Annotated in this window: 53 protein-coding genes; 10 read left to right on the forward strand and 43 right to left on the reverse strand. The window is 49.9% G+C overall.

Annotated elements, in window-relative coordinates:
* The first annotated feature begins 117 nt into the window (after positions 1-117).
* The 3 genes from flgA to AC07OI_RS23790 all read left to right on the forward strand — a co-directional run bounded on the left by flgA (position 118) and on the right by AC07OI_RS23790 (position 1,773).
* Entirely contained in the window at positions 118-846 is a 729-nt protein-coding gene (gene flgA, locus AC07OI_RS23780; RefSeq protein ID WP_492705847.1) for a flagellar basal body P-ring formation chaperone FlgA, read from the forward strand.
* A gap of 128 nt (positions 847-974) precedes the next feature.
* Positions 975-1,280, forward strand: coding sequence for a flagellar biosynthesis anti-sigma factor FlgM (gene flgM, locus AC07OI_RS23785; protein ID WP_495258924.1), 306 nt, complete (start codon positions 975-977; stop codon positions 1,278-1,280).
* A 1-nt stretch (position 1,281) separates the two neighbouring features.
* Positions 1,282-1,773 (forward strand): flagella synthesis protein FlgN, encoded by a 492-nt coding sequence (locus tag AC07OI_RS23790; RefSeq protein WP_492705845.1) that lies wholly within the window; start codon positions 1,282-1,284, stop codon positions 1,771-1,773.
* A 61-nt stretch (positions 1,774-1,834) separates the two neighbouring features.
* Here the strand turns inward: AC07OI_RS23790 and motD are convergent, their stop codons facing one another.
* The 9 genes from motD to AC07OI_RS23835 form a co-directional block, all read right to left on the reverse strand.
* On the reverse strand, positions 1,835-2,686 hold the full coding sequence (gene motD / locus AC07OI_RS23795) for a flagellar motor protein MotD (protein WP_492705844.1): 852 nt from the start codon (positions 2,684-2,686) through the stop codon (positions 1,835-1,837).
* A 53-nt stretch (positions 2,687-2,739) separates the two neighbouring features.
* A complete protein-coding gene (locus AC07OI_RS23800) occupies positions 2,740-3,480 on the reverse strand; it encodes a flagellar motor protein (protein WP_492705843.1) in 741 nt (246 codons plus the stop codon).
* Positions 3,462-4,193, reverse strand: coding sequence for an RNA polymerase sigma factor FliA (locus AC07OI_RS23805; protein WP_423008593.1), 732 nt, complete (start codon positions 4,191-4,193; stop codon positions 3,462-3,464). The genes AC07OI_RS23800 and AC07OI_RS23805 overlap by 19 nt, the downstream gene beginning before the upstream one ends.
* 7 nt (positions 4,194-4,200) lie before the next feature.
* Positions 4,201-5,031, reverse strand: coding sequence for a MinD/ParA family ATP-binding protein (locus tag AC07OI_RS23810; protein ID WP_492705840.1), 831 nt, complete (start codon positions 5,029-5,031; stop codon positions 4,201-4,203).
* Positions 5,024-6,346: a flagellar biosynthesis GTPase FlhF gene (flhF, locus tag AC07OI_RS23815; RefSeq protein ID WP_495258925.1), complete on the reverse strand. Its 1,323-nt coding sequence runs from the start codon at positions 6,344-6,346 to the stop codon at positions 5,024-5,026. Before flhF ends, AC07OI_RS23810 begins: the two co-directional genes overlap by 8 nt.
* Positions 6,343-8,430 carry a flagellar biosynthesis protein FlhA gene (gene flhA, locus AC07OI_RS23820; protein ID WP_492705837.1) on the reverse strand — a complete coding sequence of 696 codons (2,088 nt, stop codon included), beginning with the start codon at positions 8,428-8,430 and terminating at the stop codon, positions 6,343-6,345. The genes flhF and flhA overlap by 4 nt, the downstream gene beginning before the upstream one ends.
* The gene (gene flhB / locus AC07OI_RS23825; protein WP_495258926.1) at positions 8,427-9,602 is read right to left on the reverse strand and encodes a flagellar biosynthesis protein FlhB; all 1,176 of its coding nucleotides are present in this window, start codon (positions 9,600-9,602) and stop codon (positions 8,427-8,429) included. Before flhB ends, flhA begins: the two co-directional genes overlap by 4 nt.
* A 237-nt stretch (positions 9,603-9,839) precedes the next feature.
* Positions 9,840-11,090, reverse strand: a complete 1,251-nt coding sequence (locus AC07OI_RS23830) for an MFS transporter (RefSeq protein WP_495258927.1) — start codon at positions 11,088-11,090, stop codon at positions 9,840-9,842.
* 101 nt (positions 11,091-11,191) lie between these two features.
* The gene (locus AC07OI_RS23835; protein ID WP_495258928.1) at positions 11,192-12,394 is read right to left on the reverse strand and encodes an FAD-dependent oxidoreductase; all 1,203 of its coding nucleotides are present in this window, start codon (positions 12,392-12,394) and stop codon (positions 11,192-11,194) included.
* 347 nt (positions 12,395-12,741) lie between these two features.
* Between AC07OI_RS23835 and AC07OI_RS23840 the strand changes: the two genes are divergently transcribed.
* Positions 12,742-13,251 (forward strand): TetR/AcrR family transcriptional regulator, encoded by a 510-nt coding sequence (locus AC07OI_RS23840; RefSeq protein ID WP_495258929.1) that lies wholly within the window; start codon positions 12,742-12,744, stop codon positions 13,249-13,251.
* A gap of 43 nt (positions 13,252-13,294) precedes the next feature.
* Here AC07OI_RS23840 and AC07OI_RS23845 read toward each other — a convergent pair whose 3' ends face one another.
* Positions 13,295-13,903, reverse strand: coding sequence for a TetR/AcrR family transcriptional regulator (locus AC07OI_RS23845; RefSeq protein ID WP_495258930.1), 609 nt, complete (start codon positions 13,901-13,903; stop codon positions 13,295-13,297).
* Positions 13,904-14,219: 316 nt separating this feature from the next.
* Here AC07OI_RS23845 and AC07OI_RS23850 point away from each other — a divergent pair, with 316 nt between their 5' ends.
* On the forward strand, positions 14,220-15,026 hold the full coding sequence (locus AC07OI_RS23850) for a substrate-binding periplasmic protein (RefSeq protein ID WP_495258931.1): 807 nt from the start codon (positions 14,220-14,222) through the stop codon (positions 15,024-15,026).
* An 84-nt stretch (positions 15,027-15,110) separates the two neighbouring features.
* Here the strand turns inward: AC07OI_RS23850 and AC07OI_RS23855 are convergent, their stop codons facing one another.
* The 3 genes from AC07OI_RS23855 to AC07OI_RS23865 are packed head-to-tail and all read right to left on the reverse strand — an operon-like array spanning position 15,111 to position 18,353.
* Positions 15,111-15,971 carry a M48 family metallopeptidase gene (locus AC07OI_RS23855; protein WP_492705825.1) on the reverse strand — a complete coding sequence of 287 codons (861 nt, stop codon included), beginning with the start codon at positions 15,969-15,971 and terminating at the stop codon, positions 15,111-15,113.
* Between the two features lies 1 nt (position 15,972).
* Positions 15,973-16,473, reverse strand: a complete 501-nt coding sequence (locus AC07OI_RS23860; RefSeq protein WP_495258932.1) for an SH3 domain-containing protein — start codon at positions 16,471-16,473, stop codon at positions 15,973-15,975.
* Positions 16,470-18,353 (reverse strand): CHASE2 domain-containing protein, encoded by a 1,884-nt coding sequence (locus AC07OI_RS23865; RefSeq protein WP_495258933.1) that lies wholly within the window; start codon positions 18,351-18,353, stop codon positions 16,470-16,472. The genes AC07OI_RS23860 and AC07OI_RS23865 overlap by 4 nt, the downstream gene beginning before the upstream one ends.
* Positions 18,354-18,590: 237 nt before the next feature.
* Here AC07OI_RS23865 and AC07OI_RS23870 point away from each other — a divergent pair, with 237 nt between their 5' ends.
* Positions 18,591-21,842 carry an ATP-binding protein gene (locus AC07OI_RS23870; protein WP_495258934.1) on the forward strand — a complete coding sequence of 1,084 codons (3,252 nt, stop codon included), beginning with the start codon at positions 18,591-18,593 and terminating at the stop codon, positions 21,840-21,842.
* A gap of 63 nt (positions 21,843-21,905) precedes the next feature.
* Here the strand turns inward: AC07OI_RS23870 and AC07OI_RS23875 are convergent, their stop codons facing one another.
* Positions 21,906-23,096, reverse strand: a complete 1,191-nt coding sequence (locus AC07OI_RS23875) for a hypothetical protein (protein ID WP_495258935.1) — start codon at positions 23,094-23,096, stop codon at positions 21,906-21,908.
* Between the two features lie 254 nt (positions 23,097-23,350).
* On the opposite strand from AC07OI_RS23875, the gene AC07OI_RS23880 reads away from it, so the two are divergent.
* Positions 23,351-24,100: a hypothetical protein gene (locus tag AC07OI_RS23880; RefSeq protein ID WP_495258936.1), complete on the forward strand. Its 750-nt coding sequence runs from the start codon at positions 23,351-23,353 to the stop codon at positions 24,098-24,100.
* Between the two features lie 58 nt (positions 24,101-24,158).
* On the forward strand, positions 24,159-25,262 hold the full coding sequence (locus AC07OI_RS23885) for an acyltransferase family protein (protein ID WP_495258937.1): 1,104 nt from the start codon (positions 24,159-24,161) through the stop codon (positions 25,260-25,262).
* A 24-nt stretch (positions 25,263-25,286) separates the two neighbouring features.
* Here AC07OI_RS23885 and AC07OI_RS23890 read toward each other — a convergent pair whose 3' ends face one another.
* A complete protein-coding gene (locus AC07OI_RS23890; RefSeq protein WP_495258938.1) occupies positions 25,287-25,652 on the reverse strand; it encodes an agenet domain-containing protein in 366 nt (121 codons plus the stop codon).
* A gap of 257 nt (positions 25,653-25,909) precedes the next feature.
* Positions 25,910-26,143 (reverse strand): hypothetical protein, encoded by a 234-nt coding sequence (locus AC07OI_RS23895; RefSeq protein ID WP_492705813.1) that lies wholly within the window; start codon positions 26,141-26,143, stop codon positions 25,910-25,912.
* 477 nt (positions 26,144-26,620) lie between these two features.
* Between AC07OI_RS23895 and AC07OI_RS23900 the strand changes: the two genes are divergently transcribed.
* Positions 26,621-27,295 carry an SOS response-associated peptidase gene (locus AC07OI_RS23900; protein ID WP_495258939.1) on the forward strand — a complete coding sequence of 225 codons (675 nt, stop codon included), beginning with the start codon at positions 26,621-26,623 and terminating at the stop codon, positions 27,293-27,295.
* A gap of 6 nt (positions 27,296-27,301) precedes the next feature.
* On the opposite strand, the gene AC07OI_RS23905 is transcribed toward AC07OI_RS23900, so the two are convergent.
* Complete coding sequence (locus tag AC07OI_RS23905; RefSeq protein WP_495258940.1) at positions 27,302-27,637, reverse strand: hypothetical protein; 336 nt, start codon at positions 27,635-27,637, stop codon at positions 27,302-27,304.
* Between the two features lie 319 nt (positions 27,638-27,956).
* Here AC07OI_RS23905 and AC07OI_RS23910 point away from each other — a divergent pair, with 319 nt between their 5' ends.
* Entirely contained in the window at positions 27,957-28,229 is a 273-nt protein-coding gene (locus AC07OI_RS23910) for a hypothetical protein (RefSeq protein ID WP_495258941.1), read from the forward strand.
* Here the strand turns inward: AC07OI_RS23910 and AC07OI_RS23915 are convergent.
* The 26 genes from AC07OI_RS23915 to AC07OI_RS24040 all read right to left on the reverse strand — a co-directional run.
* Positions 28,198-28,731 (reverse strand): hypothetical protein, encoded by a 534-nt coding sequence (locus AC07OI_RS23915; RefSeq protein ID WP_495258942.1) that lies wholly within the window; start codon positions 28,729-28,731, stop codon positions 28,198-28,200. The genes AC07OI_RS23910 and AC07OI_RS23915 overlap by 32 nt on opposite strands.
* A complete protein-coding gene (locus AC07OI_RS23920) occupies positions 28,731-29,363 on the reverse strand; it encodes a hypothetical protein (protein WP_495258943.1) in 633 nt (210 codons plus the stop codon). Before AC07OI_RS23920 ends, AC07OI_RS23915 begins: the two co-directional genes overlap by 1 nt.
* Before the next feature lie 29 nt (positions 29,364-29,392).
* Positions 29,393-29,725 (reverse strand): hypothetical protein, encoded by a 333-nt coding sequence (locus AC07OI_RS23925; protein WP_495258944.1) that lies wholly within the window; start codon positions 29,723-29,725, stop codon positions 29,393-29,395.
* A gap of 2 nt (positions 29,726-29,727) precedes the next feature.
* Positions 29,728-30,021 carry a hypothetical protein gene (locus AC07OI_RS23930; protein ID WP_495258945.1) on the reverse strand — a complete coding sequence of 98 codons (294 nt, stop codon included), beginning with the start codon at positions 30,019-30,021 and terminating at the stop codon, positions 29,728-29,730.
* A 40-nt stretch (positions 30,022-30,061) separates the two neighbouring features.
* Positions 30,062-30,397 (reverse strand): hypothetical protein, encoded by a 336-nt coding sequence (locus AC07OI_RS23935; RefSeq protein ID WP_495258946.1) that lies wholly within the window; start codon positions 30,395-30,397, stop codon positions 30,062-30,064.
* Positions 30,398-30,404: 7 nt separating this feature from the next.
* Positions 30,405-30,908, reverse strand: coding sequence for a hypothetical protein (locus AC07OI_RS23940; protein ID WP_495258947.1), 504 nt, complete (start codon positions 30,906-30,908; stop codon positions 30,405-30,407).
* 63 nt (positions 30,909-30,971) lie between these two features.
* Complete coding sequence (locus tag AC07OI_RS23945) at positions 30,972-31,454, reverse strand: hypothetical protein (protein ID WP_495258948.1); 483 nt, start codon at positions 31,452-31,454, stop codon at positions 30,972-30,974.
* Positions 31,455-31,518: 64 nt separating this feature from the next.
* On the reverse strand, positions 31,519-33,837 hold the full coding sequence (locus AC07OI_RS23950) for a hypothetical protein (RefSeq protein ID WP_495258949.1): 2,319 nt from the start codon (positions 33,835-33,837) through the stop codon (positions 31,519-31,521).
* Positions 33,837-34,763, reverse strand: a complete 927-nt coding sequence (locus AC07OI_RS23955) for a hypothetical protein (RefSeq protein WP_495258950.1) — start codon at positions 34,761-34,763, stop codon at positions 33,837-33,839. Before AC07OI_RS23955 ends, AC07OI_RS23950 begins: the two co-directional genes overlap by 1 nt.
* Positions 34,760-40,375, reverse strand: a complete 5,616-nt coding sequence (locus AC07OI_RS23960; protein WP_495258951.1) for an autotransporter outer membrane beta-barrel domain-containing protein — start codon at positions 40,373-40,375, stop codon at positions 34,760-34,762. The genes AC07OI_RS23955 and AC07OI_RS23960 overlap by 4 nt, the downstream gene beginning before the upstream one ends.
* A gap of 44 nt (positions 40,376-40,419) precedes the next feature.
* Entirely contained in the window at positions 40,420-40,746 is a 327-nt protein-coding gene (locus AC07OI_RS23965; RefSeq protein ID WP_495258952.1) for a hypothetical protein, read from the reverse strand.
* A gap of 116 nt (positions 40,747-40,862) precedes the next feature.
* Positions 40,863-41,279 (reverse strand): hypothetical protein, encoded by a 417-nt coding sequence (locus tag AC07OI_RS23970; RefSeq protein WP_495258953.1) that lies wholly within the window; start codon positions 41,277-41,279, stop codon positions 40,863-40,865.
* 112 nt (positions 41,280-41,391) lie between these two features.
* Complete coding sequence (locus AC07OI_RS23975) at positions 41,392-41,856, reverse strand: phage tail tube protein (protein ID WP_495258954.1); 465 nt, start codon at positions 41,854-41,856, stop codon at positions 41,392-41,394.
* A 98-nt stretch (positions 41,857-41,954) separates the two neighbouring features.
* Complete coding sequence (locus tag AC07OI_RS23980; RefSeq protein ID WP_495258955.1) at positions 41,955-42,353, reverse strand: hypothetical protein; 399 nt, start codon at positions 42,351-42,353, stop codon at positions 41,955-41,957.
* Positions 42,354-42,842 carry a hypothetical protein gene (locus AC07OI_RS23985; protein WP_495258956.1) on the reverse strand — a complete coding sequence of 163 codons (489 nt, stop codon included), beginning with the start codon at positions 42,840-42,842 and terminating at the stop codon, positions 42,354-42,356.
* Between the two features lie 68 nt (positions 42,843-42,910).
* Positions 42,911-43,420, reverse strand: coding sequence for a hypothetical protein (locus AC07OI_RS23990; RefSeq protein WP_495258957.1), 510 nt, complete (start codon positions 43,418-43,420; stop codon positions 42,911-42,913).
* On the reverse strand, positions 43,420-43,812 hold the full coding sequence (locus tag AC07OI_RS23995; protein WP_495258958.1) for a head-tail adaptor protein: 393 nt from the start codon (positions 43,810-43,812) through the stop codon (positions 43,420-43,422). Before AC07OI_RS23995 ends, AC07OI_RS23990 begins: the two co-directional genes overlap by 1 nt.
* Positions 43,813-43,975: 163 nt before the next feature.
* Complete coding sequence (locus tag AC07OI_RS24000; RefSeq protein WP_495258959.1) at positions 43,976-44,629, reverse strand: class I SAM-dependent methyltransferase; 654 nt, start codon at positions 44,627-44,629, stop codon at positions 43,976-43,978.
* 5 nt (positions 44,630-44,634) lie between these two features.
* Positions 44,635-45,225, reverse strand: coding sequence for an O-methyltransferase (locus AC07OI_RS24005; RefSeq protein ID WP_495258960.1), 591 nt, complete (start codon positions 45,223-45,225; stop codon positions 44,635-44,637).
* A complete protein-coding gene (locus AC07OI_RS24010; protein WP_495258961.1) occupies positions 45,226-45,801 on the reverse strand; it encodes a class I SAM-dependent methyltransferase in 576 nt (191 codons plus the stop codon).
* Positions 45,786-46,460 (reverse strand): hypothetical protein, encoded by a 675-nt coding sequence (locus tag AC07OI_RS24015; protein ID WP_495258962.1) that lies wholly within the window; start codon positions 46,458-46,460, stop codon positions 45,786-45,788. Before AC07OI_RS24015 ends, AC07OI_RS24010 begins: the two co-directional genes overlap by 16 nt.
* Before the next feature lie 21 nt (positions 46,461-46,481).
* Positions 46,482-47,264, reverse strand: coding sequence for a hypothetical protein (locus AC07OI_RS24020; protein WP_495258963.1), 783 nt, complete (start codon positions 47,262-47,264; stop codon positions 46,482-46,484).
* Positions 47,261-47,776: a hypothetical protein gene (locus tag AC07OI_RS24025; protein WP_495258964.1), complete on the reverse strand. Its 516-nt coding sequence runs from the start codon at positions 47,774-47,776 to the stop codon at positions 47,261-47,263. The genes AC07OI_RS24020 and AC07OI_RS24025 overlap by 4 nt, the downstream gene beginning before the upstream one ends.
* Positions 47,777-47,826: 50 nt before the next feature.
* Positions 47,827-48,489 (reverse strand): hypothetical protein, encoded by a 663-nt coding sequence (locus AC07OI_RS24030; RefSeq protein ID WP_495258965.1) that lies wholly within the window; start codon positions 48,487-48,489, stop codon positions 47,827-47,829.
* Positions 48,490-48,527: 38 nt separating this feature from the next.
* Positions 48,528-49,157: a head-tail connector protein gene (locus AC07OI_RS24035; RefSeq protein WP_495258966.1), complete on the reverse strand. Its 630-nt coding sequence runs from the start codon at positions 49,155-49,157 to the stop codon at positions 48,528-48,530.
* A partial coding sequence (locus tag AC07OI_RS24040) for a collagen-like domain-containing protein (protein ID WP_495258967.1) occupies positions 49,154-50,434 on the reverse strand: 1,281 nt, incomplete at its 5' end. The genes AC07OI_RS24035 and AC07OI_RS24040, both read right to left, overlap by 4 nt.

Consider the following 50,434-nt stretch of genomic DNA (forward strand, 5'->3'; position numbering starts at 1 on the left):
TATTCGCCACAGGACAAGTTTGATCAGGCAAGCAGAAAGGGAAAAGCCCGTTTATTCAAGCATTCAAAAAAGCCTGTGAATCCTAAAATAGAGTTCAGAACAATCCAGGCAGGAAACATGATGAAAGCCGCAAAGAAATTAAGCAGAATCGTCAGCAAGCAAGTTTTGACACTATCGCTGCTCGGCTTCACATGCCTTGGTCAGGCGGCACCTGCAACCCAGGCCCAGGACACTGCACAGTTGCGCCAGATTGCACTGGACTTTTTGACACTACAGGCATCAGGCCTGAGCAATGAAGTAGTGGTGAGCGTGGGTGAGGTTGATAAACGACTCAACTTGCAGGCTTGCGATAATCCCAATCCCTATCTATTGCCAGGCAGCAAGCCATGGGGCAAAGTGACCCTGGCGATACGCTGTACTGCACCTGCCCCCTGGCTGGTTTATCTGCAGGCAAATGTACAAGTCACGGCGGATTATTATGTTGCAGCCAACGCCCTTACTCATGGGCAAGTCATTTCACTAAACGATTTAAGCAAGCAAAGAGGCGATATCTCAAAATTGCCAGCCGGTGTCATCACTGCTCCTGAGCAAGCGATCGGTAAAAGCATGCAGGTTTCCATGGCCTCTGGCAGCGTCATGCGTCTGGATGCCTTGAAGAGTCCTGCCGTAGTTCAACAGGGACAATCTGTGCGGGTAGTCAGCAATGGGCCTGGTTTCCAAGTAGCAACAGATGCCATTGCGCTCAATAACGCAGCAGATGGGCAGATTGCCAAGGCCAAAACCAGCTCTGGACAAACCGTCAGCGGTGTTGCCAAGAATGGTGGCATTATAGAAATAGTTTACTGATAGCAAGATATTTAGCCTATAGAATTAAATGTATGCAATATTTTTTCACAGTAAGGTTAAAGTTTAAAATTACACAGCCGATAAACTGGATGTAGATGTTTGTAAGTCCCACACTAGAGGGTATCGCTGTGAAAATTGATGACGCACTGAATAAGACCGCGGGGCTACCAGTAAGCCCGCAACAGGCTCGCACGGAAAAACCCGCGGAAACTGCGGTACCCGTGACGAATTCGTCGAAAGTACAAATTTCGACCCTGTCCACACAGTTGCAAGCCTTGCAAAGTACGCAGGCCAGCAATGCTGTGTTTGAGACGAAGAAGGTGGAAGCGATCAAGCTGGCCATTTCCGAAGGACGCTTTCAGGTGAATTCGGAAAAAGTCGCTGATGGGCTTCTGGAAACAGTTAAAGATTTGCTCAACGCCAGAAAACGCTAAAATGAACGCAACAAGTTCCGGACACGCTGCCATTCAACAATGCCTGCAGGAAGAAGTGAGCGTCATGTCGTCGCTCGCCGAGTTGCTTAAGCAAGAGCAATCTGCACTGGTTGAAAGCGATATTGTCCAGCTCAATGACTTTACCCAGAGCAAGGGACAACTTGTAGTCAAAATGACGGAACTGGAAAAAAAGCGTAACAGCTTTTTGAGTGAACTTGGATTTAACGCTGATATTGACGGCATGCAAGCTTATTTGCAGCAAGCCGACGATGCCCAGACTGTCGCCAAACACTGGGATGCGCTACTACAACTGACTGTGCAAGCCAAAGAAGATAATCGCACCAACGGTTCACTGATTAACCGTCGATTGTCGCTGAATCAGGCAACCTTAAATCTGCTGCAACAAAATACAAATCAGGCTGGGTCCATGTATGGCCCAAATGGTCAATCGACTGTCAAAAGCACGCCAGGTAAAGGCTATATCGCCACCTAAGACTGACGTGACACTTTGTCATGCGTCTGTCCTCGCCCTTTCCGGGCAAACCTCAACGAATTTAAGGCCTCACCGCAGTTTGAGGCAAGGAAGCTGCGGCTGGCCTTGCAGCTTGTGCGGGCAATGATGTTGCAGCAGGCGCAGATGCTGGCACTAAAGGCACTTCTACTACGGGCTCTGGCAAGACTGCCAGTATGGTGACAGATACACGCCGGTTCCTGGCTCTCCCTTCTGGTGTCTCATTGTCGCTCACTGGTAATTTCGCCCCCTGCCCTACTGCTGTCACCCGGTTTTCATCGACACCGTTCTCTGTGAGCAAACGGGCAACGGTACTGGCTCGTACGGCAGACAATTCCCAGTTAGAGGGGAAAATAGAGTTTTTGATAGGCAGATTATCGGTATGGCCTTCTACCTGTATCGCATGGGTATCGATCTTGAGAACACCGGCAATGGCTTTCAGCGCCTGTATGGAATCGATATTCAGACGCGCATCACCCGGTGCAAACAAAAGGCTGGCATTAATTTCTATGGTGATACCACGGCTGGTCTGGGTCACCCTCACCTTGCCTTCGCGCACCAAAGGCTCCAGCACGGTCAGGATGTCCTTGGCCATGGTGGTCATTTGCGCTCTCTCCTTGCGCAAGCCTTCGCTGATGCGGTTTTTGACCAGCGGCAAAGGATCAAGTTTGATTTTTTGCTCAACTGGCGCGTCAACAGGCTTGGGATTAACCGTCATAACCTTGCCAAATGCACCAGTCAGCGAATTTGACAAGACCCGGTACTTGCCCTCATTCAGCGAGGATATCGCATACATGACGACAAAAAAAGCAAACAGCAAGGTAATAAAATCCGCGTAAGAAACCAGCCACCTCTCATGGTTTTCTGGTTCTTCGTGGTATTTTTTTCTTGCCATAAGTATATTTTCTCAGTCTAGCCTTAGTCTGGCATTACCTGGTAGCCTTACCGTCAGTTGCGATGATTGGTCAGTCTTTCTTCCACCACACGCGGGCTGTCGCCCAAAGCGATGCTATAAAAAATATCAGACAACATTTCACGCCGCGTCACTTCTCGGCCTATGATTTCTTTCAGCTTATGGCTGACTGGCAAGAACAATAAGTTGGCCATGCCCACACCATAGATCGTGGCAACAAAGGCAACAGCAATACCACCACCAAGTTTGGATGGATCACTAAGGTTTTCCATCACATGTATCAACCCCAGCACGGCACCCAGGATACCTATGGTCGGGGAATAACCACCTGCTGCTTCCCAAATTTTAGCGGCCTGGCGCTGCTCCATTTCATAGAGCGATATATCGACATCAAGTATGTCTTTCAGGCGTATCGGGTCTATGCCATCAATCACCAGACGCAGGCCCTTGCCTATGAAGGGATCAGTGGAAGCATTCATATAACGCTCCAGGCTCAGGAAACCTTCGCGTCTGGCGACCACGCTCCAGATCAGCGCATCTGCGACATTTTTTTTGCTGCTGTCCGGCGGTTCAGACACCACCCAGCGCAGCATGCGCACACCGCGCATAAAGGTATTGAGCCTGCTTTGCAACAGCACTGCACCCAGGGTACCAATCACCACAATCACAAAAGCAGCAGGTTGCACCAGCGAAGACAGGCGCCCGCCTTCAATCAACTGTCCGCTGACGATGCCTAACACCACCAGTATCAAACCAACTATGCTAGCCCAGTCCACGCTTTCTCCCTTAAGTATGCCCTGAGCCTGGCCACAGCCTGACTATGTAATTGTGAGACCCGTGATTCTGACACCCCCATCACGGCACCGATTTCTTTAAGATTTAATTCCTGCTCATAGTACAGACCCATGAGCAGTTTCTCTCGCTCTGGCAGACTGTCTATCGCGCCGATGACAGCATCGCGGAAGTCGTCATTGAGCAAATCTTGTAGCGGATCGCCAGAAAAATCCGAGCAATAATGATCGAGAAAATGTTCCTTGGTATCTGAATCATGAAAGTCTTCGTAGTACACGAGTTGATGCCCGCCACTGTCAGTGAGCAGGTTCTGGTACTCTTCCAGGCTGAGCTTGAGCGACTTCGCCACTTCGGTTTCCAGTGGTGGTCGCCCCAGCTTTTGCTGCAACACATTCATGGCATTTTCTATCTTGCGCATGTTCTGGCGCACGCCACGCGGCAACCAGTCACTACTGCGCAATTCATCCAGCATGGCACCCCGTATGCGTTGCACCGCATAGGTTTCAAACTGTGCTCCATGGGTGTCTTCATAGCGGTTAACGGCATCCAGCAGGCCTATCATACCGGCCTGCACAAGATCGTCTACCTCCACACTGGGAGGCAGGCGCGCCTTCAACTGGTAAGCCAGACGCTTGACCAGGGGCGCATGCTCCCTTAAAAGGAAGTTTTTATCTGATTTTCCGCTAGCGGTGTACATTTTTTGATTACATTCCGAGACCGACACCCAGCTCAGGGACTCCCTCTAAACATAATGTGGAACGCGCGGTCTTCGCCAATTGTTCAGCCAGCCGGGAGAATGCCAGAGAAGCAAGGGCTTTAGGAAAAGCATCAATCACAGAGCGTCCCAAATGTGCAGCCTTTCTTACATGTTCATCTTCCGGCACATTGCCGACGTAGTGCAGTGGCACTGCCAGATAACGGCTGGCCGCCTGCGCCATATTTGTATAAATCAATCTCGCCTCTTTTTCCGATGCACCGGACACTAAAATACCATAACCACGCCTGCCAAGCCGATTGCTCACTCGCTTGATCAGGCCATAAGCAGCCTTGATCATGTCGGGATCAGCTGAAACCTGTATTACTAGTTCGCTGTCGTCCAGCGTCGCCAACGGAAAACTGTCATCCAAATTGATCTCGCTATCCACGATGACCAGATCAGCACGGTTCGCCGCCACATCAAACACTTTGGACAATTGCCGCGTATTTTCTGGCGGCAGCCATGCATGGCGCGCCAACATCGTCACCGACAAGCCGGAAGCAACCAATTTCACTGCTTCCTTCATTGTACGCTGTTGTTTCGCTACATCCAATAAGGTCTGATCAAGGTTGGCATTCAACCATGCGCCAACACTATTCTCTGATGAACGAGCGTCCACCATCAACACCTGGTTACCCTGACGTGCCAGCGACACCCCCAGATTGACCAGCATGCCGCTTTTTTCATCTTCCCTCAATGCTGACAAAAAGGTAAACACTCTTGGTTTTGGCCCAGCCAGCATGCGGCGCAGGCCTTCAGCCTGATCGAAACTAGCCAAGGGACACCTCCTGACCAGCACGTCCTGATGCCTGTGCAGCCGTGACTGCACCAGCCATCAGCAGAGGCAACTCTTCATCGAGATAACGGAAAGCGGCCGTTTCGCGCTTGAGTTTGAAAGCACGGTCTATCAGATACAGCTTGTTGGCAATATGCAGGTCTTCCGGCACACGCTGGCCACTGGCAACGTAATACACCATAAGCTTCTGGCGTATCGCAATATCGAGTGCGCCACCTATCGTCGCTGCCTCATCGAGCTTGGTCAAAATGCAACCTGCCAGACCATTCCCCTGATAAGCACGCACCACTTCACTCAAGGTTTCACCTGTCGATGTCGCATTCAGGCACAGCAAGCGCTTCACCGGAGTGTCTGTTCCTGACAACATCGCGACTTGCTCAGTCACCATTTTGTCGCGCTGACTGACACCGACTGTATCGATCAGCACCGTATGCTTGTTCTTGAGCTCGGACAAGGCGATGCGCAAATCAGCCTCATCCTTGACGGCATGCACCATCACACCCAGGATTTTGCCGTAAATACGCAATTGTTCAAAGCCGCCGATACGATAACCATCGGTAGTAATCAATGCCAGCTTGGAGGGGCCATGGCGCATGACGCAACGAGCAGCCAGCTTGGCCGTAGTCGTAGTCTTGCCTACACCTGTAGGGCCGACCAGGGCATACACGCCGCCCTTTTCCAGCATTTCATTTTCATTATCGATAGTGGACAGATTGCGTACCAGCACATTCTTGATCCAGTCCAGGCCATTCTCAACCTTGCCAGTTTCTGGCAGTTTTTCTACAAGATAGCGGGACAAGCTGGCGCTAAAGCCAGTAGCCAGCAATTCACGCAGGATTTCTGCTTTTTGCGGCTGGCGTTTTTGCGTCTGCGTCCATGATATCTCTGCCAGTTGCGATTCCAGCATACTGCGCATGGAGCGTATTTCTGACATCACATCATTGAGTTCATTGGCGCTCACCGGCGCTTCGATTTCACTGGTGAAAGCAGATGCGCTGGTCACAGACTTGAAAGTCGGCACACTTGCAGGCGCGTCCATGGAGCGTTCAAAAGCGCGCGGCCTCATGACAGCATCCTCTGGCTGGAAACGCGGCGCAAAGCGCGGCACTTCAGGTACCGGTGCCTCATCACTGGAAGCGGGGGCAATGGCGCTGATGGCTTCATCGGCCATCGCCAGAATCTCCACCTTGCCGCCCACATTACGGTTCGACAGGATAACGGCATCTGCCCCCAAAGCATCGCGCAACATGCGCAAAGCTTCGCGAGAAGTGTTCGCGGTAAATTTTCTGACGTTCATGATTGACCTCCGACCAGACTGGTGACTCTAATGGTTTTTGTTTCAGGTACTTCTGCGTGTGACAGGACTTTGAGTTGCGGCAAATTGCGGCGCAAGAAGCGCGACAGCAAGGCACGTAATGGTGCTGGCACCAGCAAGACTGGAGTCAGGCCCATTTGTTCCTGATGCTGGGCTGCAGCCTCGGTCTGGCTCGCCAGGGTATCGGCCAGACCAGGTTCTATGCCAGAACCATCAGCACCGCTGGTTTGCAGGGCTTGCATCAACAGGCGTTCAAGGCGGCTATCCAGGGTCATGACCGTCATCTCATTCCCGGTCGGGAAGATTTGCTGGACGATGGCACGACCCAGTGCAATCCTGACCTGCGCCGTCAGCTCATTGGCATCCTGGGTATGCATGGACTGCTCGGACAGCGTCTCAATGATGGTACGCATGTCACGGATATGCACACCTTCGATGAGCAGGTTCTGCAATACTTTTTGCAGGATGGACAAAGGCAGGGCTTTTGGCACCAGTTCTTCCACCATTTTTGGCATGTCTTTCGCCAGATGATCCATCAACAACTGTACTTCCTGACGACCCAGCAATTCAGCCGCGTGACTGGTGATCAGGTGATTCAAATGGGTAGCGATAACGGTGCCGGAATCAACCACGGTATAACCCATGGCTTGTGCCTGTTCGCGCATGGCAGCCTCTATCCAGACCGCAGGCAAGCCAAAGGCAGGATCATTGGTGACAGCACCAGGCAAATTGCCAGTCACCATACCCGGGTTGATGGCCAGATACTGACCACTGAGCGCTTCACCGGCACCAACTTCAACACCTTTCAGGGTAATCCTGTAAGCCGAAGGTTTCAGTTCCAGATTGTCGCGGATATGGACAGGTGGCGACAAAAAACCAACTTCCTGGGCGAATTTTTTGCGTATGCCTTTGATACGGCGCAAGAGTTCGCCACCCTGGTTCTTATCTACCAATGGGATCAGGCGATAACCAACTTCCAGGCCCAGAGTATCGACAGGCAAAATATCTTGCCAGGTCGCTTCTTCCATTTCCTGACCGGCATTGGCAGGAGCTTCGACTTTTTCTTCAATGACCGGAGGCATCTGGGCGCGCTTGTTCAACAAATAGCCGCCGCCACAAAGCACTGCTGCCAACAATATAAAGGCGATATGCGGCATGCCGGGTATCAAACCCATGCCGCCTATGATGCCGCCGGTGATGATCATGACCTGGGGCTTGGCAAACAATTGCCCTATCAACTGTCCGCTGATATCCTGGTCACTGGCTACACGAGAAACCACAACACCGGCTGCCGTTGAAATGATCAGCGAAGGTATCTGCGCCACCAGTCCATCACCGATCGCCAGCAATGTATAGTTTTTCAGCGCAGTAGCAAAATCCAGGTCATGCTGCACCATGCCCACTACCAGACCACCAACGATATTAATGACAGTGACCATGATGCCGGCCACCGCGTCACCACGTACATATTTACTGGCACCGTCCATGGCGCCATAGAATTCAGCCTCCTGCGCGACTTCAGTACGGCGGCGGCGTGCTTCCTGCTCAGCGATCAAACCGGCATTCAAGTCAGCATCAATCGCCATTTGTTTGCCTGGCATCGCGTCCAGGGCGAAACGCGCACCCACCTCAGCAATACGGCCAGCGCCCTTGGTGACGACGGTAAAGTTAATGATGGTCAGGATAACGAAGACCACGATACCAACGGTGTAATTACCACCAATCAAAAAGTGACCAAAGGCTTCGATCACTTTACCGGCGGCATCCGGGCCAGTATGACCTTCAGTCAGTACCACGCGGGTAGAAGCCACGTTCAGGGACAGGCGCAACATCGTACTGACCAGCAGTACAGTAGGAAACACCATGAAATCCAGCGGTTTGACTGTATACAAGCTGGTCAGCAAAACGATAATCGCAATCGCGATATTGAAGCTGAAAAACACGTCCAGAACAAATGCTGGCAGAGGCAAGATCATCATCGCCAACATCAGGATGATGAGGAAAGGCGCCGCCAGCGCTCTGGTATTTATGCCATTCATCCAGGCAGGTAAGGTGAAACTATTCATGCTCGGACTCCTGCTTGATTATCTGCTTGATTTTGTGTTTGGTTATTAGGATCAAGCTCTGGTGGTACATATAGATCATTTGGTTCTACAGGTTTGTTGCCGCCGACTTTGGTGTAACTGCGCAATTGATACACATAGGCCAGCACTTCTGCCACGGCGGCATACAGGGCTTCAGGTATCTCATCACCAAGGTCAGTATGTTTGTACAACGCACGTGCCAATGGCGGCGCTTCCAGCAAGGGCACATTGTGTTCCTTCGCCAGTTCACGGATTTTGGCAGCAACTGCATCAACCCCCTTGGCGATGACCTTAGGCGCACCATTGCCGCCTTCGGTATATTTCAGGGCAACAGCAAAGTGAGTCGGGTTAGTGACAACGACGTCAGCAGTCGGAATTTCAGACATCATGCGGCGGCGTGCCATCTCACGCTGTTGGGCGCGAATTTTCGCCTTGATTTGTGGATTACCGTTCGCTTCTTTGGATTCCTGCACCACTTCCTGATGCGTCATCTTCAGCTTTTCAGCGTATTGCCACATCTGGTAAGGTGCATCAATCGCGGCGATCACGGCCAGCGAGCCAACGATGGCCAGAAAGCATACACCCATCATGTGGCCGACGTGGGCTGGGCCAGATTTCAACGATTCCAGCGGCAAGGCAAAAATGGCATTCTTTTGCCCCATGATGACTATCCAGGCAACCGTACCGACCAAGATGGTTTTAATGATCGCCTTGATCAATTCCACACCTGCGCGGGTGGAAATCATATTACCCAGACCTGAAATCGGATTCATGCGCGAAAAATTCGGGGTCAAAGCCTTGGCACTGAACAGCCAGCCACCTATCAGCAAAGGCGAGCCAAGCGCCACCACCATCAATAATCCGGCAATTGGGGCAAAAGCCACCAGTACCTCCATCAGGCTGGTGGCAATTTTTGAAAACAGGAGTTCATGATCATAGATAATCGCCCGTTCCAATGACAAACCAGCGACCAATGCATGATTCAACTGGCGCACCAGCCCGTCACCCATGCCCCAGAGCGCGCCCCCTGCCGCCAGCAAGATGGTACAGGTAGATAGCTCGCGCGAACGCGGAACGTCGCCCTCTTCCCGCGCCTGTTCAAGGCGCTTGGGCGAGGCCGGTTCGGTTCTTTCGAGATCGCTATCTTCGGCCATTGCCGACTCCTGTTATTTCCTCAAAGCAAGCATTGCTTTGATTACGCATGTGTACAGGTGTAATTATTGGCTATGACAGAAGCACAAGATGCGGGGAATAAAGGAAGAAATACCCCTTAGCTCTGGGGAAAGGCTAGCCCTTTATGCTTAAAGGGCCATGAATGAGTGAGATCTGAACACTTGCCGTAGCAAAGTATTCAGATTTTTTATTGAAACTAGCTAATTGAAATGCCTTGATCAGGCAGGTACAGCAATAACAGGTGTCGCCACCATACGGTGTATGAAGTACATCATGACGGCAGTCAGCAACACAGTACAAACCAGAATGTCACCCAGCAAATCAAAATGCAATATCGCACCACCATCAGGCTGGCTGACGATCATCCCCGCAACCACAGAACCAACACCACCGGCAATTTGCTGCAACGATGAATTGATCGCCATGAATGCGCCCCGGCTGTCAGCCGCTGGCACAGCTGACATCATTGCCTGGGCAGGGATCATGCGAGAAAAAATACCAACAAAGAGCAAGACATTGACCAGGATAACCATAGGCAACGGCGTGATACCAAGACGTGTATAGATCAACGCCATGATGATGGTCATTACCGCACCGAATAAAAATACGCGGTATTTACCAAATTTGTCACTGAGCTTGCCCACCATAGGGCCAGTGATAATCGCACCAAATCCGGTGACCAGATAAACGATCGGCAATTCTTTCATCGAAATGCCCAGGTTATTAACTGAAAAAGCGCTACTGAATGGCATCAGCATATAGCCGCCGATACTCAGGAAGCCTGTTGCAGCAAATGCCAGCAAATACCTTGGTGTTGCTATTGTGTCTCGCAAATGATGGAAGGGGTTACGATCAGACTGCAATTTCAGATGTCCGTCTATCGGTTTCAGATTCGCAATGATGATAACGCCGACCAATGCAGCCATGCCCACGATCATCAGGAAAGGCGCATGCCAGCCCCAGTGAGCGGACAGATAAAGACCAATAGGCAAACCCAGAATCTGGCTACCTGCAAACGCCGATTGCAACACGCCCATGACCCGGCCGCGCATGCTGAAAGGGAACAGGTCCGTCGTAATCGCCATCACGATAGAGCCAATGACACCCCCGAACAGGCCAGTCACGATGCGTGCAAATAACAGGAAATAAAAATTAGGTGCGATACCGCAAAGGAAGGTACCAAGGATAAAACCAACATAAAAAAACAGTAAGAGTTTTTTACGGTCAAAGCGGTCAGCAAAACCCGCTGCCGCAAAACCAGCGATACCAGCACTGAAGGCATAGGCAGACACCACCACACCAAACTGTGAAGGCGTGATATTTAAAGCTGGCATCAGAATCGCACCCAGAGGTGACATGATCATGAAATCCAGAATGATAGTGAATTGTAAAAACGCCAGTATGGCGAGTACAAATTTTTGATAGCCCGTGAACTGCGCTGGCGGTTCAGCAGATATGGATTGATTCATATTTTCTTTCTTTTGAATTGAAACTCAGACTCTTTGTCATGGCCTGAGTTCATATTTTTTGTAGTCTTTATGCAGCTTTTTTATGTAGTTTTTAACATAGCTCAGGCAGCTTCTCTGAAGCCATCTTTTTGTAGAAGCACGTCCTGATTTCCAGCAAAGAATTCCCTGAAAAACGGCACTGCTTCATAGGAATGAAAGACCTTGGTAAATCTCAGTGTCTCTGCTGCGGTCTCTGCATTGCGTGCGCGCATCTCGGCTTCATATGCAGCGATGGCTGTACGCATATCAGCCATATCCGGGGTCAGCAATTGATTCGCCAGCACCAGGGCATCCTGCATTGCCATGTTTACACCCTCGCCTGCATACGGCGGCATGACATGGGCAGCATCACCCAGCATGGTCAGGTTAGACAAGGATGGCCAGCTTTGATCAACCGGCGCACAGAATTGTGGGCGGGGGATAAACGGCAGAGTGGCATGCCTGAATAATTCTGCCCAGATATCACTCCAGCCCTTGAATTCCTGCTTGAACCAGGCGAATACCTGATCACGATCAGAAAAATCGATCTCACATTTTGCATGCCAATGCTGATCGGCTTTATGTCCAGTATAAAAAGCCACGCTGCCATCGCCTTTCAATACGATGAATAAAGTCTTTTCATCGTCAAGCACACACACTTTGCCTCCATCCAGCAATTCATATAATTCAGGAATAGTGGTTTCTACATCAGCGACACTCCCCTCCAGCACAGTCACACCAGAATACTCCGGTGCAAGCGGCGTGATATAGGGACGTATTTTTGAGTTCGCACCATCGGCAGCGATGAGCAAATCAGCAGTGAATTTGTCGCCGTTTTCAAATGCAATTTCAACTGACTCTTCTGTCCTTTGCAAAGACGAGAAACGGGCATCCCACACTACGGTGTCCTCAGCCAGTGAAGCCAGCAGCAAATTTCTCAGCGGGCCGCGGTCTATCTCTGGCCTGTCATTGCTCTCTGAATCAAGCTCATCAATGATGACTGCAGCCTGCGCATCCACAAAAAGCATTTTTTCGGCACCTGGGCGATAAGCCTGCTCAAATGCATCCATCAAACCCGCAGCGCGCAAGGCTGACAAACCTGAACCTTCATTCAAATTCAGGGTTGCACCCTGCACTCTGGCAAACTGATTGATATCTCTCTCAAACACCTTCACTTTCGCACCATGCATCTGTAGCAGGCGCGCCAATGTCAACCCGCCAGGCCCTGCACCGATGATGGCGATCTGCTTGTCCAGTATTGAGCTTTGCTTATGGATTTGTGTCATGACGATTATTCCGGTTTTATCCATCTTATTGCATGCTTTTACAGCAATATAGTTTGCACACGTAGTTTGCACACTTAATGAATAGACGTTTTGAAATTGCAAATATTGCAGGGAGCCGGAGATTTTTGCTTATATCAAAAAACCTTGATTGAAATCAGCAACCTGAATACTGCCTTGAGTCACACTATAATTTAATCAAATTAAAAAGTAAAGTCACTTAATTTTTTAATTCAAATAACAAAAGCTGCTAAAATGATGGCAAGACACTTATGCAAAGATGCGACACGAGGCAAGTAATGGGACTCAGGGAATTAAAAAAGGCGAAAACCAGGAAAATGATTTCCGACTTGGCAACAAGACTATTTATTGAAAAAGGTTATGACGAAGTCACAACGGCAGAAATCGCCAGACTGGCAGAAGTGTCCGTCCCTACGCTGTTCAAATACTTCCCCACCAAAGAGATGCTGGTATTTGATGAAGAAGACGAGCGGGAAGAAAGACTGATCGCTGCCGTTACTGACAGAAAAAAAGGCGTATCCATACTGGATGCCTTACTTGAGCATTTTTCCAGCTTTATGGCTTTTGATCTGGCCAAGAAGAAAGAGGTAGACGCCTTCAGGAAGCTGATCTATTCCACGCCAGATTTATATGTCTACGCCAAACAAATCTGGATGCGCTATGAAAAGTCACTGGCTGTCGTGCTGCAGCAAGAAACGAAAAATGAACTTGAGAAAGCAGAAGCAGAGGCCATCGCCCACTTTATTCTGGATGCTTTCCATCGCTCGAAAGATGCTGAAAACCCCAGAGCTACTCTGCATACCCTGTTCAATATGATGAAAAATGGCTGGAAAGAATAACCCTATCGAGCATTAACATAATCATTAAAATATCAAAGATGTTTCAGACTGTTGCTTGTGCTGCCAGGCTGTTTTCTATAAATGCCCTGGCAGTTGTCGCCGCATAGCCTTGCGGCATAATGTCGCCCGCAGCACTGGCGAGTTGAAACGCACCTTCCATAAAAGCCAGCAAACCAGCCGCCAGCTCAGCGACACCATGAGTACGCTTCTTCTGGTCTTGCAGACATACAGTCAGCAGAGCCTGTATCAGCACCAGTTCGGCCGCAATGGCTTCCTGAAACACGGCGCGCACTTCAGGCTGCCTGACAGCTTCAGCTCCGATCACTACCCAGGCAGAGACCGCCTCAGGCATTGCCCCCTCCCCTTTGGCCAGACGCGCGTTGATATATGCCAGCAGCTTTTCTTGCGGCGTGCTGGCAGTTGCGGCCAGTGCGTCATAGCGTGCACGTGACATGGTAGCCAGCAATTTGACCAGATAAAGCAGGATCTCGCCCTTGCTCTTGAAGTGGTAATGAATCAAACCCGGTGCCAGCCCAGCCTGTTTGGCAATCGCCAATATGGTGGCTTTTTCATAGCCATGTTCTGCCATGACAGACAATAGTGCAAAAACGATCTCTTGACGGCGCTGCTCGGTATTGGATTTTCTCGACATGGTGAAAGCTTACTCGTTATTTTGGTTATCAAACCAAATTTTACTTGGTTTTAATAATACAAGCACAAGAATGCAAACAAAGTATTCCGCGTCCAAGAACAGACAAAATTCGGGCAATTGCAGACTACAATCAGGCCGGATTAATAGCCTGTTTAGTGCAGGATTTTTGAGACAGCATTCAGATACCCGTCTTCATGGCATGCGCTGATTCCATGATGTCTACACAAAAAAACAATCCGCTTATCAAAATGCAATGATCTCATTGCGCCATTTTTTAGAAATATCAATTGGCTTTAAACTGCCGTCGAGAATACCTATGCTGCACCGCTTTAAACAGTTAGTCTGTCTTCTGTCATTGTCAGTATTCGCACTGTCGCCAGCATCTGCCGGCACAAACAAACCCGACCAAGACAAACCCACGATTAAACTCTTCCTGCAAGAAAGCCTGGACATCCATGGCCGGCAATTACCACTGGACCGTGACCTCGAAGCCATACTGATTTATTTTGAACGTGAATCCGGCATACACTTTGACAAGCAGTTATTGCCATGGAACCGCGCACAACTCATGGCGCAAAATGGTGAAGGCATTATTTTTGGCATTTCCAAATCACCTGAACGACTGAAGCTGTATCATTTTTCCATCCCAGTCGTCAGCGAAAAAATCTGGGCGATTACCTATGGTGATCCCCGTCCCAATTTCCAGTCCATGGAAGACCTGCGCGGCAAAACCGTCAGCATAGGCCGTGGCTTCAGCCATGGCATGGATTTTGAGAAAGCCAAAAATGTCGTCTTCCAGGTGCAGGAGGACTCCGCCTCATCCGCTGCCCGTTTTAAAAAGCTCATGAACCGCCGCAGCGACATCATGCTCTGGCCAGTGCGCCAGTTGCAGCGTGCAAGCCAGGTAGAAGCCTATCTACGCGACCAACTCATCCCCAGTTTCAATGACCCTGAGCTGACGGGCAAGACTTTCTATGTATCCGCCAGACCCGTGTTTTATGACACCACCCATTTCGCCGCAGCGAATGATAAATATGAAGCGGAAATGGAAAAGTTGAACGTGGTGATACGCAAGGGAACAGCGAACGGGCGGTTGTCTAAATTGCTGGCGAGGTTTTATTAAAACTAATGTAGCCATTAAACATCTGGTTTCAAAAAAAACCTTAAGCATTTAGCTTGAGGTTTTTTTTACTGAAGCAGCAATTAACTAGCGGCTAAACTCTTTGAGCCGTTCCTCAATTGTTTTTCCAGCGCCCCAATTACCCGAGCCAAAACGTGATCTCATCGCCTTATCCAGACTATCTATACGGTCACTTGGAGAAGGGTGCGTTTCAAACAGAAGACTGAAGTTATTATCCTGGGCACTCTTCGACTGTAAAGTCTGAAGCACAGCGGGTAAACCGTAAGGGTCATATCCGGCACGTGCTGCAATAACAACGGCCACGCGATCAGCCTCATATTCGTCACCCTTGTCCAGTCCTTTAGAGTACATTTCCTTTGCTGCCTTCAAGGCCATTTCTTTGAATTCTGCGAAATTTCCCTTTGCGTAAGCACTTATCAGAGCATCCCCCCCAAAACTTAAAAAGGCTTTGCTTTGCATGGCTTTCACATAATGCTTACGCAACACGTGTGCAATTTCATGGGACAAAACACCAACCAATTCACTCTCATTATGCATACGAGCCAATAACCCCCTGGTCACAAAAATGTTACCACCTGGGGTTGCAAATGCATTAAAACCGTCATCTTCCAACACCCCAAATGTCCAAGGCAAATCTGGTCTCTCTGTTTGTAAAGTCAGCCAGCGCCCTAAAGTATTTACATACCGTTGAGCACCTGCGTCATTCCATAAAGGCTTCGCACCCAACAAGGTCGCGGCAAATTCTTGACCCAATGCAATTTCTTTTGGTTCATCAATTTCCTTCGTTTGTTCAACGAAATTTTTTGCAGTCTCAACGTGCTTTCCAAGTCCGCCACCAATTCCTTTTAAAAAATCAAATTGAGCAAAAACTGGCGCGCAACATGTAATCGCGATACTGGCGATTAACAATTTCTTATAGGCTCGCATCTTAATTTTCCTCCCGCTTGGAATTTCTGGGTTGATCCAAATACTCCACCTTATTGCCCGACATTTGCGAGCGTTGAGCAAATGATTGTGCTGCATTCCTGTCTACTGCAGCTCTTTGCATTTTTTGATATTCAGGATAATTTGGTGAAGCCCGTGCCAAATCCGTCTTATCCAAACCATTGACACCTGTACCGACAGAACCGGTGTTGGATGTTCGTCCAAGGATTTTTAAGGTGTTCACAGAATTGGCTGTACCGTTGCTATCGAAACGTAATGACATCATATCCACCCAGCCAAGTTGACCATTGGCAGTTTTGACTTGCTGCCATGCCCCTTGACGCTGGATAGCATCCAGCCTTGTCTGACTGGAAAGTGTAGCCAGGACAGCTGCATCTGCACTTGCTTTTTCCAGCAAGGGCGTCGATCGTGTTGTTGAGGCTGAATCAGCATAAGCAACGCTGGCATATGCCAGCATCATCAACGTTAAAATTGGGATTTTCATGCACTTGTCCTTTTGGGTTCGTATAACTCAACTTCAGCTGTCCGTCCCTTTACCTGGAACGCGCCTCGTAAAATAAAATCGACACCTGGGTTCTGGCAAGCCAGCATAGTGTCTTTTGTCACCAGAATACGTGAGACACCTTTGGTTAAGCCCTCCACACGGCTTGCCAAGTTGACCGCGTCTCCAATAGCTGTATAGTCAAGCTTGCGTTTGGCACCAATAAAGCCTACCACAGCTGCACCAGTGTGTACACCTATGCCAACATCAAAGTCCGGTAAGTCCGTACCATCTGCCTGCAACTCCGTCTTAAAGGCAAGTAGATTTTCTTCCATCTCAAGTGCTGCCGCAACTGCTCTCTTCGCGTGATCCGGATCATCCAGAGGAGCACCCCAAAAGGCCATAATACAGTCACCGATAAACTTGTCCAGCGTCCCGCCATGCCGCCAGACCACTTCGACCTGCCTTTCAAAATATCGATTAAGTAGCTTAACGACTTCATCCGGCGGCCTGCTTTCTGAGAGCGTGGTAAAACCGCGTATATCAGAAAACAAAAGGCTGATTTCACGCGTCTGGCCAGATAGACTTTCCACAGTTTCACCATGGTCGACAATTTTCCGCACAACTTCAGGATTAAGGAAACGCCCAAACAAAGATACTGTACGGTCACGTGTGCGGCGCTCACGCAAATATCCAGCAATTGCTGCCGACAGAAACCAAGTCCAGGCAAAAGCAAGAGGAGTCACCACGGGCAGCATCCAGTACCTGAGCATCATCTGGTCAGCCAATAACACAGCCAAAACAGTCACCAAGGTCAATCCGCTGCCAGTAAAAATCGGATTGATACGCCGCTGAAAAGCCAGTGCCAATAAAGTGATCAAGACCAGGCCAAGCAAAAATGGCCATATGGCCCCCGTCTGCTGCAGGTTATGTCCATTCTTCAAATTATCCAAGGCAACTGCCAGAATATCTACACCAGGATAATTAGGCCCCAAAGGGGTCAAATGATGGTCAAAAAGGCCTCCAGCAGAAGCACCTATGACGATGATCTTATTTCGGAAAAGTTGAACGAGTTGTGCTTCAACCTCAGGGGTCAGATTTGGTCTATCTTCTGTGAGTGTCTTGAACAAGTCTGCATAGGTAAACCGCTGATGCCCCTCACTTGGCCAAAACAATTGAATGTCCTTACCGGCCGGTATTTTCCAACTCAAATCCTTGGCAACTCTGGCAGGCAAAGAAGGTAGATGCCAGTCAGAAACGTCTGAATACAATCGATAACGACGCAAGACTCCATCGTCATCATCCAGGCTATTCACCAAACCCAAGCGCCAGGCTTTGCGCTCGATTGCCAACGGTAATTGCAGAGAGATTTTGGCATTTGATTTTCCTTGATGTTGCAATGCAAAACCATCTGCGATTTCAGCTATCAGTATAGCGTTATTAGAATTTGCATCCTGCAATTGCAAGACTTGCATATATGCGTGGGGAAAACCCTTGATCTGCTCTGACAACATAGCGTCACTTTTGGGAGCCGCGAGATCGGGTACATTGAAGTTAATATCAAATACTAGTGCACGCGGTGAAAATCCGACCAAAGCAGCGGTCAAGAAAGCATGGACTTCACGTTTCCACGCCCACAAACCGGCTATCTTTTGCATACCGAGCAAACTTGCATCATCAATATCCACCACCACTATATCCGGGTCAGCTTTGTAGCTAGCCGCATGGTGCCGCAGGTAGACATCTCCCAGACGTGACTCTGTGGTCGTCAGCAAGCGCAAGCCAAACAACTCCCCTGCCATCGCGGTCAATAGCAACAGCGTCAACGCGACATACCAGCGTATCGTTGCGCTTTGGATGAAAGGGAACAGGGTTTTCAGCATGCCTTATTGGCTTTAGGAATGATAGTAATCAGGCTTAGTTAGACATATCTTTTTTGTGCTTCAGGAGTTTACACTTGTTTATTGTGCAAAAACCAGATTTACCGGCAACAGCATTTAAGTTCCTTAAAATCTATTTATCTTCAAGAGTAAAAATCAAGCTTATCTGAAAAAATGATCACAAAGAGACACTACAGTAACGCTAGTTGGTTATCCTGTGCAGACCTCAACGGATAATCTATGCATACCAAAACGCCGACCATATTCCTGCAACTGTTAGGCACACCCGCGTGGCAAGGGCTGCATGCCGGGTCGTCGCGCCTGCCCAACACTTTGCCAACCTGCCTGCTGATCTACCTGGCTTGCCATGCACGCTGGCTGGACAGGGATGCCGTTGCCGAAGTGTTCTGGCCTGGGCGCGCCCGTGAAGAAGCCCGGCATAATCTGCGCATCAACCTGCACAGGGTAAAACAATTGCTGGCCATCGCCGATCTGGAAAACTGCCTGCTCAGTGAGCGTACACGTATATGCCTGCAATTACCGCTCGATACTGATGCACTGCAAGCAGCCATGAAAAGTGGTGATGGTGCGCAATTGCTGGCGCTGCATCCAGCGGCGTGGCTGGAAGGATTTTACCTTGCTGATTTTGAGGTTTTCTGGAACTGGGCACAACAGCACGGCGAGCACTTGCACAGGCAATGGCGCAACGCCGCAGAACTGGCCATACGTAATAGCAGCAAGGTAAACGGAGTGCCCCCGGCATGGCTGCCAGCCCTACGGCAATTGCTGGATGCAAAACCATCAGGGTCACTATCCATGCCAGTCAGCGACACAGATGACGACGATGACAGCGTAACACCCGCCGGTGAATTATTCGGCAGGAAATCCATCCTGCAAAACCTGCGGCAACTACAAAGCCGCGCCATGGTACTGACAGGCGAAGCAGGCATAGGCAAAAGCAGCCTGCTGAATATGGCTTTCAAGCAGGCCCCCATACTGCATGGACGTGAAGGTTTGCGGCAAATCCCTTATCGCCCGGTAGTCGAATATCTGCAGCTACACATCGCCAGCTTGCGCAGGCAGTTGCAATCTTCAGATGGCCTGATGGTTTACCGCCTTGACCTGGCACGCCTGCTGCCAGAACTGGCACCCAATGACCCTTTACCGCCGCTGGATTTGCTGACAGCAAAAGTACGTCTGCTGGAAGCCCTGGCGCGCGTGCTTGAAGCCAGCAATCCATGGCTGCTGATAGATGATCTGCAATGGTGTGACGATGCCACGCTGGAGTTATTGAGCCTGCTCAGCCACCGTGGTGTCTTGCGCTGGCGTGCGGCAGCCCGCAGCAATGAATTGAGTGATTATCAGCGCAACTGGCTGGAAAGCCTGCGCCAGACCGGGCACCTGACTGTGCTGCCAGTCACAGGTCTGGACCTGGAAACAGTGCAGCAATATTGCCAGCACCAATACCCCCAACATGCCTGGAAGGACGCTGACTTCATCCGCCTGCATGCTGCCAGCACTGGCAACCCATTCATTTTGCGCGAGTTCATATTACATGAAGCTTCGCAGATGGTAGACGACAGCCAATTCACTGGCGATGCTCCCACAGGATACCAACAGCGCACCCGTCAGTTGCCGGGCATTTTCCGGCGTCGCCGTGAAGAACATCAATTACCACAGCGGGTTCTACAGCTGTTGCAACAGCGTCTGCAAACCCTGAGCCCATCTGCCAGGGCTCTGGTGGAAGCCGCTGCAGTACTGGTGCAACCACTGCCTGTCAACGTATTGATGCAGATTGCTGACCTGGATGCCAGCCAGCAAATGGCTGCAGCCAAGGCAACCAGAGCGGCAATTGAAGCAGACTTTCTGCGTGAAGAAACGCGGGGCCTGCTATGTCGCCATGACCTTGTCAGATATGCCGTAGAAAACGGACTCAGCATGCCACACCTGCAAGCCCTACACCGCCGTGCGGCCCTGGCATTAGGTGCCAGGGCAGAAGGCGACAGCGACCCGCTGGCCGTGGCTGCCCACTGGTCTGCCGCACAAGAACCACAAACTGCGCTGGCCTGGATGCTGCGTGCAGCAGCGCAATGCCATCTGCGTGGTCACTTTGACGAAGCGCGCAGCCTGTGGCAACAAGTGGCGGTAGAATCGCTGGATGCCACCCAGGCATTGCATGCACGTCTGGCGCTGGCAAACTGCGAACTCCTTAGCGACTTGAAACGTGGCCGCATTGCATTGCAAGAAGTGCTGGATCAACTCGCCGCCGTGGCCGACCCTGTGCAGCGCGCCCAGATTGAAGGGCAAGCCCTGTCGGGCCTGGTGGACAACGCAGTATTCTCCGGCGACCTGCTCACTGCACGCCATGCTGCACAAAAACTGCGCCCCCTCTTGCCACAATTGCGTAGCGAAGACCGCAATCACGCTTGCGAGGCCCTCATCGAACTGGCCATGCGCGAACCCGATATCGCCAGCGCCTGGGCATTGCTGGATCAACTGCGCCGCCAGGCACCACGCCGCCCATCCATATCCAGTTTTGAAGCGCAGATACACTGGTTTTCTGGCGATGTCAGGGCTGCCCGCGATGCCTTTGAAAGCATGCTGCTCGCCTACCCTGACTATTGCCGTGGGCTGACCATAGAAAACGACCTGGCGGTCTTGCTGCATGCCCTGGGCGACCTGGCAAGGGCAGAAGACATGGCACGCCGCAGCCTGCTCAGTTGGGCAGGCGTCGCCCATACTGAAACCTTGTCGCAACTGGCGTTGGCATCCATACTCACCAGTGGCGGGCGCTATGATGCAGCGCTGGCTGCGGTAAATACTGCACTGGACCTCGGCCGCCAGCAAACCTCAGCCATGTTTGAAGCCGAAGCCCTGGTGCGGCGTAGCCGCATTTATCTGCAATGTGGACGCTATGCACATGCGATGTCAGATCTGGAAGCTGCCACAGATTACTTCAAGGACAACCATAGCCCATTACCTGTATCGCAGTATGCAATGTTGCATCTATTGTGCCAGATCAGCCTGGGTGCCAATCCGGCTATTGACTTGCTGCCACGCCTGCATGAACTGGCAAAGAACAGCACTCACCCACTATTACAGGCCCGTATCGCCCGCATCGATCATGCCCTGGCTTGCTATCGCAAAGATGTAGCAGCTGCATATACTGCGGCCCGGCTGCAGGCAGATATTGCCCGCACAGCCGGTCTGCAAGAAGTATTGTGTGAAGCCCTCCTGCTACAAGCATATGCAAGCAAAACAGATGTTGAACAATCCAGAGCACTGCTGGAAGAAGCTGCCAATCTGGCGCAGGCACAAGGTTATGTAGAGCTGGCATGGCGCGCCCACCGTGCGCTGGCAGCATCCAATGTCATGCATCAAACTACCGCTCAACTGGCTTGCAAACAATTGACAGGCGATACGACCACACCCCTGTTCCTGGAAATGGAAGCTAGTCGCGGCGGACCCTTCCTCAATAATGATCCAACTTGATTTCACGCTCGCAGCGGATCAGACTGCACATCAATCTGATCCGCTGCTACCCAAGAATTTTGCCTACTGCACCAGCTGCCAGTAATACGTCATCAGGTAACGTGAGCTGCCAACTGAAAAATCCTGGGTCATGTCAGGTGAGAACAAACGGCCACCACTAAACTGAAAATCTGGTGCAGACAAAGCAAAGCCCAGAGGATTGTCTGGTGATTCAAAGATATCGTCCTTGGCAGTATCAAGCAGCCAGCCGACTACATAGCCAATCACCGCCCCCACCATCGCACCTACTATCGTGCCCACCACCGGCATTTCCGACAAAGCCACGGCACCGACAAGAGCGCCTATCCCCGACATGGCGAGTGCCGTTGCCAGTTTCACGACTTCAGCAGCAAGAGTGTCCCACAGCTTTTGCAAAAATTCGATAAAGCCACCATCCACATCTTTTTCTGCCAAAAACACATTCGCCATATAAACCCGTGGCCAGGCAGCAGCGCCGCCAAGATTGAACTTCACAAAGGTGCGGTCAGGCTTGATATCAAAAATCTCGCCATTACGCTTGAAGGTGTGAATAGAAAACTGCGGTGCCTTCACATGCAGTTGCTGCGCGCAATCAACACCATCACCACCGCAATAGATATTGTCGTCGCCCCAGTCTGTCACCTCCCAGCCAAAACGGCGTATCGCCGTCAGGCTCTTCAGTTTCAAATGCAATTCCCTGGCTTTGGGTTTCGCAGTTGCGGGGCTGGCAGGTGCAGCACTCGCCGCCGTATCGGTAAATACACGCCTGAATGCAAGTGCATTCATGATCTCGTTGACCTGCAGTTTTTTATCTGCAGTCAGCAGCACATTCTTGTTCGCCGCATCCCAGCGCATGCCAGCCAGCGTGGCTGATGACAGCTTCAAACCATCAAAATATTTAACCGCCTTTGCCTGCTCAAAAAGATTATCCGGCGCAGCATGATTCAGTTTGAGCGAAGTCCCCGTCAAACTGGCATCACTGATATCCAGACGCCGCCCGGTGGTACGCGAAATACCACTGAGCCGTGCCACGGCAGAGCGATTCACGGTCTGGTAAGTCTTTAAAAAATCAAACGCATCGCGCTCTACTCCCTTCGCCGGCAAATTAGTCGCAGGCACATTATTCAAGACACAGGTTGCCCTTTGTATGGACAGTCGCAATACAGAAAACACACGGTCAGCCATCGCCAGAATTTCAGGATTGGTGCTGGCACCTTCAAAACAAGTCGCAGTCATGTTATTTCTCCCTAAAACAAAAAGCCATCGAAGCACAAGAGCCTGTGCGTGATGGCATCCACAAAGGCTGCCTGCATGCTATACAGGCAGCGTCTCTGTTTCGTCTCTGAGAACATGGCAAGTGCGTCTGGCTTGTGTGCGAGGGAGTGAAATGCTTGCTACTCGTCAATTCTGATATGATGCCGCCGCCTGACGCGGTTTTCACGTTCATCACATTTCAGTGATACTGGCTCTTATATCTATAGAGATTTGACATGACATGCATGACATTATTGCGCCGCCATTCACAGCTTTGCCTGGCTCTTGCACTGAGCAGTGCATCCCTGTTGTTACAGACGGAAGCGCAGGCACAACAAATCATCCCTGGCGAATATGTCAGTGAAGGCGCTTTTAGCAAACTGAATATCACAGCAGACAAGGCTGGCAAACTCAGTTTCAGCATTCATTCTCAAGGTGAAGGTACTTGCGATATCAAAGGTGACATAGTCTCAGGCAAGACAACATTACGAAAAAGCGGCATGAAGCAAAATTGCGTTTTGCGCTTCACCCAAAAGAAAAATGAGATTGCCGTAGACGGCAACATTGATATTTGCGAACAATATTATTGCTCGCTGGCGAGCATCACAGAACAGTACTTCCAACTACCTACCTGCAGCACTGCTGAGCGTGGTCAGGCACGCAAAGAATTCAGGGCCCTGTACGACAAAAAAGACTATGCCGCGGCCCTGGCAAAACTGGAACCTGTACTCGCCAATTGCGGCAAAGTCCTGGATAGACTGGAACTGGGCTGGCTACGCAATGATGTCGCACTCGCCCAATACAAAATGCAAATGCCTGACCGCTGCACGGCAACGCTGCAACCACTGGCAGAAGATGCCGCACTGAGTGACACTATCCTGGCGACCTATTGCGATTCATGCACAGATGAAACCAATACCAAATATCATTCCATGATCAAGGCCACACGTACCAATTTAAAACTCTGCAAGCCAAACAAAAAATAATCACCAGGGCCTGACCTTGATCCAGGGCCGTAATCGACATAAAGAACAGACGCACCTCATGTACACGAAAAGAGTCAACGGCCTCGACACCCTGCGCGCCCTCGCCATATTGCTGGTATTAATGTCGCACTACTGCGGCTTTGTCAGCAAACACCAAACCTTTGGCTTTGCTGGTGACATTGGCTGGGCAGGTGTGGATTTATTTTTTGTATTGAGTGGCTACCTGATAGGCAACCAGATCATGTCTTCCGCTGCCAATGGTCAGGCCCTGTCCCTTAAGAATTTTTTCGCCAGACGCCTGCTACGAACGCTGCCCAATTACTATGTCGTGCTGGCTGTGTATTTTATTTTTCCGGTAGCAATGGCTGGGCGCAGTACCTCACCGCTGTGGCAGTTTCTCACATTCACTCAAAACATAGGGCTGGAATACGGACAAACCTTCACCCATTCCTGGTCGCTGTGCATAGAAGAACAGTTTTACCTGATACTGCCCATAGTCAGCCTCGTCCTGGTCAGACTCAAAAGCCCGCTGTGGCTAGCCTGGGGCCTGCTCATTGCAGCGATTGCTGGCGGCATGCTGTTTCGCGGCATGGCATTTCTGGATGGTCATCCTGCATTTGATGCAGAGATCTACTACTCCAGCTTTGGCCGCTTTGACGAACTACTCCCCGGCGTCGCCATCGCCATGCTCAAGAATTTTCACACAGGTTTATACGACAGACTCATGCGCCACGGCCAGGCTCTGCTCATCACCGGCCTGCTCGCCACTGGCGGCGTCCTGTATTGCATCAACAGCGACGACTACAACAAACTACTGATCGTCAACTCATTGGGCTTTTCACTCATTGCCATCAGCTTCGCCATCCTCACCCTGGCAGCCCTCAGCCCCAACAGCTACCTTCACCGCCTGCGATTGCCAGGTGCAGCACAACTGGCGCTGTGGTCGTATGCTGTCTATCTGGTGCATAAACCTGTGTTCATGTTGATTGGTGAGCAGTTAGCCAGGCGACACATAGATGCAAATGCACCACTGACTATTGTTCTGGTGACTGCTGCGGGTATATTTGGTGGCTGGTTGTTGTATAGATTGGTGGAGACACCATTCATGCAAATACGGGCAAAGTGGTTTCCGGGCCCCAGTCAGCAGGCCCAGGTAAATTGAATCATGTTTTCGGTGATGCTAAAACTAGCGTACCTGTATGCGTGACAGGGGAACAATCTCATTGTCATCACTGGAATAGCCGTCATAACCTATGAGATAGTTGGCACCTTCTTTCTTTATCACACGGCCAGGATACCAGTCGCCCTTCCACAATATCTTGATTTTGAGCCTCTCTGGCCCCACCCACTCATCGTCATCGGCGGTATAACCGACATAAGTAATCTTGCACTTATCGGGCGAAGCCTCGGTAATCGTTGCCTTATACCAATCACCTTTCCATAGCACCTGCGTCGCTCGCCCCACCGTACAAAGTTCTGCAAAAGCCGAAGATGAAAAACACAGGGCCAGTATAGCCAGCGAAGACAGTAATGCGGATTTCTTGAAATTCATCACACGCTCCTGAAAGTGGGTAGGTCGGCACGACGACAGACTTATTAAGTCGATATCGCGCAAATCATTTTAGGACCCGGGAAACGGATATGCAAACCAAGAATCACACAAATCAGAGCAGCAAAGTACATGTCAGATAGACAAATCGACAATCGCCGAGTTTCGCTATCTGAAAACAGACCGGCTGGTAAGGGCTATGAAACGCGCTCTCGCAGCCCATGGGGCCGGATAGCCATACATCCTCACCTCGATAACTGCTAAACAGAGGTTGCTAAAATCGATTCAATACTGCTGATGTCGAGGTAAGCATCTTGAAATGATTTCCCACTCGGATTAACTAATCGAATCTTTACAATTTTCGAAGCATCAGTTATTTCCCTGACATAGCCAAAGTGGGATATTCCACTTTTCATGTGAATTGTTACCGCATTTTTTTTGTCGTCGGTCGAGGATTTAAAATTTAATGCCAGAACTTCATACATAGATTCCATGTCAGTCTCCTTTTTCACTGTGACTCAGATTCACTCGTCACATAGTGTAATGTTAATTCCATAAAAAACAATGAAATCGAAAAAGTCAATTTTGGGAACTTTTTTTCCCGAGAACGACGATGTTTCAAAAATTATTTAATTGCAAAGAAAATGATTTCGGAAGATGCAAAACAGACTTGAGAGAATCTGGATGAAACTGAGCGAGTCCAGACGAAACAAGATCACGCTAAGTCGTTGAACTTATTGACTTAACATGCTTTTGTAAGTATTTTGAAAAGTAAGTATGTGGTGCCCGAGGCCGGAATCGAACCGGCACGCCCGCTATTAACGAAGCGGCGGATTTTAAGTCCATTGCTAAATTCAATTAAATCAATAGGTTAATACGGTTTTTAATTCCGCAAAAGTTGTAATATACCGTCCATAAAGCCCTTTATTATCAAAGGACGCTGTTTTTTTGCGGAACGAAAAGGCATCGAAATGTGCACCCATTATGCTCCAACACGCCCCGAAAAAATTGAACATTTCAACACAACGGGTCGGCACCTCGAAGACTGGCATAAGGAAACATGGCCAGACTACAAAGCACCCATTATCAGGCATGGCGCCAACGGAATTCGAGAGGCTGTGCTGGGCAATTATGGTCTGCTGCCCAAATCAAAGCAACCACCAGGCAAACGGTATTCTACAATGAATGCCAGGTCAGAAACGATCGGTGAATTGCGCACATACTCAAGACCTTGGAAAGACGGCCAACTATGTCTGGTGCCCATGGAACATTTTTGCGAGCCATGTTACGAGACAGGCAAAGCAGTCAATTGGAATATCGGCCTCATCGATGAGCCAGATTTTGCCGTCGCCGGCTTGTACAAGGAATGGCAGGAAGAGGATGGTTCGGTCAGTTACTCATTCACTCAGATCACCATCAATGCTGATGAGCATCCAGTAATGCGCAGGTTTCACAAGCCCGGTGATGAAAAACGATCTTTGGTTATCTTGCGGCCAGAAGACTGGGACGAGTGGCTCTCATGCAAAAACCCAGAATTTGCCCGCACCTTCCTATTGCCCTACCCTCCAGAATTGATGCGAACTGAAGCCGCACCAATACCACCTCGCACAAAAAAAACTACAGCATCGCCGGAGCCTGCCTGTTAGGATAATTTAACGCCCCTCAGGCATCGGTGGCGGGTCATCGAGCATACAAAGCCAGGATTGAGCATATCGCGCATCTCCATCCACGGTTTTAACCATCTCAAATCCAGTTAACATAAACCGCTGCTCATTCATCCATAAGACATGGCAATCAAGCAAAACTTGATTGCTGACCATTTTTCCCTCAGGGATGAAATAGGCGCGGATTGAATTTCTATGGGTGCCATTATCCGTGGAATCACCAATCTGTAACGTCCCGAACGGTGGACGATTGAATCGATCATAGAGCATGCTTTTTTTGAGCTCGATGCCATTCCGCATCATTCTGACAAGGTGAACTTTCATTATCAAATACAACTGATTAAATAATCAGTATAAAGTATACGTTTGTAACTTCAAACTTTACTTATTTAAATGTTATGGATATCGTAAATACAGAGTGGGAAGCTGCCGGGGTGAAGGTTGAAGCACTGGTGAAGGGAGTCCTGATAAACGGCTTACTTATCACATGGAATGAATTGGAAGCTGCGAAGGAGTTTACGGGTCCCGGATACCATGAAATAAAGATCATAGGAACAGCAAAGTAATTCTTGCCTACGCTCTTCCCATGGAGATAATGAGGATATATGCAGTTAATCAACTGTTGCCAAAGAGGATGTTTGATATGTTGCTGCAACCTGAACCTGAGTTACAAGAAGATATTGGCGTAAGGCAAATTCATTTTGCTGTTCAAGAGAGCCGTGGGCTGGCATGGATAACCGACCCTAAGGACCGTGCGCCTGGTACTAAGCACATATTTTGTTTTGAAACAAAAAATATCCTGTTCGGTGATTGGACTCAGGTCATTTATCAAAAAATGAATGGTGATACCGTGTGCCGGAAGATTCACACTATAGACAAGCTGATCACTTACTTTGAAGAATGGTCGGCTGATTAGTCGCTATTTTCAATTTCTCATAAAAATCTTGTAAGCCTATGGCTTTTTCACGCCAGGCCCTACAAATTGTTGCGTTTACTGTTGTTGTTTCAGCGACCTGAGCAAGTGAAACTCTGCCGGCTGAACGGTCAGACTCGGCGGCAGGTCCGGGAGCGTCACCTGTCCAGGCGGCGTCGTGGACGCGCATGAAACCAGTGTTGATAGTGCAAGCAGCATTATCAGCGGCCGTAATATATACAGGAACTTGTTTTTCAATTGTTTCACCTTGAATGTAGATTTTCTTGATGCGGTCAACGTATTTTGTTTCAGTTTCCATGACCACCTTGGTTTGTCTTGTGCCAATAGCGATTGTCCTGCTGGCCTGTTTGAGAATGAATTCGTCGTGCTTAGTGCCTTCATGGTCAGCTCCCTGGACCCAGCCAAATGCTGCGGATCCAGCCATAGCCACAGCAATTGCAGCCCATTTAACCCATGGCGGGATTATTGCGCTAGTGATACCCATTAGAATCTCCCCACGTATTTAGGCATTCGGGCAAACACCCTGCCCGGATACTTGCTGTTGATCGTACAAAAGTCTTCTCCGTAGCCTTGTACTTTGACTTTCGATTGTGGACATTGTTGGTCGAGATGACCGAACCATTTTTTAGTGTCGCAACCCTTGGTAATGCTGCAGAGTTTGATGCGCTTGCTTACGCTGCCAGCACCACCGTTGTTGGCGGCCGCGTCGCAGGCCTTGGTGTCTTCGCCTGGATGCATCAAGGTTCGACATCGCTGGTCGTTTTGCTTGAGCTTGAGCACGACGGCCCGGAGCTGGAACTGAACGACGTAGCAGTCTTTCCAGCTCCAACCAGCTAACGATGGATCAAGCAACCTAGTCTCTGCCAGTGCATCGAAGCGAATGGATCCATCTGCATTCATGGCCTTTGTGAATTGGCCCAGCCCGCATCCTATTTCCCTTGATGTTTTGAGCATAGCTTTGATTTTCCAGAGACTTTCCTGCTCTATCACAGCCGGCACAAACTCGCGTGGTTGCAGGTCTGGCCAGTACTGATCGATCTCGGTTTTGAGTTGAGGCAGTAGGAGCTCAGCTTCCCCAGGTAACTTTTGGGCCAGTGCTGGCCGGGTCATTATCATCAAGCATGCCACTATGAGAAGCAGGAGCCTCATAGAACCCCCTGGTAAAGCCAGATGAAAACTAAAATACGAATAGACCACTTGTAAGCATGCACAGCATATATGAGTGCCATGGGACCAGGCTGGCCAAGTTCTTGAACCTTGGTCGCGGCCAGCTGTTCATCCAGTTTGGGGGCCATAGCGATACGCACCCACATGATCGTGATCTCTGCCCACGCGAGCACTGCAGCTGCCGTCATACATTTAAGGACATCTGCATGCCCTGTTTCCATTGTCAGTGGCCTCATGAATGCAAAGGCAATGACTGTCAATACGAAGAAGGCCAGAGTACGAACGGCCAGGCGTTTTATCATTTGTTTCATAGCTATTCCTTTTTGTAAGATTGGCGGGAGTTCCGCTCCAGGGCATCAATGCGCAGACTTTGTTGATCATCCACACGTTTGATTTCATATAAATCTGCAACCATTCGATCGAGCCTGGCATCGCGTTCATCGAGGCGTCTCTCTATCTTGGCCTGTTGCTGGATCAGCTGTTCCAGCTTGTTTGTCTGCGCTGATACGTTCCACAGCACCGATATCAGAGCGACCAGCAATGTACCCGCAGTGGTCAGGAGCCAGGTGAGCGGCAATTTGGTGTCAATGATTCGCTGTTCTGCCATGTTCGTACCCGTATAGATTGATTAAAAAATGAGTTGTTACTTATTTGCAATGACATCCCGTTGGATCAAACTGATCCAAGAGATTGGTACAAAACCACTTGGCCATCGATGCGCGCCAGCCGGTGCCATGCTGCAGACGCGAGAGCCTGGCGGTTACCAATAGCTCTTTGGGGAATTCGACCAGGATGATGGTGAAAATGATGATATTGACCAAGGCATCAAGCAGGTAACCGATAATCAGAATGGGCATACCAAGCACATATGCCGTTCGGGTAAGTTTTCCGGCATCTTTAGCGCGCTTCAGATTCATCACGGCCAGGTAAAATAGCCACAGAACATAGATAGTCAGAAATGCAAGGGCAGTGATGATGATCATAGGTCACCTATCCAAGTAAAAAGAGCTGCGTGCGCAGCTCGGTTATTTCGTTATCGCGGGCTTTTAATCTGACATAGAAAGCATTTGCAGAAAGCAGCTGCTCTGGCGTAACCGGGTGTTCTTCTGTAGTGAGTTCAGTTGCTTTTGAAACGGCTTCTTTGTGCAACAGATACAAAGACATCTCTCTGACACCACGATTGCAAATGTCTTCTCGCTCCATAGCCGAGATCCTGTCGATGATGTTTTGCTTGTCGATCTTTATTTGCATTGCTAATTTTTCTGCAATGTGTCCTTGCAATTCTTCTTCCATCCCTTCAACCACGATCCACTCACCGTCATATTTGTAGCAGCCTCCCAACCAGGTACCAGGACAATCAGGCACCTCTTCCAAAACAACGTCACACAAATCAGGGTGACATCCCCAATCTGCGGTTACAGTTGTGTCGTTGAGTTGCAAATCCTCCCCAACATATAGGACCATGAAGTCCGATATGCGCTTGATGATTTTCATTTGATTGTCCCTTCCCAGAGTTGGGATGGTTAGATCTGACTATGCGACCACTCTGTCAGTGGATTAGTCAAAATTTTGGCAAACGTAGACGCTGTATCCGTCGCTTGGAATTATTTCGTCATTGATCAGGCGGATAGATACAGTGTAAAACGTTCCACCGACTGGAGTGGTGACTGTGCATATAACATCTGTGACATTGGCATAGGATACCCAACGATGGATGTTGGTGCCATATGTGGACGTGTAATAGAAGTCACATCCCAGAGCACGGCGACAGGTTGTGAATTTATCCACTACGGTATAAAGATCGGCAACGGTCGCAAAATTCCAGGTGATCAGCGTGCCGTTTGTACGTTTGAAAACAATTGTCTTTGCCGTGGCATCAACATCGAAATACAGAATTGCCTTGGGATTAATTGACTTCGCGCCGTTGAGGGTTGTCGCATTGTCCGGTATCTGGTTATTGACAAATGACCCGTTTGCAGCGAAGACTGACGTGGCAAAAGCCATCAGGCAGGCGGTAAATACAAATTTCAAAGATTTCATTTTTTACTTCCTTTTAAAAAAATGTGCACGGTTGTATATCCAGTTTTGCACACGACTGAATTGATTATCCGAGCAGCTCAGTAACAACTGAGTTGCCGAAAGTAGACGATCCGTTGCGATAAACGGAGAGCAGCTTCCCGTTGCTTGATACAGCTGAAGCTGAGAAACCAGAACTGGTTGCGTTGAGCGGATTGGCACCGGTAGAAGTGATAGCCGTGTCACCCTGGATAGCCGTGACCAGCATGGTTTCAATATAGCCAGTGGTGGGTGCTGTGTAAGAGATCGCTATTTTTCGGCCATTGACTACATAAGCTGATATATCTGTTGCTGCACCGGCCCTGATGGTTGTGGCGGTGCCGGCCGTGAATGTCGTCCCAGATACTGATAATAGGAATGCCTGTACGTTGGCACCTGCATTGACGAAGGCCACCACCATCTTTGCACCGTCACCAAGCCCAGCACCGTAGATATAGGTACTGGCGACCGCATTCAATGCTACGTCGCCACCTGGTGTGATTGTGGTCCCGGATATATCGAGTACTATTGCACGTAAGAATGTGGTACCTGTCAGTTGATACAGCCCGACAGCTTTTGTCGCAGACAAAGCGATCACCGTCTGGTAGGCCGTCGCAGTCGTCGTTTGAATTGCAGCTGCAGTGCCACCTGTGATAGTACTGCCAGATACTGACAACACTTTCGCGCTTAGATTATTTGACGTGTCGTTATAGACAACTATGGCTGTCGTGGCCGACAAGGCCTGCACGCTGCTGGAATTCGTATTCCCGGAGTTATAGTTGAATGCCGAACCAATGGAACTGATCGTACTGCCCGATATATTGATTACTTTTGAAGCCCCAACCGTGTTACTACCATCTTGATAGCAGACTATCGCTTGCGTAGCAGAAATAGCACAGACACTGATGAATGTTGCGCCACCAGAGAAGAATGTCGAAGGTGTACCTATTGTTGGTGTGCTACCGGAAACATCCACTACTGCACATCGACTCAGCGTTGCTCCTGCATCTACCCAACAAAGTATGAATTTATTTGTCGTGAGCGCTGCACAAGCGATGCGGCCAGGTGCATTGCCAATTGCTGATGCAGACACTGCCACCATTGAACCGCTATATTGAGGTGCCAAGGCTGAACCATCATAAGTCTTGTTTTGCGCTTTCCAAGTGCCGGCACTTGTTGAAACATCATTCAATGCAATTGAGCCAGATTGGGCAGCCCCGATGATTGCCAGGCTATTCCCAGCGGAGTCTTCAACTCTTCCCGGGAAAACCCCGTCATTAATGAATTCAAACGCCGGCGCTCCCTTGAAAGCAGAGAGGGTTGTGGCATTAGGCAAGATGATGCGCAGATTTGCAGCAGTAAAAGCAAATCGCTGAACTCGAGTACTTGCACTGGTCAGTGTGATGTTACTTCCAGTGGTGGTGGTGGTTGAATCCCCCGATGCATTCCCAGCTGAACCGGCATCACCTGCCCGGACAAATCCAAGCACTAACGTATCGCCGTTTGTGAATGGGTTAGCCGCGCTATATGCAATGACTGAGACCGTAAAATTCCTGTATCCGGATGGTGCTGCGCGTGAAGACAGGCTGTAAGTAATAAATTTCGTCGGGTCGCCCAGCTTTGCGAGTTTGAGATTGCCTTTGACGGTATTGGTTGAGGCATCCCAGGTATCAAGGAAGCCTGATACATCCACGCCGTTGATATCTGTCAGATCAGCGCGGATGACCGTCGCTGCGTTCTGTGTAGCATTGCTGAGTCGGAGCTTGCCAGCACCTGGATCACTGTCGGTCGTGGTGGTGTCAAACGTATATTGGATTGTGCCAGCAGCGTCTGTGCCAGGGTTACCTGTATCGCCTTTATCACCCGTGCGGGTGAATGTCATCAAAATATAGTCGCCATTGGTGAATGGGCTTGCGGCGCTATATCCGACATTTGCTACAGTAATGTTCCGGTACCCGGATGGAGATGCAATTGCCGTGACATTGAAAGCAAGCCATTTCGAACCATCAGTCAACTTGCTCAGGCGAATCTGGCCTTTGACGGTACTGGTCGAATCATCAAAGGTGTCAAGTACTGATGACCAATCAGTGGCGCCCACATCAGTCAAGTCTGCGCGTATTGTGGTCGCTGCGTTTTGCGTCGCATTGCTCAAACGAAGATTACCGGCACCAGGGTCAGCATCGGTCGTTGTTGTACTGAACACATAACCGATGGTGAAGCCACCACCATTGGCCGCCGCAGTCATCTGGGCGGCCATGGCGTTGCCTTCAGTGACAAATCGTGGCAGGTCGGTACCAAAGAACGTATCACAGTCGTCTCTGAACGTTGCTGCCGTGCGATCGAGGGGCGTGAGTGTAGTAAAGGTCATTAGATGAGCCCTTTTATTTCAAGGTTGCAAAGATGTGCTTCGCCGTATGGCACGACGATGGAGAAGCTTTCGTAAAAGCCGTATTGGATAAATGCCTGGTATGCACCGGTACCGTCATCGATGCCGATGTAGACGATTGGTGTGGCCCGTAACTCGGACAGACGCCTGGATAATCTGTTGAAATTCCTGGCCGCTGTCAGTACCTTGAAGCTGCCACGTTTGTTGTATGAGCGTTCAACGACATCAACGGCACCCTGATCATCAATTTCCTTGACGCTGTAGTCATCGATCGTAAAAGTAGGTTCGGACAGCGTTTGACCGATTTCCAGTACTTTGCCAACGACCAATACACCACAGCTCACGCTGCCAGACGTAGCGGTTATTGAAACCGTCAGTTCGCCATTCGGAAATTGCGCCGGCAAGTCAGTCAAAACGAAGTCGCTGAGTTGCTCGTAATCCTCAAAAAACCATTCATAGACACTGCCTATGATCGTGCCATCGAGGCTTACATCTCTCGAATAAACAGTTGTTCCTCCAGATGCATCCTTGTAAATGATGGATGCCTCACGCCCTACACACTCCAAGCATGACAAACCGCCAATCGTGCCGGGCTCTGCCACGATAGTGAGAGGGCTGGCAGCCAGAGTAGTGCTGGTGCCAATCTTCCTATCGAACATTGCCCACTGATTTGATGGACCAATGTCTGTCCAATGTGTCGCATCTAGTTCAGGAGATGTAGTGCCAGTGATGTTTGATATGCACTCGTATTTTCTTTTCTGTGCCACGACAATTACCTGATTGCCGACCACGTATGCATGCCCACTAATCCAAGCGACTTCACTGTTGCTGGGATCTGCCGCTGTGCTGCTTGTGAGGTTGCTACTGGTGATTGCAATGGGCTTGATCAACTTCATCGTTGCCGTCATGCTGTCACCTCCCTGGTTGCGATCGCATCGCCATCAGGTATCACCCTACGCAGTAACCGGGACATGGCTTCTGTATGAATCGCTGTGGCTTTGGCTTCCGCCCGCAAGCCGTCCACCTCTTTCATCAATTTTTCAATCAGGTCTGAGGTGCCGGATCCGGAGTTGGTTGGCCCATGTGCCGACGGGTTGAATGCTTTCGGTACCACGGCCTCGCCTTCGTGGATCATTGCCAGCATGTCTTTCGGCACATAGTTGGTACCGATATCGAAGGCTGGCACGCTATTCATCCACTCTGTGGCCAGGTAACCTTTAGAAGTCAGCGCCTTGATCATTTCCGCATTCAGATCGAACCTGCCACCGAACTGGGCGGTGTAATCTGACTCTGTGCCAGCAAACCCTTTCTTCTGAGCGGCCACCACCATCTCGCCGTATGCTTTCTCAGCATCGCGATAGCGTGCATAGACATCGGCGACAACGGACTGTTTGGGGCCTGCATCAATGATTGCCTGGCTCGCTGCAGTAGTCGTTGAGACCGGTGATGTAGTTTTATTGTTCGCCTGGAACTGGCCGTATACAGCACTGGATACGCCAGTTAATCCGGTTTGTATGTCCAGGTTGAGTTTGGCAAGTGCTTCGCTGACTGACTTGACGCTCTTATCGACCCCCATCATCACATCGACAGACTTCTTGAGCGCGGCGAGTTGGTTTTTTGCAATCGTCTCTTGTGTTTCTGCGATATCTGCGGACCCGTCGAGTATCGATATGACCTTAGCCACACCCACGGCATACTCTTCAGATGATGATGCGCTTGCTTTGAGCAGTTCGACATATTGCTGCAGCTTGTCAACAGCAGCAGAGTCCCCCCGATTGGCAGAAGCAATCACATCCGGCAATCCGGCTTGCGCCAGCGAGAATTTTTGTGCACGGGTCAGAGGTGAGTCGGCACCGAAGCGCAGTGATTCCTGCAGCTTGCGCGCGGCCTGGGCAAACCCGCCCATTCTAGAAATCAGATCTTGTAGCGTGGCAGCCTCGGCGTTATAGGCTTCTTGCAGGTCGCTCCTATCCTGGCTGATTTGCTGGTCGTATGCTTGCTTTGCATCCTGATAAGCTTGTTCGGCCTGTTGTTGAGCGGCCTGGCGGACTTGTTCTTGCTGGCGCGCATCTGCTTCTGCTGCTTCTTTGGCTTTGGCGATAGCCTCATTAGCGGCGTTGGCAGCCCATATCTGCTTTGTGACGTTCTGGCTGTATGGGTCCATCCCTTTAAGCGCATCAGCCCGCTCAGCAGCGAGGGCGGCCTCTTCTTGACCCAATGCACGCATCAGCTCAATGTCCAGTGCTCTATGCTGTTTGGCTATCTCCTGCGCCTGATTCTCAAGACCAAGTTGATAGATGCGCTCAGCACCTATTTTTAACCCATCTTCCATCGCGCTCATTTCCAACTTATGCTGGAGCGCGGCTGCCTCGGCAGTTTTACCTTCGAGTTTTAGTATTTCGACAGATTGATATGCCTGGCGGGTGGCAAGTTCACGTGCTGCTTTGTTTGCCAGTTCCAGGTCCAGCTTTTCATTCAGGGCGCTAACCTCGTCATCCATCAGGATCAGTTCTGTCTGACGTTTTAAATTGAGCGCTTGCTGACCGAGACCCTGCGCTTCCATGATCTGGAGCATTAGGTTCGATTTCTCTGCAGCTTTGTCATCAACTGGCTTTTTGATGTCTTGCAATCCTGCAAAGGCACCGGTCAACTGCATCAATGCGACATAGGTCTTGTCACCGGCCTCTGTGCCCAGGGCCTTGGCCGCTTCGATCCACTGGCGCAATTGTTTGAGAGATTCTGGCAATACGTAACCGACACTTTTGAATTCCTCTGTCAGGTTTTTGGTGACGATCGCGGCCTTTTCAGCGTCGCTGTAGTATTTTTCGTAATACGCAGCGGACACCGCTTTCATGCTGTCCAGGCTGCCGTACAAAGTAATGATGCTGTCGGATGCTTTAATACCAGCCTTGGTCAGCTCCAGTGACGACAAACCCAGGTCTTTGAATATGCCGTTGACAGTAGTGAAATTCAGGGATATGCGGGCTAAGGTATCTGTTGCAGTTTCCCCATCCTTTGCCAGACTGCTCAGCGCCAGGCCTGCGTTGTCTCCAAGGCTAAGAATTTCTTTACTGATGTCCCTGCTGATGTCTGAAAACAGTTTGACAATATTGGCTTTGTTTTCTTCGTCATCTTTACCCAGGTCAAAGCTTATGCTCTGCGTGCGGGTTTTGATGTAGTCAGCATTGATGCCCAGAGATTCTGCAAATATGGACGTGGCAGATGTGATTGCCTCGTATTGTTTGCTCAGGGCACTCGCAAACCCGGTGTCCAGGGCTCCAGATTGGGTACCTGTCTTGTCGCTACTAAAGACACCGCCTTTACTAAACCAGTCGAGATTGTTTTGACCCGCAAACCCTTGATTGGAGAATGTACCGGTGACATATTTGCGCGTGATCTCTGGATCCTTGTTGCCAAAAAGGCTGGCGATGACGGATGATCCAGATAGCAATGAGGCAAGCTGGCTGCTCATGCCAAGCTTTTGCATAATGGAATCGGACAGCTTGACTGCTCCGACACTTGAGAACAGGCTCAAGAATCCGTTTGTAGGCAGCCCACCATTAACTAACGTACCGACGCCATTTGCCTCGGTACCGTTACGGATATTCCACCCTTGTTTGTACAAACTATTGTTGTAGCTCATTGCAGCCAGGACGGCCGCCGCAATACCTCCAACCATGCCGATACTGCTTGCACTACTTGATGCCCCAGCTGGCACGCTGGTTTGACCGACACCGATGATGTTTGCGCCGGTAGGGGCACCTTTTGCCAACATCGAGGCCTGCTCGAAACTAAAGCCCTTCATCATATTGATGCCGGTCTGTACAGCTTCACCAAAGCCAGTGGTCATTTGCGTGAATCCCGAAGTGATGCCACTCCAAAGATTTTTCGCTGATCCAAGCATGCTCAATGCAGACATGCCCGAACTCCCGCCACCAGATAGTGCTGCGGCATTGCTAAGCAACCCGCCAGCACCTCCCTCGCTCATCGAGGCGCCGATGCTGAATATCCATTTCTTCAGGGTCATCTGATACAGCAGATCAAGTAGCCCATTTTTCAAAGTGTCGCGTAGGCGGTCGAAGGCACTCTTCCCGCTGTCAGCTATACTTAGAAAAGTGTCATGCGCAGTTTGTTCAATGGAATCCCATATTTTTCGCTGCGACTCAATTTGTGGTTTTGCTGCCTGATCGGCGTACCAGACATTGAATTCACCTTGGAGTTTTTTTTGCGCTTCAGTACCTTCACCAGCTGCAAGGATGCGCTTGCGCCAAACCTCAGCATCAATTTCCAGAACTGCAGCGGCACGTTGTTTTTCATCAAATATTGATTCGGCGATGAACCGCTTATTGTCAATAGCAAGTTGCTCGGCATAACCTAGAGCTTTACTTTCACGCAAGCGCATCTGGTCCTGGGTGACCTTCATATCCATCTCGCGCTTCATCTGTCCCAGCATTTCTTCTGTAACTGGAATCATCGCCTTGCGGCGTTTCTCCAATTCATCTTGCAGTTCCACCTCAGCTTTCATAGCAACAAGTGCTATTTCTTTTTCATCATTACTCTTGCCATACATTGCATACTCGAATGCCAGCGCATCTTTTGAGGCCAGCCTAGCCTTAGTGCTGGCAATGATCCAATCGAGTGTGGCCTTTTCAGCGTTTCTGGTTTTGAGCATCGCCTCGGTCGCGGCCTGCTCCTGGATTGCTGCCTTGGCTGCAGCTATATGTGCAGCGGTGAGTACAAGCTTGCCGGATGCAAGTTGCTGCTCAAGTTTGATCAGTTCTTTTTGGCTTTCAGATGCATTCTCGCCAATGATTAGTTCAAGGCGGTTCTCTTCGGTCTTGCCTTTGATGACTGCTATGAGTGCGCCGTAGGCTTCTACTTCTTTCTTTGCGGCTGCGGCCCCAGCTAGCGCCGCAGCTGCTTTGCGATCTTCTTGATCCTTGATTTGTTGCGCTGCTTTTACAAGTTCTTCATTAGAAATCTTTTGAACATCTGATGATTCCTTCGCAGTTTTTGCAGCTTTCTTATTCGACATCTCCCAGTCAATTGTTCTGGTGATATCATCATCAATCGCTGCAATGGTTTTTCTGTGAGCCTCAGTGATACCAGCTGTTTGTTCAGTGAAAGACTTTTGAGACGATGCAGCTTTTTGCAGGCTTTCAGCATATGCTGATACTTCAGCGGCTACCGCAGTTGCACCTACAGCTTTCAAACCATTCGCGACTGACGATAAATATTCAGCAAAAGATCCTTTCATCAAATTGATGGTGGTATCCCACGCGAACTTGATTCCCTCCCAGGCCATCTCTGCACCATACCTGAGGTTTTCCCAACCTTTTAGCGTGGCAGAGACAAACATCAGACCCGCAACACGTGCCTCAACAAAGTTTTCGCTAAGCCACGTACCAATCTGCCAGCCAGCAAATGCGGCAAACAAGATGCTGCCCGCTACCATCATTTTGGATAACGATCCGGCCGCAACCTCCGCAGCCACTGAAGTTCCAAACAGAGTTTTATTGAAACTAAAGGTTGATGCCTGCCCTGCCAGCATACCGACGGCGACTTTGCCGACTGCCCCATATAAGGTTAGAAATGCTGCCGTTGCAGCAGAAAAAACAGCGGGGGCCGCGACAAACAAAGCCATATAAGACGCGACAATTGTGATTGCCGGTTTTATGCCTGACATGAGCATATCGATACCAGTCTTGGCTGCTTCGGCCCACTCTCTGATCTTTCCCTCTTTGGCTAACTCGCGCACATATTCAGTCAGCGTTTTGGCTATGCCGCCGCCCTTGAGCATGGCGCCGAAAAACTCATTGAGCACAGGGAGAATTTGATCAGCTATGATGGAATAGATGCCCTTCCATTTTCCACCCATCTGAACCATGATTTTTTCGAACTTGTCGGCTTCCTGGGCTTGTTCCGAGGTGGTTTTAGTGATCAGTTCATTTTGTTCAGCAAGGTCTTTCATGAAAGGCAATATCGAGGCCACCGACTTACCCATCAGCGCCATCTGGATATCCGTCTTGCCTGCGCCATCCCTGAATCGGTCCAGATTTTTTGCCAAGACAAGTAACATCTTGGCTGGATCGTCCATGCTCTCGGAAATATCCTTACTGGTGACCCCTATTGCTTTGAAAGCAATAGCAGCTGCATTGGCAGGATCTTTTGCCGCCACCATGTTTTTTGAGAGCTTGTTTATTACATCCGCGACACTATCCATCGACGTCTCTGATAGCCGGGCTATGCTCTTGAGGGCTGATAGTGATTCAACAGTTGAGCCTGTTTGCTCAGAAAGCCCTTGTAAGCCAGCCTTGGCCTCAATGGCGCTACGAATGAAACCGACAAACACATTCACCGATAGCCCGGCGACCATGCCAGCAATCGCTGTTTTAGCCACGTTGATCGCTGCTTCGATTCCGGACATAGCTCCGCTCACCGTGCGTTTGGCGTCGTCCATATCCTTCTGGAGGCGCGCCATATTGGCTAAGAGCTGAATCTCAATTGTTCCGGCGATCATGTTTTATCCATAAAAAAACCCGCCGAAGCGGGTTTCAGGTTTAGTTACAAACCAATTAAGTTTTCTATTTCGTTCTCAAGATCACGTGCGACCGTGGCCTTATATGTTTCTGGCATCCAGGGAGGCTTGCAATCGTATTTCCTGGACTCAAATGAAGCGCTCAAGTAACTGTTTGATAGGCTCTTGAGTGTTTCGCACTCCCAGCCATTCAAACAGACCCCAGTATTGCGTTGCCACGATTCGATTTCACCGTGGGTCAATGCATGCTCACCGATGGACGGTCCAATTTTGAAAAGTAGGTCAACCAGATATCTGCATTCAATTTCTGGCATTTCTGGATTGAAATCCTCATCCTTTTCGTTGATACGCATCTGTTCGATACGCGAACGGTTTGGTTTTTTTGACCTGTCACCTTCTCGTTTGTCCGGTATTGCATTCAGCCATGCGCTATACCGGACAAACAGGGTCAGTTCTTCACTGACCGCTCTTAAAAATTTGACCAGTCACCAATGAATTTTTCAACTTGGTCCGCGATATACCCCAACTTAGGATTCAAATAGAGATCCTTTGGTGGTACAGGAAAGTTATCAATGGAGCATGTGCAAGCGATGAGTTTGTTGGCACGTTTTTCCGCCTTATCATCCGCTGTTTCTTTGATCGGCTTGCCACGGATGCCAGCAAAAGTGAGTGCCTGATTGTGCTGCTCGATTTTATGCTGAGCACTCAGATACTGTTTGGAGCCGGGGCCATACAGTTCAATGCGGACTACCTTGTCATTGACCATCAAAGGGCCATCGTCTTTTTTGTTCTGCACGATCAGCACTGCTGTATCACTTGCTTCGAATGCGGTTACATCAAATGCTGGAGCTGGTGTCAGCTCTGTGGTGTTTGTGATTTGTTCCATAGTCTTCTTTCGCGGATAGTAAAAAAAATGCCCGTGCCAGGTCGCCACGCCCGCGAAAGGCGATGGCAACCCGGTCGGTACTGGTTATTGGCTTTCGCCAAATTGGGTGGGATTAAACTGCGGCGACCTTGACTGGCTTTTTGCACAAGGCAAAGTCGATTGCCAGTTTTTGCACATCATTGGCGGCACCATCTTGGTTTTCATTTTTTGCAACCAAAACGTCCAAGTAATGGATGCGGCCAGATGGATAGGTCATTTTTGCTGAGAAGTGGGCGGTAGACTCAAATGCCGTATCCAGCAAAACCTGCCCGGCGTCGGATGGTATGTGTGCCATCATCAAGGTCATCGTGCCATAGTTCTTTGACCCTGCTATTTTGGTAACAATGCCGGTATCAACAGGCGTGAACTCTGTGATTGTCTTGGTACCGCCGTGGTTACCGTAGTTTTCAATCTCTGCGATCGGCGTATAGACCATATCGGTGGAACCATAACCGGCGGCATCGTAGGTTTCCGGCAAACTGGCACTCAGGGCCAAAGTTGCCCCCAGGGTGCTGACTGGTACTGTATTTTCAGACATGTTGCTTCTCCTTCAGGTTTGGGTGACGCATAAAAAAAGCCACCCAAAGGTGGCGGTTAAAAATCATTGGCAATAAAAAAGCCGCTTTGCGCGGCTCGTTACTCGTTGAATTTGACTATGTAATCCATGCTTCCCTGGCAATCACCGATCTCCTCATCACTAAAATCTGGCCCGTCTATATCCGATAGAATGCTATCCACATCGACGCCTGCAATGATTCCTCTGTTTTCTGGTATCGCCGCGCGGATCAGTACTGATATGGCATCTTGGCTAGGATAGTTTGCAGCCTTCACCGTGACCTGAATGCGCGATGTACAAAACTTTGTAGGCGTGGTTTTCACTGGGTGACGTCGAACAGTCGAAATATGCATGATTGATATCGCTGGCAAAACAATTCCCTGAGGGAGCTTGCCTGCCATGATCTTGTCTGCAGGTACCACTGCATTCAATGGCGAGTTATTTGCAAGCAAGTATCTGATCACTTTCACTGCTGACATTTACAGCGCCTGAGCTTTCTTTTTTCTGCTGTTTTTTTGTTTCAAAGCGCGGGCAAATATCGGTTTTGATTCTGCGTAGCGTTCAACAAGGATCCCGCGACCGCATAATTCTTTGATCAATGCGGCCAGTCCTTCAACTAGACCTGGGTATTTCTCCCGATTCAGTTCAGGGTCGAAACCTGCAAGAATGATTTTTGCAGCGCCCATCTTCTCAGCGATACGGATCGCTGCCAAGCCAGAGTTGTGAATTTCCAATTTGTGCATGGGTGACAATTCCACACGTTCATACATCGGACCGATATAGAGCGCGTCGACCTCATCGCTTTCCACAGCACATACCCGCATGCCAGCGAAACCTGATGCATCTGCCCACAGAGGCAAGTTCAGGTCCAGCGCCACCAGCATATCTGCCCAAGGTGCCAACTTATGGGTATGGTTGACGACAATGCACTTGTACTGGCGCAGCTGTTCAGCGACTTGTTTAGACATGCTGGGCCCACTGGCCAGCACGGCGACTGTTTCGCCCATCCAGATGGGTTCTATCTTCCATGGAGTTGTCATACTTCACCTATGTCCACATCAGCTGTGTCAATTCCGTGCTTTATCGCAAGACGTTTCTTGATCGCCTCGCCTACTGCTACCACAGCGGTAGCAGCTGCAATATCCATTGCCGGACGTAGGAAGGGCTTAGCCTTGAAGCCCGGATGATCAATTTTGTTGACAGCCTTCCCGGCAACGGCCAGTGCTTTGGTATTTTTAGGTCGGATTACATGGGGTGCCGCGCCGGTGTATTCCAGCCAACGCGCTATATAGGCGTGCTTTCCCTTGACTTTGACGCTTGCTGTGACTTGGGCACCTTTTGCAGCTGTCGAAACTTTTAGCCCATTCAGCAACGTGCTGGATTTGATACTGCCGTTTGATTTCAGTTGGGTCTGCGCTTCCTTCTTGACCTCATTGGCACCTGCGCGTAACGCACCACGCATGACATTGCGTTCCATTAGGGCCGGGATTTGATCAAGCATCTTCTGTAAATCAGCCAGGCCTTTGACATTGACTAAATCGCTCATCAGAGTGTTTCCCCAATTGTTGAATAGTTCTCGCACATTATTTCAATAAGGTTCTTGCGACCGGCTGAGTTCACCATCACCGGCCCCCCTATGATTTGATATGTCATGTCTACGTCGCCATGCACGATAACGCGCATGGTCATATCAATATCGGTGCGGTAGCGCAGACGGATACGAGTTTTCAGTTTGCCAATCGGCAGGCTGTTTTTTATAAACTCGGATTTGCTCGGGAGTTCATCCTGAACCGATGCCCAAAACTTCTCGGCTATGACTGGACTGCCTGGCAACGCCACCAGCGGCACCCATTCAATGATCTCGGTTCCAAAAACAGGATCTTTTGTGACCGATTTCCTGTATATGGAGATTTGGCGGTCAAGCTGGCCTGAATTCATTTATCACTTTCTGTAAGCACAAGCTTTTCCGCATCATCTGCAGTTTTGACAAACTTGCTCATGGAATTGCATTTCAAACAAATCAGAAACCACTTGTTTTCTATCCTGGGGTGATCGAAGTATTCGACCTGGGTTTCGCCACCACAGAAGCAATTCGCTGTTTTCATGCGCGTCTGAAGGCAAATGCCGAGATGCTCTCCCGGCCAGCATCGATTTCATGGTCGCTGTGGTCAATTATGAGAAACCCATGCTGCTGCATCCAACCAATAAAACCAAATTCGGTGAAATAGTAGAGGTGCTCACCTGGCCGATAGTGTTTTGATTCCCGGATCCTGCGCAAGTCGTTGAAAACAGGTATTGCCACCAGCACGATCGCGCCGTGAGCAACCCTTCCCAAAACCTCCATGGGATTCTCAATGTGCTCCAGGGAGTCCCAGAACGTCACAACATCGAACGAGCCCGGCTCTGTGGCGAAGCAATTCTTGTTTTTCAGAAATTCGACAGTGGTAGGGTTGATGTCGAATCCATATGCATCAAAACCCCATGCCTGGGCCTCCATCACAAAAGTGCCACATCCGGCACCAATATCCAGTACCCTGGAACCTTCTTCCACGTGCCTGAGCATCATGGCGCAGCGCCCGTTGTTCAGCGCCCTTGCTATATCACTGCCTTCATACTGCTTGTATTTATTAAAATACTCTGTGTCATATGGCACAGGGTCGGCAGACATATCGGCTTGATAAGCCACTCCATTTGCTGGGCACAGGACCAGGTCTCCATCTGGTACCGATGGATAGCTTGCAATTAGTTTGTCCATGATGATTACTTGCCGGCGTTCCAAATTGCCAGACCATATCCACCGTAGGTCACGTTGTCCTGATCGAGGGAATGCACCAGCTCCCATACTGGCGACTGAAAGGGCCAGACTTCGTGGAACAAGACCCGGCCACAGTGCTTGGTCAGTTCCCAATCCATTTCTGTGTCGTTGGCGTGATCGCCATCTAGGTAGGCGAAATCGAAGTCCAGACCAGCGATGATGCCAGCTTTTGCTGAATTGTCCGGGATATCAATACATTCGATATTGGTGATGCCCAGATGATTGATGATGTCGTGCTTTTGCTGATTATGTGCAATGTCAATTGTGACCACGCGGTCAAAGAATTTCGACAGCACGACTGATGTCAGCCCATTCCAAGTACCGATCTCAAAGCAAGTCTTACCACGGACATTGTTATCGGACAGGATTTTCGCAAGGCCATGAAAAACACTGGACCTGCGGAACACTTCACCACCAAAGCGCTGGTACACGCTGAGCAACTGTGGATCGCACATTACCGTATTGAGCCGGTCACCGACCTGTTTCTCCATGTCGCTGGTCCATTGCTGAACGCGGAATCCTTTTTCCATTTTCATTTATTTCCTTCCATTCCAGAGTGCAAAGATGTCATTGATTTGCACTTGTTCTTTCGGGAGGCCATTCACCAGATTGAAAACATGGCCTTGGCCGGGCTTGTGGTTCGGTTCATAGTCATGAAACAGAACATTTCCGCATCGTTTTACTAACGAAAAATCAAGTTTGACAGTCTCGTCGTGCGCACCATCCACAAATGCAAAATCAAAATCCAGTGTTTTGATCAGTGCTGCTTTTTCTTTATCGTTGGCTACCAGGTGCAACTCGATATTGCTGATACCGAGCGATTCCCAGAATGCATGGCGATCATGACGATCGCTGGAGCGTTCAATCTTCCCTTGTTTGAGATCAATGGTTATTACTCGATCGCAAAACTGGGACATCTCAGCAGCGGACACTCCGCGATAGGTACCAATTTCCAGCACAGTCCTGTAGCCCTTGCCAGACATGGCCCATTCAAATACGCCAGCACCCTCGCGGATATTCAGTGCACTCTTGCGCAGCAGTTTGTCTCCGTACAGGTCAACAATTCGCTGGCGCATTGATGCTTGCTCAGCCATGTCTAATTCTTCTGGCATATGATTTCTTTCAATTTTTCATCGAAGGTGAGAGGGAAACTTCCTTCATTCCTTTTGATCCATTCAGATTCCAGGTCAGGCCTGTGGCAAATAGGATCAGCCGGATTGCCCGGGCGCCATGCTTCGTCGACGTTGTGCACGCCGGAACTGAAGAAATCAAAACCAGTCAGGTGCACGCTGCGTGGATCGCAAGCAAGCACGTCAAGAATTGCCGAAAACCCGGTTGTTGGTATGTGTTTCCCCAGCAATTCAAATTTGCTCATGAATCGCTCATCGTCTGGGATGAACGTGTCGCAAAACCAGAATGCAACGCGGTTGCGGTATATGTACCGGAAGTCAATGCCAACCTGTTTGCCCATTCGTTCGTGCCAGTCAGACGCCAGCGGCTTCGAGTCTGGACATTTGCACATGCAGAGTTTCACACCGTCATGCTGTAGGTCAGCAACCGACTTCTTGATCGATGTACCGTAGAACGCATAGTGCACATCACTGCGAAAACCCTGCTGTTGGCCAGTCATGTAGTTGTTGACCCTCACGACCACATCATGTGAATCAACAAAGCCAGGTTTATTGCCAAGACTACCTGGGCCGCTACCAACAATGACGACAGACTTGCCACGAAACGTTCTCGCCGCATGCTCAAAACTAACAAACTGCATTTCTTGCGTCCATAAAAAAAGTCACTGAAAAGTGACTTGATAGAATTTTGCTACTTCATCTCGAATGCGTTCAGCATCCCAATCGTCAACAACAAACCTTGAACTTGCTTTGCTAAGCACCTTTTTTGGCGTGATTGTTTTTATGTAGGCATTGCTTGATTGCATGCCCTTTGCTGCCCAGACTGCAAGCAATGGCTTATCGAATATCTCTGCCAAGGGCACAGCAAATGAGCATTGTGCGACTACTGCATGGCAGATCGATGCAACATCCAAAAGGTCCGCGATCGAAGTGCCATTATTCAAATCAAGTTCACAATCAAGCGGATATAGCTGCTCGCCCTTCCCGATACGTATAAAGTAGGCACCGCTGAGTTCTTGAATAACTCGCTCAAACACTTTTTTACCAGGCAGCAAATCCATGGCGAATCCATCAGTCCGCCCCATTGGCACCCTGCCACCATGGACCAGTGCTATTGTGCGGCCCGCAGCCTTGCGTAGTATTTCGTCTACCAGCACATGATTCTGGATTTGCCAGTTGATCTTCATTTCGATCTCACCAGTACCCGCGCTTACGCATAGATCCTGCCACTGAGTTGTGTCTTTTCGACTCTTACCGGATACGTAATGGCAAACTTTGTTCACTCTGTCTCGGCGAAACGGTGAAACGGTGGCAACCGTGCCAATAAACAGGTCAGGATAGTTCGAGCAAACCTCAACGTTTTCCCCCTGACCAATGTAGTGATCAACGAAAGGCCGCAAGTAAATCGAATCACCCAAGCCACTGCCGCCGCGCAATATTTTCACAGCAGTTCTTCCAAATTTTTAACAGGAAAGCATGATAAAGATGTCTTGCGACTTGCATTAATCACGCTAACACCTTTAGTTTTTGCGTACTTGGCAAGTAGATCAAACTGTCGTGGCCATTTCCCCATTGATGCACCGTTACTCAAACCTCTATGGTGGTCACCATGAAAATGCGTTTCACCGGCATTCCCCAGAGAGACATCGTAACCAAGCATGATCACCGTGTCGGCCCGGCCTGAAATTGCCAGGGAAACCGCGCATGCACCTGAGTTATAAAACGGTTTGAACCATTCAGCACCGAAGGTTGTTTCGGCACCATAAGGCAGAGCTAATTGGTTTGCACCAAATTTGCGGCCTGGAAATTTGGCCGCAACTTCTTCGGAATATAGCTTCCACCATTTCGAGTCATGCGCATAAAGCGCATCTGCCCATGGGCAAACCTGAAAAACATTGTTTGTTACGACAGTCGGAAAACCTGTTTCATGCACCATTTCGCAGTCATCAATGGTCAAACTAGGGCCACTTGCAATACAAATTACAGTTTTGCCATCCCATTCTGGCCTCAAAGCACATCCCCCAGATTGACCTTTACGAAGGCGTCAATTGCCGAATTTGGACTTGCATTCAGCACTTGAACACCCATTGATTCAAGAATAGGTGCTGCAGCGGTCATCGCCGCGCGAAAATACATATATACACTGGCTGGTTGTGGCTGGGGATGCTCACCAAACCAATGTGAACGGCCATCTGTTCCAGCCTGGCCATCAAAACCGAGAAGTATGATTCGCTTGGCGCCTGCAAGCACAGCCAGGTTGAGTGCTTGAAAACCTGAATTACGACCTGTTACCAGCGACTGACGATCAAGTGAAAGACCATAACCATGACTATTCCCGTCAGCGTTTCTCAACAAGTGCACGCTATCATCAACAACAGTACTTGCCCCATTTTCAATGCTGCACTTTTGGCCAGTAGCATCTGCCCATCGCTTGCTGACAGCGGCAGCGGATAATCCGTCTATCTCAATACCAGCCGTATGCCATTGATGCCAACGCAAATCAGCGGCATAGTGAACGTCAGCCCATGGTGCCAGCAAGTAAGCATCGTTGACTGTAATACATTTTGTACCACCGCACACCACTGCTACGGCTACCTGTTCTACCTGCATCGATGTCAGACTCGGCCCACCAGCGAGGATGATAACCGTATGATCTTCCCATGCTGGCAAAACTTCGCTATATCGGCTATTTGCTATTTGACTAAGTATCATGCGAAGGACAGATCAGCTTTTTCACCGCGAATGAGCAACTCGGCTGTTTTTAACAAAGCATCCGTTTTATCGTCCGGATAATAATTCGCCTGCACCCAAAGCTTGATTGCTTGCTTATATCGTTCCGGTATGACGCTTGCATCCTGTATTGGGCTGACTGCTCGATCTACATATCCGGCTCGAAACATTATGCGCAGTGTTTCCTGATTAAAGTTACTCCCGCTCAATGCAATTACCTTTGGCCACTTGGATTTCTCAAGACGCAATTGGTAGGTATCATCGGCAATCGTTGTTTCGGTACCATCTAAATCAATTGATGCGATTGATTCGACGGATAGTACTGGAGAACGTCTCAACAGCACTTCGGTAGTGGATGCATCTGGCCAGTTCATGGCTACCGTGTTTGAGACCGGTGTTATTTTACGTTCAGCAGTAAGTCTCCACGTCTGATCAACCAGTGATCGTCCTGTATAACCTTCAACCCATTCGCGGGCGCCGGTGATCAAATTGGTGATAATGGCATCCATCTCGGTAACAGAGTCATATTCTCGCAAGTGTTTCTTCATGTCAGCGAGAGTAACCGGCTCTATATCGGGGCCAGTAATAAGTTCAAGAGTGAAGATCATTGCGCTGGCTCCGCTTTATTGGAAACAGCGTCCTTCCCATCGCGCCCTTTTTTTACACTGAGGCGCCATCCATCGCCATCACCTGGCTTGCCAGGCTGTTCGCGCTTAGCGATCCAGTAGGCACCGGCAAACGTCACGCCATCACCCTTGACGTAGGGTTTCTCATGGCGCCAGACACCTTGATCGATAATGCAAGGTATGATGAATGACTTTTCTATCACTGTGTCCCCGCGGCGAAAAGAGAGGGTTACTGTGCGACCGTCCTCTGACTGGATCAATTCAAGATCGTCCAGATCAAGAGCGTCTCTTCCATCCTTACCATTCTTGGGTACCGGGATAGCCTCAATCGCTTTTTCAAGACGCTGCCGCATGTCTTCAACGGTACGTTGAATCCAGTCATTTGCACGACGCTCAATCTCCAGTGCATGCTTGGCTTGTTCGGCCTCGAGTACTTGCTTTACATCGTCAATGGTAAAACTCTTGCCATTGATACCGTCCTTACCATCAGCACCGGCTGGGCCTTGGGCTCCCGGTTGTCCGTCAGCACCGTCTTTACCGTTGGTGCCGTCACGACCAGCTGGACCGACAGGTCCTTGCCCACCTTGATCACCTTTTTCGCCCTGGGCGCCGTCGATTCCATCTTTTCCATCACGGCCGTCGGCGCCATCACGCCCAGGCAAACCTTGCTCACCGGCTTCACCATCGGCTCCATCCTTGCCGTCGCGACCATCCTGCCCGGCTGGGCCCGCTGGCCCTGGCTCACCGCGATCACCTTTTTCGCCCGCGGCACCATCAGCGCCATCTTTTCCGTCAACGCCGTCACGACCATCCTGCCCGGCAGGTCCTTGCTCACCCTGCTCGCCCTTTTCACCTTGGGCGCCGTCGGTTCCGTTCTTGCCATCGCGGCCGTCAGTACCGTCACGCCCGGGTAATCCCTGTTCACCGGCTTCGCCGTCAGCACCATCCTTGCCGTCTTTTCCGTCAACTCCATCGCGACCGTCTTGCCCGGCTGGGCCCGCTGGCCCTGGCTCACCGCGATCACCTTTTTCGCCCGCGGCACCGTCAGCACCGGCTGGGCCTTGGGCTCCCGGCATTCCTTCAGCGCCGTCTCTGCCGTCCACACCGTCACGACCATCCTGCCCGGCAGGTCCTTGCTCACCCTGCTCGCCCTTTTCACCTTGGGCGCCGTCGGTTCCGTCCTTGCCATCGCGGCCGTCAGTACCGTCACGCCCGGGTAATCCCTGTTCACCGGCTTCGCCGTCAGCACCATCCTTGCC

This window comes from Undibacterium sp. GW821-FHT07F11 (assembly GCF_059418665.1).

Excerpts from the sequence above, each read along its gene's own strand:
- flgA (WP_492705847.1), top strand. The coding sequence starts at position 118 with ATGATGAAAGCCGCAAAGAAATTAAGCAGAATCGTCAGCAAGCAAGTT.
- AC07OI_RS23790 (WP_492705845.1), top strand. The coding sequence starts at position 1,282 with ATGAACGCAACAAGTTCCGGACACGCTGCCATTCAACAATGCCTGCAG.
- motD (WP_492705844.1), bottom strand. The coding sequence starts at position 2,686 with ATGGCAAGAAAAAAATACCACGAAGAACCAGAAAACCATGAGAGGTGG.
- AC07OI_RS23805 (WP_423008593.1), bottom strand. The coding sequence starts at position 4,193 with ATGTACACCGCTAGCGGAAAATCAGATAAAAACTTCCTTTTAAGGGAG.
- flhF (WP_495258925.1), bottom strand. The coding sequence starts at position 6,346 with ATGAACGTCAGAAAATTTACCGCGAACACTTCTCGCGAAGCTTTGCGC.
- flhA (WP_492705837.1), bottom strand. The coding sequence starts at position 8,430 with ATGAATAGTTTCACCTTACCTGCCTGGATGAATGGCATAAATACCAGA.
- flhB (WP_495258926.1), bottom strand. The coding sequence starts at position 9,602 with ATGGCCGAAGATAGCGATCTCGAAAGAACCGAACCGGCCTCGCCCAAG.
- AC07OI_RS23830 (WP_495258927.1), bottom strand. The coding sequence starts at position 11,090 with ATGAATCAATCCATATCTGCTGAACCGCCAGCGCAGTTCACGGGCTAT.
- AC07OI_RS23835 (WP_495258928.1), bottom strand. The coding sequence starts at position 12,394 with ATGACACAAATCCATAAGCAAAGCTCAATACTGGACAAGCAGATCGCC.
- AC07OI_RS23845 (WP_495258930.1), bottom strand. The coding sequence starts at position 13,903 with ATGTCGAGAAAATCCAATACCGAGCAGCGCCGTCAAGAGATCGTTTTT.
- AC07OI_RS23850 (WP_495258931.1), top strand. The coding sequence starts at position 14,220 with ATGCTGCACCGCTTTAAACAGTTAGTCTGTCTTCTGTCATTGTCAGTA.
- AC07OI_RS23855 (WP_492705825.1), bottom strand. The coding sequence starts at position 15,971 with ATGCGAGCCTATAAGAAATTGTTAATCGCCAGTATCGCGATTACATGT.
- AC07OI_RS23860 (WP_495258932.1), bottom strand. The coding sequence starts at position 16,473 with ATGAAAATCCCAATTTTAACGTTGATGATGCTGGCATATGCCAGCGTT.
- AC07OI_RS23865 (WP_495258933.1), bottom strand. The coding sequence starts at position 18,353 with ATGCTGAAAACCCTGTTCCCTTTCATCCAAAGCGCAACGATACGCTGG.
- AC07OI_RS23870 (WP_495258934.1), top strand. The coding sequence starts at position 18,591 with ATGCATACCAAAACGCCGACCATATTCCTGCAACTGTTAGGCACACCC.
- AC07OI_RS23875 (WP_495258935.1), bottom strand. The coding sequence starts at position 23,096 with ATGACTGCGACTTGTTTTGAAGGTGCCAGCACCAATCCTGAAATTCTG.
- AC07OI_RS23880 (WP_495258936.1), top strand. The coding sequence starts at position 23,351 with ATGACATGCATGACATTATTGCGCCGCCATTCACAGCTTTGCCTGGCT.
- AC07OI_RS23885 (WP_495258937.1), top strand. The coding sequence starts at position 24,159 with ATGTACACGAAAAGAGTCAACGGCCTCGACACCCTGCGCGCCCTCGCC.
- AC07OI_RS23890 (WP_495258938.1), bottom strand. The coding sequence starts at position 25,652 with ATGAATTTCAAGAAATCCGCATTACTGTCTTCGCTGGCTATACTGGCC.
- AC07OI_RS23895 (WP_492705813.1), bottom strand. The coding sequence starts at position 26,143 with ATGGAATCTATGTATGAAGTTCTGGCATTAAATTTTAAATCCTCGACC.
- AC07OI_RS23900 (WP_495258939.1), top strand. The coding sequence starts at position 26,621 with ATGTGCACCCATTATGCTCCAACACGCCCCGAAAAAATTGAACATTTC.
- AC07OI_RS23905 (WP_495258940.1), bottom strand. The coding sequence starts at position 27,637 with ATGAAAGTTCACCTTGTCAGAATGATGCGGAATGGCATCGAGCTCAAA.
- AC07OI_RS23910 (WP_495258941.1), top strand. The coding sequence starts at position 27,957 with ATGTTGCTGCAACCTGAACCTGAGTTACAAGAAGATATTGGCGTAAGG.
- AC07OI_RS23915 (WP_495258942.1), bottom strand. The coding sequence starts at position 28,731 with ATGGGTATCACTAGCGCAATAATCCCGCCATGGGTTAAATGGGCTGCA.
- AC07OI_RS23920 (WP_495258943.1), bottom strand. The coding sequence starts at position 29,363 with ATGATAATGACCCGGCCAGCACTGGCCCAAAAGTTACCTGGGGAAGCT.
- AC07OI_RS23925 (WP_495258944.1), bottom strand. The coding sequence starts at position 29,725 with ATGAAACAAATGATAAAACGCCTGGCCGTTCGTACTCTGGCCTTCTTC.
- AC07OI_RS23930 (WP_495258945.1), bottom strand. The coding sequence starts at position 30,021 with ATGGCAGAACAGCGAATCATTGACACCAAATTGCCGCTCACCTGGCTC.
- AC07OI_RS23935 (WP_495258946.1), bottom strand. The coding sequence starts at position 30,397 with ATGATCATCATCACTGCCCTTGCATTTCTGACTATCTATGTTCTGTGG.
- AC07OI_RS23940 (WP_495258947.1), bottom strand. The coding sequence starts at position 30,908 with ATGAAAATCATCAAGCGCATATCGGACTTCATGGTCCTATATGTTGGG.
- AC07OI_RS23945 (WP_495258948.1), bottom strand. The coding sequence starts at position 31,454 with ATGAAATCTTTGAAATTTGTATTTACCGCCTGCCTGATGGCTTTTGCC.
- AC07OI_RS23950 (WP_495258949.1), bottom strand. The coding sequence starts at position 33,837 with ATGACCTTTACTACACTCACGCCCCTCGATCGCACGGCAGCAACGTTC.
- AC07OI_RS23955 (WP_495258950.1), bottom strand. The coding sequence starts at position 34,763 with ATGACGGCAACGATGAAGTTGATCAAGCCCATTGCAATCACCAGTAGC.
- AC07OI_RS23960 (WP_495258951.1), bottom strand. The coding sequence starts at position 40,375 with ATGATCGCCGGAACAATTGAGATTCAGCTCTTAGCCAATATGGCGCGC.
- AC07OI_RS23965 (WP_495258952.1), bottom strand. The coding sequence starts at position 40,746 with ATGCGTATCAACGAAAAGGATGAGGATTTCAATCCAGAAATGCCAGAA.
- AC07OI_RS23970 (WP_495258953.1), bottom strand. The coding sequence starts at position 41,279 with ATGGAACAAATCACAAACACCACAGAGCTGACACCAGCTCCAGCATTT.
- AC07OI_RS23975 (WP_495258954.1), bottom strand. The coding sequence starts at position 41,856 with ATGTCTGAAAATACAGTACCAGTCAGCACCCTGGGGGCAACTTTGGCC.
- AC07OI_RS23980 (WP_495258955.1), bottom strand. The coding sequence starts at position 42,353 with ATGTCAGCAGTGAAAGTGATCAGATACTTGCTTGCAAATAACTCGCCA.
- AC07OI_RS23985 (WP_495258956.1), bottom strand. The coding sequence starts at position 42,842 with ATGTCTAAACAAGTCGCTGAACAGCTGCGCCAGTACAAGTGCATTGTC.
- AC07OI_RS23990 (WP_495258957.1), bottom strand. The coding sequence starts at position 43,420 with ATGAGCGATTTAGTCAATGTCAAAGGCCTGGCTGATTTACAGAAGATG.
- AC07OI_RS23995 (WP_495258958.1), bottom strand. The coding sequence starts at position 43,812 with ATGAATTCAGGCCAGCTTGACCGCCAAATCTCCATATACAGGAAATCG.
- AC07OI_RS24000 (WP_495258959.1), bottom strand. The coding sequence starts at position 44,629 with ATGGACAAACTAATTGCAAGCTATCCATCGGTACCAGATGGAGACCTG.
- AC07OI_RS24005 (WP_495258960.1), bottom strand. The coding sequence starts at position 45,225 with ATGAAAATGGAAAAAGGATTCCGCGTTCAGCAATGGACCAGCGACATG.
- AC07OI_RS24010 (WP_495258961.1), bottom strand. The coding sequence starts at position 45,801 with ATGCCAGAAGAATTAGACATGGCTGAGCAAGCATCAATGCGCCAGCGA.
- AC07OI_RS24015 (WP_495258962.1), bottom strand. The coding sequence starts at position 46,460 with ATGCAGTTTGTTAGTTTTGAGCATGCGGCGAGAACGTTTCGTGGCAAG.
- AC07OI_RS24035 (WP_495258966.1), bottom strand. The coding sequence starts at position 49,157 with ATGATCTTCACTCTTGAACTTATTACTGGCCCCGATATAGAGCCGGTT.